The sequence below is a fragment of the Serratia sp. CY76391 genome (assembly GCF_052166695.1).
Classification (GTDB): Bacteria; Pseudomonadota; Gammaproteobacteria; order Enterobacterales; family Enterobacteriaceae; genus Serratia; species Serratia nematodiphila.
Map to the genome: position 1 here is coordinate 498,229 of NZ_JBJNOJ010000001.1, position 54,341 is coordinate 552,569.

Annotated in this window: 57 protein-coding genes (2 of these 57 only partly in view); 35 read left to right on the forward strand and 22 right to left on the reverse strand. The window is 63.7% G+C overall.

Features of this window, described 5'->3' with window-relative positions; genetic code table 11:
- The 8 genes from uca to ACJ8PN_RS02670 all read left to right on the forward strand — a co-directional run.
- A protein-coding gene (uca, locus tag ACJ8PN_RS02635; RefSeq protein ID WP_442534579.1) for an urea carboxylase crosses the window boundary here: on the forward strand, positions 1–1,075 show its 3' end. 2,546 nt of this gene lie to the left of the window's left edge; the window shows 1,075 of its 3,621 coding nt (coding positions 2,547–3,621); the start codon falls outside the window, past its left edge; the stop codon is at positions 1,073–1,075.
- 14 nt (positions 1,076–1,089) lie between these two features.
- Positions 1,090–1,800: a GntR family transcriptional regulator gene (locus tag ACJ8PN_RS02640; RefSeq protein WP_171455036.1), complete on the forward strand. Its 711-nt coding sequence runs from the start codon at positions 1,090–1,092 to the stop codon at positions 1,798–1,800.
- Positions 1,801–1,835: 35 nt separating this feature from the next.
- Positions 1,836–3,104 carry an urea ABC transporter substrate-binding protein gene (gene urtA, locus ACJ8PN_RS02645; RefSeq protein WP_033633796.1) on the forward strand — a complete coding sequence of 423 codons (1,269 nt, stop codon included), beginning with the start codon at positions 1,836–1,838 and terminating at the stop codon, positions 3,102–3,104.
- A gap of 56 nt (positions 3,105–3,160) precedes the next feature.
- Positions 3,161–4,741: an urea ABC transporter permease subunit UrtB gene (gene urtB, locus ACJ8PN_RS02650; RefSeq protein ID WP_351107150.1), complete on the forward strand. Its 1,581-nt coding sequence runs from the start codon at positions 3,161–3,163 to the stop codon at positions 4,739–4,741.
- Positions 4,741–5,817 (forward strand): urea ABC transporter permease subunit UrtC, encoded by a 1,077-nt coding sequence (gene urtC / locus ACJ8PN_RS02655; RefSeq protein WP_033633793.1) that lies wholly within the window; start codon positions 4,741–4,743, stop codon positions 5,815–5,817. Before urtB ends, urtC begins: the two co-directional genes overlap by 1 nt.
- Entirely contained in the window at positions 5,814–6,620 is an 807-nt protein-coding gene (urtD, locus tag ACJ8PN_RS02660; RefSeq protein WP_019454685.1) for an urea ABC transporter ATP-binding protein UrtD, read from the forward strand. The genes urtC and urtD overlap by 4 nt, the downstream gene beginning before the upstream one ends.
- A gap of 12 nt (positions 6,621–6,632) precedes the next feature.
- Positions 6,633–7,331, forward strand: a complete 699-nt coding sequence (urtE, locus tag ACJ8PN_RS02665) for an urea ABC transporter ATP-binding subunit UrtE (protein ID WP_171453578.1) — start codon at positions 6,633–6,635, stop codon at positions 7,329–7,331.
- Between the two features lie 118 nt (positions 7,332–7,449).
- Positions 7,450–7,962 carry a DUF2165 family protein gene (locus ACJ8PN_RS02670; protein WP_004939438.1) on the forward strand — a complete coding sequence of 171 codons (513 nt, stop codon included), beginning with the start codon at positions 7,450–7,452 and terminating at the stop codon, positions 7,960–7,962.
- Positions 7,963–7,983: 21 nt separating this feature from the next.
- Here ACJ8PN_RS02670 and ACJ8PN_RS02675 read toward each other — a convergent pair whose 3' ends face one another.
- The 3 genes from ACJ8PN_RS02675 to ACJ8PN_RS02685 form a co-directional block, all read right to left on the reverse strand.
- The gene (locus ACJ8PN_RS02675) at positions 7,984–8,496 is read right to left on the reverse strand and encodes a GNAT family N-acetyltransferase (protein ID WP_171453579.1); all 513 of its coding nucleotides are present in this window, start codon (positions 8,494–8,496) and stop codon (positions 7,984–7,986) included.
- Positions 8,497–8,537: 41 nt separating this feature from the next.
- A complete protein-coding gene (locus ACJ8PN_RS02680) occupies positions 8,538–9,755 on the reverse strand; it encodes an FAD-dependent oxidoreductase (protein ID WP_171453580.1) in 1,218 nt (405 codons plus the stop codon).
- Positions 9,756–9,831: 76 nt separating this feature from the next.
- The gene (locus ACJ8PN_RS02685) at positions 9,832–10,401 is read right to left on the reverse strand and encodes a DUF4865 family protein (RefSeq protein WP_442534580.1); all 570 of its coding nucleotides are present in this window, start codon (positions 10,399–10,401) and stop codon (positions 9,832–9,834) included.
- Positions 10,402–10,506: 105 nt separating this feature from the next.
- Here ACJ8PN_RS02685 and ACJ8PN_RS02690 point away from each other — a divergent pair, with 105 nt between their 5' ends.
- Positions 10,507–11,376: a LysR substrate-binding domain-containing protein gene (locus tag ACJ8PN_RS02690; protein WP_411261922.1), complete on the forward strand. Its 870-nt coding sequence runs from the start codon at positions 10,507–10,509 to the stop codon at positions 11,374–11,376.
- Here ACJ8PN_RS02690 and sseA read toward each other — a convergent pair.
- The gene (sseA, locus tag ACJ8PN_RS02695) at positions 11,373–12,218 is read right to left on the reverse strand and encodes a 3-mercaptopyruvate sulfurtransferase (RefSeq protein WP_044031672.1); all 846 of its coding nucleotides are present in this window, start codon (positions 12,216–12,218) and stop codon (positions 11,373–11,375) included. The two genes, ACJ8PN_RS02690 and sseA, sit on opposite strands and share 4 nt — an antisense overlap.
- 106 nt (positions 12,219–12,324) lie before the next feature.
- Here sseA and ACJ8PN_RS02700 point away from each other — a divergent pair, with 106 nt between their 5' ends.
- Positions 12,325–12,747, forward strand: coding sequence for an NUDIX hydrolase (locus tag ACJ8PN_RS02700; protein WP_411261923.1), 423 nt, complete (start codon positions 12,325–12,327; stop codon positions 12,745–12,747).
- 9 nt (positions 12,748–12,756) lie between these two features.
- Here the strand turns inward: ACJ8PN_RS02700 and ACJ8PN_RS02705 are convergent, their stop codons facing one another.
- The 4 genes from ACJ8PN_RS02705 to ACJ8PN_RS02720 all read right to left on the reverse strand — a co-directional run bounded on the left by ACJ8PN_RS02705 (position 12,757) and on the right by ACJ8PN_RS02720 (position 16,857).
- Positions 12,757–13,422, reverse strand: a complete 666-nt coding sequence (locus ACJ8PN_RS02705) for an epimerase (RefSeq protein WP_171453584.1) — start codon at positions 13,420–13,422, stop codon at positions 12,757–12,759.
- Positions 13,419–14,444, reverse strand: coding sequence for an AraC family transcriptional regulator (locus ACJ8PN_RS02710; RefSeq protein ID WP_442534581.1), 1,026 nt, complete (start codon positions 14,442–14,444; stop codon positions 13,419–13,421). The genes ACJ8PN_RS02705 and ACJ8PN_RS02710 overlap by 4 nt, the downstream gene beginning before the upstream one ends.
- Positions 14,445–14,454: 10 nt before the next feature.
- Positions 14,455–15,342 carry an oxidoreductase gene (locus ACJ8PN_RS02715; RefSeq protein WP_442534582.1) on the reverse strand — a complete coding sequence of 296 codons (888 nt, stop codon included), beginning with the start codon at positions 15,340–15,342 and terminating at the stop codon, positions 14,455–14,457.
- A 78-nt stretch (positions 15,343–15,420) separates the two neighbouring features.
- Positions 15,421–16,857 (reverse strand): aminotransferase-like domain-containing protein, encoded by a 1,437-nt coding sequence (locus ACJ8PN_RS02720; RefSeq protein WP_351107170.1) that lies wholly within the window; start codon positions 16,855–16,857, stop codon positions 15,421–15,423.
- Positions 16,858–17,035: 178 nt separating this feature from the next.
- Between ACJ8PN_RS02720 and ACJ8PN_RS02725 the strand changes: the two genes are divergently transcribed.
- The 3 genes from ACJ8PN_RS02725 to ACJ8PN_RS02735 all read left to right on the forward strand — a co-directional run bounded on the left by ACJ8PN_RS02725 (position 17,036) and on the right by ACJ8PN_RS02735 (position 19,210).
- Positions 17,036–17,215: a DUF1127 domain-containing protein gene (locus ACJ8PN_RS02725; RefSeq protein ID WP_351107173.1), complete on the forward strand. Its 180-nt coding sequence runs from the start codon at positions 17,036–17,038 to the stop codon at positions 17,213–17,215.
- A gap of 12 nt (positions 17,216–17,227) precedes the next feature.
- Entirely contained in the window at positions 17,228–17,851 is a 624-nt protein-coding gene (locus tag ACJ8PN_RS02730; RefSeq protein ID WP_004939402.1) for a glutathione S-transferase family protein, read from the forward strand.
- A 228-nt stretch (positions 17,852–18,079) separates the two neighbouring features.
- On the forward strand, positions 18,080–19,210 hold the full coding sequence (locus ACJ8PN_RS02735; RefSeq protein WP_033640958.1) for a Gfo/Idh/MocA family protein: 1,131 nt from the start codon (positions 18,080–18,082) through the stop codon (positions 19,208–19,210).
- 102 nt (positions 19,211–19,312) lie between these two features.
- On the opposite strand, the gene ACJ8PN_RS02740 is transcribed toward ACJ8PN_RS02735, so the two are convergent.
- From ACJ8PN_RS02740 to ACJ8PN_RS02750, 3 genes are read right to left on the reverse strand one after another with little or no spacing between them, the layout of a single operon-like run.
- Entirely contained in the window at positions 19,313–21,184 is a 1,872-nt protein-coding gene (locus ACJ8PN_RS02740; protein WP_015377117.1) for an amidohydrolase, read from the reverse strand.
- A 21-nt stretch (positions 21,185–21,205) separates the two neighbouring features.
- Positions 21,206–21,751 (reverse strand): antibiotic biosynthesis monooxygenase, encoded by a 546-nt coding sequence (locus tag ACJ8PN_RS02745; RefSeq protein WP_171453587.1) that lies wholly within the window; start codon positions 21,749–21,751, stop codon positions 21,206–21,208.
- Positions 21,752–21,799: 48 nt separating this feature from the next.
- Positions 21,800–22,444, reverse strand: a complete 645-nt coding sequence (locus ACJ8PN_RS02750) for a hydrolase (RefSeq protein WP_004939390.1) — start codon at positions 22,442–22,444, stop codon at positions 21,800–21,802.
- A 140-nt stretch (positions 22,445–22,584) separates the two neighbouring features.
- On the opposite strand from ACJ8PN_RS02750, the gene ACJ8PN_RS02755 reads away from it, so the two are divergent.
- The 8 genes from ACJ8PN_RS02755 (at position 22,585) to ACJ8PN_RS02790 (ending at position 30,472) form a co-directional block, all read left to right on the forward strand.
- Positions 22,585–23,496 (forward strand): LysR substrate-binding domain-containing protein, encoded by a 912-nt coding sequence (locus ACJ8PN_RS02755; protein ID WP_004939387.1) that lies wholly within the window; start codon positions 22,585–22,587, stop codon positions 23,494–23,496.
- Between the two features lie 43 nt (positions 23,497–23,539).
- Positions 23,540–23,902, forward strand: coding sequence for a cell envelope integrity TolA C-terminal domain-containing protein (locus tag ACJ8PN_RS02760; RefSeq protein ID WP_442534583.1), 363 nt, complete (start codon positions 23,540–23,542; stop codon positions 23,900–23,902).
- Between the two features lie 854 nt (positions 23,903–24,756).
- Complete coding sequence (locus tag ACJ8PN_RS02765; protein ID WP_442534584.1) at positions 24,757–25,815, forward strand: fatty acid desaturase; 1,059 nt, start codon at positions 24,757–24,759, stop codon at positions 25,813–25,815.
- A gap of 13 nt (positions 25,816–25,828) precedes the next feature.
- Positions 25,829–26,758, forward strand: coding sequence for a glycine betaine ABC transporter substrate-binding protein OsmF (osmF, locus tag ACJ8PN_RS02770; protein ID WP_004939374.1), 930 nt, complete (start codon positions 25,829–25,831; stop codon positions 26,756–26,758).
- 61 nt (positions 26,759–26,819) lie between these two features.
- Complete coding sequence (locus ACJ8PN_RS02775; protein ID WP_442534585.1) at positions 26,820–27,980, forward strand: ABC transporter permease; 1,161 nt, start codon at positions 26,820–26,822, stop codon at positions 27,978–27,980.
- On the forward strand, positions 27,977–28,912 hold the full coding sequence (locus ACJ8PN_RS02780; protein ID WP_016928556.1) for an ABC transporter ATP-binding protein: 936 nt from the start codon (positions 27,977–27,979) through the stop codon (positions 28,910–28,912). The genes ACJ8PN_RS02775 and ACJ8PN_RS02780 overlap by 4 nt, the downstream gene beginning before the upstream one ends.
- The gene (locus ACJ8PN_RS02785) at positions 28,909–29,682 is read left to right on the forward strand and encodes an ABC transporter permease (RefSeq protein WP_442534586.1); all 774 of its coding nucleotides are present in this window, start codon (positions 28,909–28,911) and stop codon (positions 29,680–29,682) included. Before ACJ8PN_RS02780 ends, ACJ8PN_RS02785 begins: the two co-directional genes overlap by 4 nt.
- Positions 29,683–29,710: 28 nt before the next feature.
- A complete protein-coding gene (locus ACJ8PN_RS02790) occupies positions 29,711–30,472 on the forward strand; it encodes a phosphate/phosphite/phosphonate ABC transporter substrate-binding protein (protein WP_411261634.1) in 762 nt (253 codons plus the stop codon).
- Between the two features lie 6 nt (positions 30,473–30,478).
- On the opposite strand, the gene ACJ8PN_RS02795 is transcribed toward ACJ8PN_RS02790, so the two are convergent.
- Positions 30,479–31,198: an SDR family oxidoreductase gene (locus ACJ8PN_RS02795; protein ID WP_171453591.1), complete on the reverse strand. Its 720-nt coding sequence runs from the start codon at positions 31,196–31,198 to the stop codon at positions 30,479–30,481.
- Positions 31,199–31,330: 132 nt separating this feature from the next.
- On the opposite strand from ACJ8PN_RS02795, the gene ACJ8PN_RS02800 reads away from it, so the two are divergent.
- Positions 31,331–32,242 (forward strand): LysR family transcriptional regulator, encoded by a 912-nt coding sequence (locus ACJ8PN_RS02800; protein WP_171453592.1) that lies wholly within the window; start codon positions 31,331–31,333, stop codon positions 32,240–32,242.
- On the opposite strand, the gene ACJ8PN_RS02805 is transcribed toward ACJ8PN_RS02800, so the two are convergent.
- From ACJ8PN_RS02805 to ACJ8PN_RS02820, 4 genes are all read right to left on the reverse strand, one after another.
- On the reverse strand, positions 32,230–32,406 hold the full coding sequence (locus ACJ8PN_RS02805) for a hypothetical protein (RefSeq protein WP_004939348.1): 177 nt from the start codon (positions 32,404–32,406) through the stop codon (positions 32,230–32,232). The genes ACJ8PN_RS02800 and ACJ8PN_RS02805 overlap by 13 nt on opposite strands.
- 103 nt (positions 32,407–32,509) lie before the next feature.
- Entirely contained in the window at positions 32,510–33,433 is a 924-nt protein-coding gene (gene yedA, locus ACJ8PN_RS02810; RefSeq protein WP_015377127.1) for a drug/metabolite exporter YedA, read from the reverse strand.
- Between the two features lie 108 nt (positions 33,434–33,541).
- Positions 33,542–34,036 (reverse strand): DUF2878 domain-containing protein, encoded by a 495-nt coding sequence (locus tag ACJ8PN_RS02815; RefSeq protein WP_015377128.1) that lies wholly within the window; start codon positions 34,034–34,036, stop codon positions 33,542–33,544.
- 175 nt (positions 34,037–34,211) lie between these two features.
- Positions 34,212–34,865 (reverse strand): helix-turn-helix transcriptional regulator, encoded by a 654-nt coding sequence (locus ACJ8PN_RS02820; RefSeq protein ID WP_015377129.1) that lies wholly within the window; start codon positions 34,863–34,865, stop codon positions 34,212–34,214.
- 103 nt (positions 34,866–34,968) lie between these two features.
- On the opposite strand from ACJ8PN_RS02820, the gene ACJ8PN_RS02825 reads away from it, so the two are divergent.
- The 3 genes from ACJ8PN_RS02825 to ACJ8PN_RS02835 all read left to right on the forward strand — a co-directional run bounded on the left by ACJ8PN_RS02825 (position 34,969) and on the right by ACJ8PN_RS02835 (position 37,640).
- Positions 34,969–36,414 carry an MFS transporter gene (locus ACJ8PN_RS02825; RefSeq protein ID WP_442534587.1) on the forward strand — a complete coding sequence of 482 codons (1,446 nt, stop codon included), beginning with the start codon at positions 34,969–34,971 and terminating at the stop codon, positions 36,412–36,414.
- Between the two features lie 135 nt (positions 36,415–36,549).
- A complete protein-coding gene (locus tag ACJ8PN_RS02830) occupies positions 36,550–37,119 on the forward strand; it encodes a helix-turn-helix domain-containing protein (RefSeq protein ID WP_171453593.1) in 570 nt (189 codons plus the stop codon).
- A gap of 2 nt (positions 37,120–37,121) precedes the next feature.
- Positions 37,122–37,640 (forward strand): GNAT family N-acetyltransferase, encoded by a 519-nt coding sequence (locus tag ACJ8PN_RS02835; protein ID WP_442534588.1) that lies wholly within the window; start codon positions 37,122–37,124, stop codon positions 37,638–37,640.
- Between the two features lie 3 nt (positions 37,641–37,643).
- On the opposite strand, the gene ACJ8PN_RS02840 is transcribed toward ACJ8PN_RS02835, so the two are convergent.
- The 3 genes from ACJ8PN_RS02840 to ompC form a co-directional block, all read right to left on the reverse strand.
- Positions 37,644–38,474 (reverse strand): 5'-nucleotidase, lipoprotein e(P4) family, encoded by an 831-nt coding sequence (locus ACJ8PN_RS02840; protein ID WP_351107199.1) that lies wholly within the window; start codon positions 38,472–38,474, stop codon positions 37,644–37,646.
- A gap of 17 nt (positions 38,475–38,491) precedes the next feature.
- Positions 38,492–39,343 carry a GNAT family N-acetyltransferase gene (locus ACJ8PN_RS02845; RefSeq protein WP_048322511.1) on the reverse strand — a complete coding sequence of 284 codons (852 nt, stop codon included), beginning with the start codon at positions 39,341–39,343 and terminating at the stop codon, positions 38,492–38,494.
- Between the two features lie 179 nt (positions 39,344–39,522).
- The gene (gene ompC / locus ACJ8PN_RS02850) at positions 39,523–40,620 is read right to left on the reverse strand and encodes a porin OmpC (protein WP_004939326.1); all 1,098 of its coding nucleotides are present in this window, start codon (positions 40,618–40,620) and stop codon (positions 39,523–39,525) included.
- A gap of 241 nt (positions 40,621–40,861) precedes the next feature.
- On the opposite strand from ompC, the gene ACJ8PN_RS02855 reads away from it, so the two are divergent.
- The 4 genes from ACJ8PN_RS02855 (at position 40,862) to dinG (ending at position 44,622) form a co-directional block, all read left to right on the forward strand.
- Positions 40,862–41,518, forward strand: coding sequence for a glutathione S-transferase family protein (locus ACJ8PN_RS02855; RefSeq protein WP_171453597.1), 657 nt, complete (start codon positions 40,862–40,864; stop codon positions 41,516–41,518).
- Between the two features lie 124 nt (positions 41,519–41,642).
- Positions 41,643–41,975 carry a carboxymuconolactone decarboxylase family protein gene (locus ACJ8PN_RS02860; RefSeq protein WP_442534589.1) on the forward strand — a complete coding sequence of 111 codons (333 nt, stop codon included), beginning with the start codon at positions 41,643–41,645 and terminating at the stop codon, positions 41,973–41,975.
- Positions 41,965–42,357 (forward strand): tautomerase family protein, encoded by a 393-nt coding sequence (locus tag ACJ8PN_RS02865; protein ID WP_442534590.1) that lies wholly within the window; start codon positions 41,965–41,967, stop codon positions 42,355–42,357. Before ACJ8PN_RS02860 ends, ACJ8PN_RS02865 begins: the two co-directional genes overlap by 11 nt.
- A gap of 66 nt (positions 42,358–42,423) precedes the next feature.
- A complete protein-coding gene (gene dinG, locus ACJ8PN_RS02870; RefSeq protein ID WP_442534591.1) occupies positions 42,424–44,622 on the forward strand; it encodes an ATP-dependent DNA helicase DinG in 2,199 nt (732 codons plus the stop codon).
- On the opposite strand, the gene ACJ8PN_RS02875 is transcribed toward dinG, so the two are convergent.
- Entirely contained in the window at positions 44,623–45,057 is a 435-nt protein-coding gene (locus ACJ8PN_RS02875; RefSeq protein ID WP_033633772.1) for an Lrp/AsnC family transcriptional regulator, read from the reverse strand.
- A 136-nt stretch (positions 45,058–45,193) separates the two neighbouring features.
- On the opposite strand from ACJ8PN_RS02875, the gene ACJ8PN_RS02880 reads away from it, so the two are divergent.
- A complete protein-coding gene (locus ACJ8PN_RS02880) occupies positions 45,194–46,102 on the forward strand; it encodes a DMT family transporter (protein WP_004939309.1) in 909 nt (302 codons plus the stop codon).
- Positions 46,103–46,105: 3 nt separating this feature from the next.
- On the opposite strand, the gene prpR is transcribed toward ACJ8PN_RS02880, so the two are convergent.
- Entirely contained in the window at positions 46,106–47,707 is a 1,602-nt protein-coding gene (gene prpR, locus ACJ8PN_RS02885; RefSeq protein WP_442534592.1) for a propionate catabolism operon regulatory protein PrpR, read from the reverse strand.
- A gap of 244 nt (positions 47,708–47,951) precedes the next feature.
- On the opposite strand from prpR, the gene prpB reads away from it, so the two are divergent.
- The 4 genes from prpB to ACJ8PN_RS02905 all read left to right on the forward strand — a co-directional run bounded on the left by prpB (position 47,952) and on the right by ACJ8PN_RS02905 (position 52,250).
- On the forward strand, positions 47,952–48,842 hold the full coding sequence (gene prpB, locus ACJ8PN_RS02890) for a methylisocitrate lyase (protein ID WP_043137053.1): 891 nt from the start codon (positions 47,952–47,954) through the stop codon (positions 48,840–48,842).
- 33 nt (positions 48,843–48,875) lie between these two features.
- On the forward strand, positions 48,876–50,039 hold the full coding sequence (gene prpC, locus ACJ8PN_RS02895; protein WP_015377141.1) for a bifunctional 2-methylcitrate synthase/citrate synthase: 1,164 nt from the start codon (positions 48,876–48,878) through the stop codon (positions 50,037–50,039).
- A 50-nt stretch (positions 50,040–50,089) separates the two neighbouring features.
- Positions 50,090–51,541 (forward strand): bifunctional 2-methylcitrate dehydratase/aconitate hydratase, encoded by a 1,452-nt coding sequence (locus tag ACJ8PN_RS02900; RefSeq protein ID WP_442534760.1) that lies wholly within the window; start codon positions 50,090–50,092, stop codon positions 51,539–51,541.
- A 79-nt stretch (positions 51,542–51,620) separates the two neighbouring features.
- Positions 51,621–52,250: a LysE family translocator gene (locus tag ACJ8PN_RS02905; RefSeq protein ID WP_351107217.1), complete on the forward strand. Its 630-nt coding sequence runs from the start codon at positions 51,621–51,623 to the stop codon at positions 52,248–52,250.
- Here ACJ8PN_RS02905 and ACJ8PN_RS02910 read toward each other — a convergent pair.
- Positions 52,247–53,086 carry a helix-turn-helix transcriptional regulator gene (locus ACJ8PN_RS02910; protein ID WP_442534593.1) on the reverse strand — a complete coding sequence of 280 codons (840 nt, stop codon included), beginning with the start codon at positions 53,084–53,086 and terminating at the stop codon, positions 52,247–52,249. The two genes, ACJ8PN_RS02905 and ACJ8PN_RS02910, sit on opposite strands and share 4 nt — an antisense overlap.
- Before the next feature lie 99 nt (positions 53,087–53,185).
- On the opposite strand from ACJ8PN_RS02910, the gene ACJ8PN_RS02915 reads away from it, so the two are divergent.
- Positions 53,186–54,341: the 5' portion of an MFS transporter gene (locus ACJ8PN_RS02915; protein ID WP_171453604.1), read on the forward strand. It continues 269 nt past the right edge of the window; only the first 1,156 of its 1,425 coding nucleotides appear in the window; it begins with the start codon at positions 53,186–53,188; its stop codon lies off the right edge, out of view.

Here is a 54,341-nt window from a genome sequence, read left to right on the forward strand (position 1 = left end):
CGTGGCGGAGCTGGCGCCGGGCGTGCGTTCGCTGCAGATCCGCTACGACAGCCGGCAGATAAGCCAGGCCGACCTGTTGCAGCGCCTGCTGGCGCGCGAACGGGCGCTGGGGGACGTCAGCCGCCTGAAGGTGCCGACGCGCACCGTCTGGCTGCCGATGGCGTTCGAGGATTCGGCCACGCTGGGGGCGGTGGATCGCTATCAGCAGACGGTGCGCGCCTCGGCGCCCTGGCTGCCGAACAACGTCGATTTCATTCAGCGCATCAACGGCCTGAGTCGACGCGAGCAGGTGCGCGACATTCTGTTCGACGCCAGCTACCTGATCCTCGGGCTGGGAGACGTGTACCTCGGCGCGCCCTGCGCGGTGCCGCTCGATCCACGCCATCGCCTGCTGAGTTCCAAATACAACCCGGCGCGCACCCACACCGCCGAAGGGACGGTCGGTATCGGCGGCATGTACATGTGCATCTACGGCATGGATTCGCCAGGCGGTTATCAACTGGTGGGGCGCACGCTGCCGATCTGGAACAAATTCCTCAAAAACCCGCAGTTCACCGCCGGTGAACCCTGGCTGCTGCGCTTTTTCGATCAGGTGCGCTTCTACCCGGTCAGCGAGCAAGAGCTGGACGAGCAGCGCGAAGCGTTCCGCGAAGGGCGCATGCAGGTGCGCATCGAAGAGAGCGAGTTCGACTTCGCCGCCTACACCCGTTTCCTGGCCGACAACGCCGGGGCGATCGCCGATTTCCAGCATCGTCAGCAGCAGGCGTTCAGCGCCGAAGTGGCGCGCTGGCGCAGCGATGACGACGAGGCTGAGGCGCAGCTGTTGCCGCCGGAGGAAGAAGACGCCATCGACGGCGATCTGGTCAGCGCCGATCTGAACGGCAGCGTGTGGAAGATCCTGGTGGAACCGGGGCAGGCGGTGGCGGCCGGGCAGCCGCTGATCGTGGTCGAGGCGATGAAAATGGAGCTGGCGGTCACCGCGCCGCGCGCCGGGATCGTTAAACGCATCAGCTGCCGGCAGGGGCGGCCGGTCGGGCCGGGTGACGCCCTGCTGTGGCTGGAAAAGGCGGTCTGAACGGAGGAGCGATGATGCAAATCACCAACGGAGAGCACAAGGCGCGCCCGGAGGGGCTGGCGGAGCGCATTTATCTGCAGCTCAAGGCCGACATCTTCGAGTTTCGCCTGCTGCCGGGCGATCGCTTCAGCGAAAGCGACGTGGCGCAGCGCATGGCGGCCAGCCGCACGCCGGTGCGCCAGGCGCTGTTTCGGCTGGAGCGCGAAGGCTATGTCGAGGTGCTGTTTCGCAGCGGCTGGCAGGTGCGGCCGTTCGATTTCGCCTACTTCGAAGAGCTGTACGACCTGCGCATCGTGCTGGAGCAAGAGGCGGTGAAACGGCTGTGCGAACGCCCGGCCGGGGAAACGCCGGACGCGCTGGCGGCGCTGAGCCGTTTTTGGGCCGAAGCGCCGCACCTGGCGGACGGCAAGGCGGTGTCGCAGCACGATGAGCAGTTTCATCAGGCGTTGGTGGCCGCGGCGGGCAACGGCGAAATGGCGCGCATTCACCGCGAACTGACCGAAAAAATCCGCATCATTCGCCGGCTGGATTTCACCCAGCAGGCGCGGGTGGACGCCACCTACCGCGAACACGCCGCCATTTTGCAGGCGATCCTGCAGCGGCAAAGCGGGGCGGCGCAAACGCTGCTCGGCGAGCATATCGCCGTCAGCAAGGCAGAGGTACGAAAAATAACGCTGCACATGTTGCACCAGGCGCGGGCTCAGCAGCCTGCGCGCTCGGCGTAACGATTTTGATTTCACACACATCAGGAGTTTGAACTATGCAACGTCGTCGTTTTATCAAAGCTTTTGCGCTGTCCGCCGCCGCGATCGGCCTGGGTCTGGCCTGGAGCGCGCAGGCCGCCGACACCATCAAGGTCGGCATTCTGAGTTCGCTCTCCGGCACCATGGCGATTTCCGAGACGCCGCTGAAGGATGTGGCGCTGATGACCATCGACGAGATCAACGCCAAAGGCGGGGTGCTCGGCAAAAAGCTGGAGCCGGTGGTGGTGGATCCGGCCTCCAACTGGCCGCTGTTCGCCGAAAAGGCGCGCCAGCTGCTGAGCCAGGACAAGGTGGCGGCGGTGTTCGGCTGCTGGACTTCGGTGTCGCGCAAGTCGGTGCTGCCGGTGTTTGAGGAGCTGAACGGACTGTTGTTCTATCCGGTGCAATACGAAGGCGAAGAGATGTCGCCGAACGTGTTCTACACCGGTGCGGCGCCGAACCAGCAGGCGATCCCGGCGGTGGAATACCTGCTGAGTGAGGACGGCGGCGGCGCCAAGCGCTTCTTCCTGTTGGGCACCGATTACGTCTATCCGCGCACCACCAACAAGATCCTGCGCGCTTTCCTGCACAGCAAGGGGGTGCAGGACAAGGATATCGAAGAGGTCTACACGCCGTTCGGCTACAGCGATTACCAGACCATCGTCGCCAACATCAAAAAATTCGCCGCCGGCGGCAACACCGCAGTGATCTCCACCATCAACGGCGATTCCAACGTGCCGTTCTACAAAGAGCTGGCCAACCAGGGCGTCAAGGCCACCGACGTGCCGGTGATCGCCTTCTCGGTCGGCGAGGAAGAGCTGCGCGGCATCGACACCAAACCGCTGGTGGGCAACCTGGCGGCCTGGAACTACTTCGAATCGCTGGATAACCCGACCAACAAACAGTTTGTCAGCCAGTGGAAAGCCTACGCCAAGGCGCACAATCTGCCGAATTACGCCACCGCGGTGACCAACGACCCGATGGAGGCCACCTACGTCGGCCTCCACATGTGGGCGCAGGCGGTGGAAAAGGCCGGCACCACCGACGTCGATAAGGTGCGCGCGGCGATGGCCGGGCAAACCTTCGCCGCGCCGTCGGGCTTCACGCTGACCATGGACAAAACCAACCACCACCTGCACAAACCGGTGATGATTGGCGAAATCGAGAGCAACGGCCAGTTCAACGTGGTGTGGCAGACCGAAGCGCCGGTGCGCGCGCAGCCGTGGAGCCCCTATATCGCTGGCAACGACAAAAAACCGGATTACCCGGTGAAAGGCGGTAAGTAACGTCACTCAGCGCCGGCGCGGCTCGACGCCCGCCGGCCTAACAGAAGAGGCAGCTGATGCAATCTCCGTTTTTATCCTTTTTGCGCGTCGGGCTGTGGCTGCTGTGCGCCTGGCCCCTGCTGGCGCAGGCCGGGCCGGCCGATGAGTTCGCGGCGGCCACTCGCGCGCAGCAGGCCAAACTGCTGCAGGCGTGGGCGGCCGAGCCGGATCCCGCGCGCCTGCCGTTGCTGCAGGGGCTGCAGCAGGAAACCGTGGCGATCGACGGGGCGAAACGCGCCTTTATCCGCCAGGGCGATCGCTATCTGCCGCTTGAAGGTGAGGCGGCCCCGGTTGGCGAACCGAAGAAGGTGTGGCTGAACAACCGGCTGCGCATTCTGATCGCCAACGCGTTGTCGGCGCAGCGGCTGGTCAGCGCGGATGCGGCGGTGCGGCTGCAGGCGGCGACCGCGCTGCAGCGCGAGGCGCAGGGCGAGCAGTTGCCGCTGTTGACCCGGCGGCTGGCGCAGGAGAAAGACCCGCAGGTACGCGATGCGCTGAGCATTGCGCTGGCGAACCTGCAATTGACCGACGCCAGCCCGCAGGTGCGCTTCAATGCGGTGCGGCTGCTGGGGGGATCGGGCGAGCCGGAAACCCGCGCGCGGCTGCAAGCGTTGACCGACGCGGCCAATGAGCCGGACGCGGCGGTGCGCGCCGAGGCGCAACGCAGCCTGCAGCGCGTGCAGCACCGCCTGATGATCGGCGATCTGCTCGGCCAGGCGTTCAGCGGCCTGTCGCTCGGTTCGATCCTGCTGCTGGCGGCGCTTGGCCTGGCGATCACCTACGGCCTGCTCGGCGTCATCAATATGGCGCATGGCGAAATGCTGATGCTCGGCGCCTATTCGGCCTATCTGGTGCAGGGGCTGTTTCAACAGTTTGCGCCGCAGTGGCTGGCGCTCTATCCGTTGGCGGCGCTGCCGGTGGCGTTCGCCATCACCGCCGGGATCGGTATGGCGCTGGAGCGCACGGTGATCCGCCACCTGTACGGCCGGCCGCTGGAAACCCTGCTGGCCACCTGGGGCATCAGTCTGGTGCTGATCCAGCTGGTGCGGGTGCTGTTCGGCGCGCAGAACGTCGAGGTCGCCAACCCGGCGTGGCTGTCGGGTGGCGTGCAGCTGTTGCCGAACCTGGTGTTGCCGTGGAACCGCATCGCGGTGATCGCGTTCGTGCTGCTGGTGCTGGCGTTGACCTGGCTGCTGCTGAACAAGACCCGGCTCGGCATGAACGTGCGCGCGGTGACGCAAAACCGCGCGATGGCGGCCTGCTGCGGCGTGCCCACCGGCCGGGTGGACATGCTGGCCTTCGGGCTGGGTTCCGGCATCGCCGGGCTCGGCGGGGTGGCGCTGTCGCAGTTGGGCAACGTCGGGCCGGAGCTGGGGCAAGGTTACATCATCGATTCGTTCCTGGTGGTGGTGCTCGGCGGCGTCGGCCAGTTGGCGGGGACGGTGGCGGCGGCCTTTGGCCTCGGCATCGTCAATAAGATCCTCGAACCGCAGATCGGCGCCGTGCTGGGCAAGATCCTGATCCTGGTGCTGATCGTTCTGTTTATTCAAAAGCGTCCGCAGGGGCTGTTCGCCCTTAAGGGCAGGGTGATTGACTGATGAGCCAACCATTGACCGTAACCGGCGTGCAGAAAGCGCCCCGGCTGGCGTTGAGCATCGGCGGGTTGGCGTTGCTGGCGCTGCTGGTGATGCCGTTCATGACGCTGTTGCCGGCGGATCATCCGCTGGCGGTGTCCACCTATACCCTGACGCTGGCGGGCAAGATCCTGTGCTACGCGGTGGTGGCGGTGGCGCTCGATCTGGTGTGGGGCTATGCCGGGCTGTTGTCGCTCGGCCACGGGCTGTTCTTCGCGCTCGGCGGCTACGCCATGGGCATGTACCTGATGCGGCAGGCGGCGGGCGACGGGCTGCCGGCGTTTATGGCATTCCTCTCCTGGAATGAGCTGCCGTGGTTCTGGAGCGGCACCCAGCATTTCGCCTGGGCGCTGTGCCTGATCGTGCTGGTGCCGGGCCTGCTGGCCTTTCTGTTCGGCTATTTCGCCTTTCGCTCGAAAATCAAAGGGGTGTATTTCTCGATCATGACCCAGGCGCTGACCTATGCCGGCATGCTGCTGTTCTTTCGCAACGAGACCGGCTTCGGCGGCAATAACGGCTTTACCGGTTTCACCACGTTGCTCGGCTTTCCCATCACCGCCGCCGGCACGCGGGTGGCGCTGTTCCTGGCGACGGTGCTGCTGCTGGCCGCCAGCCTGGCCATCGGCTTTGCCCTGGCGCGCAGCAAGTTCGGCCGGGTGCTGACCGCGGTGCGCGATGCGGAAAACCGCCTGACCTTCTGCGGCTACGATCCGAAGGGCTTCAAGCTGTTCGTCTGGACCCTGTCGGCGGTGCTGTGCGGGCTGGCCGGTGCGCTCTATGTGCCGCAGGTCGGCATCATCAACCCCGGCGAAATGTCGCCGACCAACTCGATCGAGGCCGCCATCTGGGTGGCGCTCGGCGGGCGCGGCACGCTGGTGGGGCCGCTGCTCGGCGCCGGCATCGTCAACGGCGCCAAGAGCTGGTTCACCATGGCCATTCCCGAATACTGGCAGTTCTTCCTCGGCCTGATGTTTATCGTCGTTACGCTGTTTCTCCCGAAAGGGGTGATCGGCCTGCTGCGGCGGAGGAAAAGCTTATGAAGGCGATGCAAGTAACCGACGAACTGTTTACCCATCCGCTGCCGGCGGACAAATACCGGCAGCAAACCGATCCGGTGCTGCAGCTCGACAACATTAACGTCAGCTTCGACGGTTTTCGCGCGCTGACCGATCTGTCGCTGCGCATTGGCGTCGGCGAACTGCGCTGCGTGATCGGCCCCAACGGCGCCGGCAAGACCACGCTGATGGATGTGATCACCGGCAAAACCCGGCCGGACAGCGGCAGGGTGTTTTACGATCAGACCGTCGATCTGACCCGGCTGGCGCCGATGCAGATCGCCCACGCCGGCATTGGCCGCAAGTTTCAAAAGCCGACGGTGTTCGAGGCGCTGACGGTGTTCGAAAATCTGGAGATCGCCCAGAAAACCCGCAAGTCGGTGTGGGCCTGCCTGCGCGCCCGCCTGAGCAGCGAACAGCGCGATCGCATCGATGAGATGCTGAAGACCCTGCGGCTGGGGCATGAGCGCCACCGGCCCGCCGGGTTGCTGTCCCACGGGCAGAAACAGTTTCTTGAGATCGGCATGCTGCTGGTGCAGGAGCCGCACCTGCTGCTGCTCGACGAACCGGCGGCCGGCATGACCGACGCCGAAACCGACTACACCGCCGAACTGTTCCGCGAGCTGGCGGGCAAGCATTCGCTGATGGTGGTGGAGCACGACATGGGGTTTGTGGAGACCATTGCCGATCGCGTGACGGTGCTGCATCAGGGGCAGGTGCTGGCGGAAGGATCGCTGGCGCAGGTGCAGGCCGATGAACGGGTGATTGAGGTATATCTGGGGCGCTGAGGAGGCGTAATCATGCTGCAGGTAGAAGAATTGAATCAGTATTACGGCGGCAGTCACATTCTGCGCGGCCTGTCGTTCGAGGCGCGCATCGGCGAGGTGACCTGCCTGCTGGGGCGCAACGGCGTGGGCAAGACCACGCTGCTGAAATGCCTGATGGGGCTGATCCCGGCGCGCAGCGGCAGCGTCCGTTGGCAGGGCGAAGCCATCACCGGTAAAAAGCCGCATCAGCGGGTGCAGGCGGGCATCGCCTATGTGCCGCAGGGGCGGGAAATCTTCCCGCGCTTGACGGTGGAGGAAAATCTGCTGATGGGGCTGGCGCGCTTTTCCGGCGCCGACGCGCGCGCGGTGCCGGATCCGATCTATGATTTGTTTCCGGTGCTGCGGCAGATGAAGGATCGGCGCGGCGGCGATCTCTCCGGCGGGCAGCAACAGCAGCTGGCGATCGGCCGGGCGCTGGCCTGCCGGCCGCAGCTGTTGATCCTCGACGAACCGACGGAAGGGATCCAGCCTTCGGTGATCAAGGAGATCGGCGCGGTGATCAAACAGCTGGCGGCGCGGGGCGATATGGCGATCCTGCTGGTGGAGCAGTTCTATGACTTCGCCGCCGATCTGGCGGACAGCTATCTGGTGATGTCGCGCGGCAGCATCGTGCAGCGCGGCGCCGGCAGCAATATGGAACAGGACGGCGTACGCGGGCTGGTGGCGATTTGAACGAAAAAATGGGAGCCGCATGTCTGAAAGTCGTGCCGTTGTTTTTCCTTGCTGATGTTATGGATTAATCTAAAAGACGTTCTTTATTAATCCCTTGCCATGGATAGCTAACATCATCATGAACGAAATCACTGTGTCACGCCTCGGTTGCATCGTCCTGTCTCTGTTTCCGGCCCTGTGGGGGCTGTTCAGCCTGTTGAACAATACGGCGGATTTCGCCGGCACCGCGCGCAATGCGGTCGGGCCGCTGCTTGCCATGCAGGATACCTATCAAACGCCGGGGCTGATGTGGCGCGCGATCCGCGCCGACTGGGCCTGCATGTTGGGGTTGGCGGTCATCACCACGCTGGAAACGCTGGCCGGCCTATTCGCGGCCGCGGGCGTGGTGCTGATGATCGGGCGATTGAAAGGCCCTTACGCCGCCTTCGCCAAGGGCAAAGCCTGGGCGATGCTGGGAGCGCTTTGCGCGATCGCGGTGTGGGGCGTCGGCTTTATGGTGGTCGCCGGCGACTGGTTCATGGCCTGGCAGGCCAAGAAGGATCCGTTGGCGGTGCAACTGGGGGCGCTGATCTACCTGGCGCCCAATGCGTTTGCCTTGCTGTTCCTGATGTTGCAGCGGGAGCCGCGCTAACGAAGGCGGAGCGGGGCGCGGTTACAGCGCCTTGCTCATATACCAGATGCCTATCGAGCCCTGGGCGCTGGTGTAGCAGGTCTCGCCACACATGCTCAATCCCTGGCGCTGATAAAAACGTTGAGCGCGGGTGTTGCGTTGCAGCACCTCCAGCCACAGCATTTTTTGCCGGCGCTCGATAGCCCGCTGCTGCACCTGTTCGTACAGGCGCTGGCCATAGCCGTTGCCGGCATGGCCCGGCAGGAAATAGATTTTCTGCAGCTCTGCGCCGCGGGTTTGCGTTGGCGCCAGCAGGCTGTCGAAGTTCACCCGCGCATAGCCGACCAGGGCGTCATTCTCATAGGCCAACAGCCAGCACACGTCGGGCTGGCGCAGCGTCCGTTCCAGCGCGGAGACGGAAAAATCCTCCGCCAGAAAGGCCTCCAGCTCGTGCGGGTAGCGCCACAGCTCACCGAAGTGGGCGCGATAGGTGCGGATGCCGATATCGCGCACCAGGGTTAAATCTTCCAGCAATGCCTGACGAACGGTGAACATGAATGAACCTCATCGAAGCGGAAACCGATGAGTATAGCGAGTTAATTTTCAAGATGCCGCGGCGTTTCACGGCGAAAACCGAGGCCGATGATGCGGCCGAACAGGCGAGGCAGCCAGCGGCTGTTGCCGACGCGGGCGATCAGGCGTGAGCCGCCCGCCGCGCGGCGTTCACCCGGCCTGCGCTGGCTCATTTTGATCTGCAAAAACTGGATGGCCCGGGTGGGAAATTCGCGCCGGCGCTGCACGCTCAGCAGATGCTTCAGCTGCAGCCGATGCTGGCGCAGCGGCGGGATCAGGGCGTTGGCGGCGGCCACCGCGTCCTGAATCGCCAGGTTGACGCCCACGCCGCCGATCGGCGACATGGCGTGCGCGGCGTCGCCGATGCACAGCACGCCAGGTTTGGCCCAGCGATCCAGACGATCGATGCGAATGCTCAGCAGTTTTACCTGATCCCACTCGACGATCTCCTGCAGGCGATCGTCCTGGAATGGCGCCACCTCGGCGAGGTGCAGCAAAAATTTCTCCAGCCCGCTGCGGCGGATCGCGTCGAAGCTGCCTTTGTCGATCGAATAGCCGCACTGCCAGTAGTCGCCGCGATCGATCATGATGAAGTTTTGCTTCGGCCCGGTGTGGCCCATCGACCAGGCCGGATCGCCCGGCTGCTTGCTGAGCTTCATCCACAAGACGTCGCGCGGGGCGCCGAAGGAGCGGCTGCTGAGCGCCGCCTGCTCGCGCACCACCGAGTTGCGGCCGTCGGTGCCGATCACCAACCGGCTACGCACGCGGATCGGGCCCTCCGGCGCGTCGGCCAGCACGCCGCATACCTGGCCGCGGTCATACAGCAGCTCATGAACCTGCGTCGAGGTGAGCAGCCTGAAATGGGGGAAGGCGGCGGCCTGCTGCGCCAAAAAGTTGAGAAACTCCCACTGCGGCATAAAGGCGATAAATTTGCAGCGCGTCGGCAGGCGGCTGAAATCCGCCAGTTTGATGTCGCGGCCGGCGACTTCGGCATGCAGGGATTCCGCGCGTTGGTGCGGCAACGTCAGCAGTTCGTCGAGCAGGCCCAGCTGATGCATGACTTCCAGCGTCGACGGGTGAATGGTGTCACCGCGAAAATCACGCAGAAAGTCGGCGTGCTTCTCCAGCACCGTCACGTCGATCCCCGCCCGCGCCAGCAGATAGCCGAGCATCAGCCCGGCGGGGCCGCCCCCCACGATGCAGCAGGTGGTGGCGTAAGGTGTGATCGGTGATGACGGCATGGTGGTTGACCCCGGAGAGCGGCCCGCATCCCGCGAGCCGCAAGTGAATGTTTAATGTTGATAATGATTATCAATATCAAGTTTGACTGTCAACCCGCGGCGCAGTGTGGTCAAAGGGGATGGACAGATGGCCGACGCGGAACAGCTGGCCGTTTTGCGGCCGTGCCTGCGGTGGTTCACGCCATAAATCCAGCCGCACTAGCCGCCACTCGGCGGGGTCGAACGCCACGATGGAGGCCAGCGCGCCGGAGGCCGCCTGCTGTTGCCGACGCAATGCAGGCAGATCGCTGTAGGGGGCGATAGCCTGTTCCTGACAGGTTGCCCAGGCGGCCTCGGCCAGATGAGGGCGATCGAAATGCGTCAGCCACGGCAGCCAATGATTGACGCGCGGCCAGCCGAACGCCTGGCTGAGGCCTCTGAAACTTTCGCCGGCCAGGAAATCGTTCATGCCGGCGCTGCTGTTCCACAGGTAGAAGGGAGCGTAGAGATTTTCGGCGCTGCCTTCGCTGCGCTGTGCGTACAGATAGGCTTTGACGATCAGCTGCGGGCAGGCGTCGAGCCGATGGCCGAAATCGGCGATGCGGCGGCGGACGATCGCCATGTCGTAATCGGCGGGCAGGGTGAAACGGTATTGCATCGCGAGCATAAGGATTCTCCGCAAAGACATTGACCGGGAGAGCGTGACACGCCATCTTTATCAGTAAAATCGGTATTATTTTGATTGATGGTTCAGAAAATCAGGATGGTCAGCATGGGGCGAATCACGTTCGATCTCGAGGATTTGCGCAGCTTCGTCACCGGCGTCGAGCTGGGCAGCTTCGCCAAGGCGGCGGAACGGCTGGGGCGTTCGACGTCGGCGGTCAGCGCTCACCTGAAAAAACTGGAGCAGCAGGTCGGCGCGCCGATCCTGCGCAAGGCCGGACGCGGCATGGTGATGACCGAGGCGGGGGAAACCCTGCTCGGTTACGCGCGTCGCCTGCTGGAGCTTAATGACGAAGCCGCCGCCGCGGTGCGCGGGTTGGATCTGCAGGGCACGGTGCGGCTGGGGCTGCAGGAGGATTTCGGCGAGACGTTTCTGCCGCAGGTGTTGGGCAGCTTCGCGCGTGCCAATCCGAAGGTGCGCATCGAGGCGCGCATCGCCCGCAATGCCGAGCTGATCGACTGGGTGCTGAAAGGCCAGCTGGATCTGTCGCTGGCGTGGGACGGCGGTCTGAGCACGCCGTTTCATCAGGCGCTGGGGCAGCGGCAGTTGCACTGGATCGCGTCGCCCGGCTTCGCGCTGGTGCCTTGGCGAGAAGGGGATGAGCCGTTGCCGTTGGTGATGTTCGACGCGCCCTGCCTGATGCGCAGCGCGGCGACGCAGGCGCTGGATCGCGCCGGCATTCCCTGGCGCATCGCCTTTACCAGCCGCAGCCTGAACGGCGTTTGGGCGGCGGTGAGCGCCGGGTTGGGCGTCACGGTGCGCACGGCGGCGGGTTTGCCGCCCGGCCTGTCACCGTTGGCGCCCGAACTGCTGCCCGTTCTAGGCCAGCTCGGCGTGGTGCTGCACCGCGCCGAGGATCAGCCCTCGGCGGCCGTGCAGCGGCTGGCGCAGATTGTGGTCGAGCGGATCGAAACCTAATCTTTGGCGATGGGCTGTTTGCCGCTCAGTTGGCCCCATTCGCTCCAGGCGCCGTCATACAGCTTGACCTGCGGGGCGCCGAGCGACAGCAGGCCGAACGCCAGCACCGCCGCCGTCACGCCGGAGCCGCAGCTGGTGATGATCGGGCCGTTGATATCCACGCCCTTGTCGCTGAAGGTTTGGCGCAGCGCCTCCAGCGATTTGAAGCGGCCGTTTTCCAGCAGCTCGCCGTACGGAATGTTGATGCTGCCGGGAATGTGGCCGCGGTGCAGGCCGGGGCGCGGCTCTGGCGCTTCGGCATAAAAGCGCGGCGCGGCGCGTGCGTCGAGAATTTGCACCGGCGTGCCTAACGCCTGTTCCACTTGCCGCATATCCACCACCGCGTCGGCGTTGAACCGGGCGTTGAACACCTGCGGTTCAGGCTGCGCCGGGCCGGTGGCCAGCGCCTGGCCCTGCGCTGTCCAGCCGTTCAGCCCTTCGTCCAGTACGTAAACATGCTGGGCGCCGAAATTGCGGAAGGTCCACCAGCCGCGCGGCGCGGAGAACTGGTTACCCTCATCGTAAATCACCAGGGTATCGCGCTCGCTGATGCCCAGCTTGCCCACCGCCGCGCCAAACTCCGCCGCCGTCGGCAGCATGTGCGGCAGCGCGGTGTTTTTGTCCGCCACTTCGTCGATGTCGAAATAGACCGCGCCGGGGATATGGCCGCGTTCGAACTCGGCAAGCATGTCCTTTTTCGGCGTCAGCCCCACCGGCGACATCCGGACGTCGATCACCACCAGATTTTCATCGTTGATATGTTGCGCAAGCCATTGAGGGGTCACCAGAAACGGAGAGTTCATCGTTATTGTTCGCCTGTTGTGAAAACGGATTTTCACTATACACCAGGCCGCGCGGGGATGAAGTATGATGTTCAGTCAAAGGCAATGGGCAGGGAGCGGAAAAATCATGAAGGACGAGGCGTTTGGCGGGGCCAAGATCGCGCTGCTGTGCGATGGTTTCCTGCTGGTTTACCAACGGGACGATAAACCGGGCATTCCGTGGCCCGGCCTGTGGGATCTGCCCGGCGGCGGGCGGGAAAACGGCGAAACGCCGCTGCAGTGCGTGCAGCGGGAGACGCAGGAAGAGTTCGGCGTGGCGATCGCCGAACGTCAGGTTGTCTGGCGGCGGCGCTACGACGGCATTTTGCCCGGCTATCCGCCGACCTGGTTCATGGCCGGGATGATCACTCCGGTGCAGATCGCCGCCATACGTTTCGGCGACGAGGGGCAGCGTTGGCGGATGATGCCGGTGGAGCAGTTTATTCACCATCCGCAGGGTATCGAACACCTGCGCCGCCGGGTGGCGGAGTATTGGCGGCAGGGCGGTTAACCCCGTTGTTCAGGATGCCGCCAGCCGGTTGATCTGCGCCGGTTCGATGATGCGCAGCGCGCTTTCCCGTCGCGCCACCGCCAGCATCGCCCGCCCGATTCGTTCGGTGCTGCTTACCCGGGCGGGAAACAGCCGCAATGCGCCGAGCCACAGCGGCTTGAACAGCCGATAGGCCAGATCGTAGAGGCGGGTTTTGGAGCGAATGCCGTGCAGCGGCACAATGGCGCCGGGGCGGAACATCACTGCGTGGAACGGCAGCGCCAGCAGCGCGTTTTCGGTGGCGCCTTTGACCCTGGCCCACATGCTGCGGCCGCGTTCGCTGCTGTCGGTGCCGAGGCCGGAGACGTAAATAAAGACCATCGTCGGGTTCAGCATCGCCAACGGGCGGGCGGCGGCCAGCGTCAGATCGTAAGTCACCGCGCGATATTCAGCTTCACTCAGGCCGGAGGACGAAATCCCCAGGCAGAAGAAGCAGGCGTCGTAGCCGGCGAGCTGCGGCTCCAGCGCCGACAGATCACGCAGATCGGGCACAGAAAGCTGGCGCAGTTTGGCGTGGCTCTGGGCCAACGGGCTTCGGCCGATGCTGAGCACTTCGCTGACGCGTGGATCGCGCAGGCATTCTCGCAGCGTGCCCTGACCCACCATGCCGCTGGCGCCGAAAATAATCACTTTCATGCTCTGTTCTCCCACTGGCCGGCGGCGCGCTGCGTGCGCCAGCGGCTGGGTGTCAGCGTTTCCCACTGAATAAAGGCGCGGCTGAACGAATTCAGCTCTTCGAATCCCAGCACAAAGGCGATTTCGCCCGGTTCAAGGTCGGTTTCCGCCAACAGCCGGCAGGCGGTGCGGTGGCGGGTTTTGTCCAACAATTGCTGGTAGCTGTAGCCGTGCTGTTGCAAGCGGCGCTGCAGCGTGCGCGGGCTGAGATAGAGTTCAGCGGCCACGCTGTTGACGCTGGGGCGCTGGCCGCGCATGCTGCGGCTGAGGATCGCCATCACCTGCGTGGGCAGATCGTGCGCCGACTGAGATTTGGCCAGCTCCGTCTCCAGCCCCGGCAGCAGCACCGCCAGCATGGCCTGGTTGTAGGTGATGAAGGGTTGACGCATCAACGCGCGATCGAACACCAGCACGTCCAGCGGGGCGTTGAATGTCACCGGGCAGCCGAAATAGCGCGCCAGCGGCGAGGCGGCGTCCGCTCGCCGGGTCAATTCGATCGCCTGCGGCTGCAGGGGCAAGCCGGTGCCGCGCCGACACAGGGCCGTGATGGCGGCGAACATGGCGTCGATCAGCAGCGCCGGCGCGTGGCCTTCGCTCATGGTCCAGCGGGTGTGCAGGCGCATGCTGTCGCCGTCTTCCACCAGCATCAGCTCTTCCGGGCAAACCAGCCGTTTATAGCGCGCCACCTTTTGCAATGCTTCGCCCAGCGTGGCGGAATGCAGCGCAGCGACCAAGGCAATGTCATAGTTTTCCGGCGCCGCCTCGCCGCCCAGACGCAGACCGAAGGCGGGATCGTCGTTCAACTGCGGCAGACTGCGCCAAAGAGAGAAGAACTGTTGCGTAGTGAGTTTAATCTTGTCGCGCCGTTCGCCGAACAGCCCGGCGGGCAACCCGGCCAATCGGCCGAGCTGCTCAATATCGACGCCCTGCGCCGCCAGGTGTACCGCCAGCGCGCCGGAAACCGGAATTTGATCGCTGCTCAATGCGGGCTCCTTAGGATTTTCCCGTCACCATCGCCGCCATCGCGGCGTGATCCGGCGAGCTGTCGTCGTGGTCGGTGCTGAGACTGAGGGCGTGAAACGCGGCGTCCTCCGCCTGGCGTTCTGCCAACACCTGCGCCGCCATATGCACCGCGTCGCTGCCGAGCAGCAGGCGCAGCGGAGGGGCTTCCAACGCCGCCAACTGCAGGATCGCCTGCGCCGCCTTGGCCGGATCGCCGGTTTGGCTGCCGTTATGCTGCTGCAGGAAGGCCAGCATCGGCCCCAGCGTCGGCTGATAGGCTTCGCCGATCGGCGCAATGGTCATTGAAGAACCGGCCCAGTCGGTGCGGAAGCCGCCGGGTTCGACCATCGTCACCTTGACGCCGAAGGGGGCCATTTCTTTGGCCAATGATTCGGAGAACCCTTCGACCGCCCACTTGGCGGTATGGTAGGCGCTGAGGCCGGCAATGCCGAGGCGAGCGCCGATGGTGGCGATCTGGATGATATGGCCGCTGCCCTGCCGGCGTAATATCGGCAGCGCCGCGCGGGTGACGTTGAACACGCCGAAGAAGTTGGTTTCGAGCTGCGCGCGAAAATCGGCTTCATCGGCTTCCTCCACCGGCGCGATATTGCCGTAGCCGGCGTTGTTGACCAGCACGTCCAGCCGACCGAAGCGTTCAATCGCCGTGCGCACCGCGCGTTCGGCGGCGGCGGCGTCGGTGACGTCGAGCGCGACCGTGGCGACCCGATCGCCGTAGCGTTCCACCAGCGGCTGCAGCTGTTGCGGCTGACGGGCGGTGGCGACCAGACGGTGCCCGGCGGCCAACACCGCCTGCGCCAGCTGTTGGCCCAGGCCGCGGGAACTGCCGGTGATTAACCATACCTGTGACTGAGACATCATGACCTTCCTGATTGCGAGTGGGTGTGATGCCACTTTAGAGCGCCGGGCAGCGCAGCGATAATCCGATCGCGTCAATATTTAATCCGATTGCGCCAAACTGTCGGCCGGCATCAGCCGCTGGATGGTGGCGCCGACCTTCTGTACTGCCAGCTCGATCTGCGGCGTCAGCGTCGGCGCATAGTTGATGCGCAGGCAGTTGCGGTACTTGCCGGCGGCGGAAAAGATGCTGCCGACGGCGATTTGTACGCCTTGCTGTTCAAGATGGCGGTTCAGCCGCAGGGTGTCGAACGCTTCGTCCAGTTCGATCCACAGCATAAAACCGCCGCGCGGCCGGCTGACGCGGGTGCCGGCCGGGAAGTGTTTCAGGATAAGATCGGTCATGCGGTCGCGGTTCTGCTGGTAGCGTGCGCGCATGCGCCGCAGGTGCTGCAGGTAATGCCCGCCGCGGATAAATTCGGCGATCGCCAGCTGCGGCTGGGTGGCGGTGGCGCCGGAGCCGATGAACTTCATGTGCAGCACCCGTTCCAGGTAGCGGCCGGGCGCGATCCAGCCCACGCGCAGCCCCGGCGCCAGCGTTTTGGAAAACGAGCTGCACAGCAGCACGCGGCCGTCGTCGTCGAATGACTTGATGGTGCGCGGCCGCGGGTAGTGATAGGCGATGTCGCCGTAGACATCGTCTTCGATGATCGCCGCGTCGTGGCGCTGCGCCAGCGTCAGCAGCCGCTGTTTGTGGGCGTCGGGCATGATGTAGCCCAGCGGATTATTGCAGTTGGGCGTCAGCAGGATGGCCTTGACCGGCCACTGTTCCAGCGCCATCTCCAGCGCCGCCAGGCTGACGCCGGTGAGCGGATCGGTGGGGATTTCCAGCGCCTTGATGCCCAGACCCTTCAGCGTCTGCATGGTGCCGTGGAAGCAGGGCGAATCGACCGCCACGATGTCGCCGGGTTGGCAAACGGCGCGCAGCCCGGCGGAGATTGCTTCCTGACAACCGGTGGTGATCAGCAGCTGATCGGGGCCGATTTGGCAGCCGGAGTCCAGCAGCAGACGGGCGACCTGTTCGCGCAGCGCGGCCACGCCCTGAATGCTGTCGTAATACAGGCTGCGCAGGTCGCCGTGGCGGGCGGCGTTGCGCAGGGCGACGATCAGTGGTTTCATCGTCGGTTCGGCGATATCCGGCATGCCGCGCCCCAGCTGGATCAGGCCTTCGCGCGGCCGGCTGCGCACCAATTCCAGCACCTGCTCCCATTGCGAAATGTCCACCGGCCGCTGCACCGGCGCCGTCATGGCGGGCAGCTCGGCCTGCGCGCGCTGCGTATGCACGAAGTAGCCCGATTTCGGCCGCGCTTCCACCAGGCGCTGTTCCTCGAGCAACCGGTAGGCTTGCTGCACCGTGCTGATGCTGACGCCGTGCTCCTGGCTCAACGTGCGCACCGAAGGCAGGCGATGGCCGGCCGGATATAACCCTTGCTGAATGCGTTGGCTGAGAATGGCGGCCAGCGTGGCGTAGCGTGTCATACAGAGGCCTCTCATCGGGGGGCAGGATTAAAAAACCGGTACAGATACGTTCAAAATAAACCATTCAGCGGGTTTTTGGGCGCAGCTGTATGAAAAAAAAAGCGCCAGCGTGAATCTGTATTGTTTTTTGCCTGGCGCGCATCATCACTACCAGGCGAAAACATCAGGGGGATATAAGATGGCTCTGTTTGATGGCATGACGATGTGGCGACGGGTAGGCTGGTCACGCTGGCGTTGGTATTTGTTGCGTCGCAGAACGCGCAGAGAGTTACTGCTGCTGAACGACAGGCAGCTGGCGGATATCGGCCTGACGCGGGCGGATGCCTGGAGGGAAGGGTATAAACCGTTCTGGAGATAATAAGGAAAATCAATGCTGAAATTATTGGGTAAAGCCTCATCGATCAACGTGCGCAAGGTGTTATGGACCTGTCAGGAGTTGGGGCTGACGCTGGAACGGGAGGACTGGGGCAGCGGTTATCGCTCCACGCAGGAGCCGGCGTTTTTGGCGCTGAATCCCAACGGCCTGGTGCCGGTGCTGATCGACGGCGAGCGGGTGCTGTGGGAGTCGAATACCATTTGCCGCTATCTGGCGGGGCGGGAAGGGCGGCAAGATCTGCTGCCGCAGGCACCCGGCGCGCGCGCGGCGGTGGAGATGTGGATGGACTGGCAGGCCACCGATCTGAACGGCGCCTGGCGCTACGTGTTTATGTCGCGGGTGCGTGGGCATGCGGATTATCAGGATGCCGCCAGCCTGGCAGCCGCCGAGCGCGAATGGAACCGGCTGATGGGCTTGTTGGACGCACATCTGGCGCAGCACGGCCCTTATGCCGCCGGCGCCGCCTTCACGCTGGCGGACGTGGTGCTGGGGCTGTCGCTGAACCGTTGGCTGATGACGCCGTTCGAGCGGCCGCATTATGCGGCGCTGGCTGCTTATCAGCAGCGCCTGTTGCAACGCCCTGGCTACGTGCAGCACGGTGCTAACGGTTTACCGTGATATGAAATAAACAGTTCATTTAATCTTGTCCGGACACGGCGGGGCGTATCCGGACTTTCCTCATTACATCATCCCGTCAACGTTTCATGAACGGCATCACGAATATGAACTTTATTTTCCTGTGTGCTTGTTATTGAAATTTATATTCCATATAAACCCGTTATCAACCGGCGCGTTTCATTGAGCGACGCCTGGTTCTACGCAGAATTTTGGTCACGGGAGAAAATGATGAAACAGGTACGCGTTGGGTTAATCGGCACCGGTTATATCGGGCGTTGTCACGCTATCGCCTATGCGCAGGCCGCCACGGTCTTTCCTCTGAAAGGGGAACTGGTGCTGGAGATGCTGGCGGAAGTGACGCCCGAGCTGGCGGCGCAGCGCGCGGCAGAATTCGGCTTTGCGCGCTCGACCGGCGACTGGCGGCAGCTGGTCGCCGATCCGGCGATCGATGTGGTGGACATCTGCGCCCCCAACTTTTTGCATAAAGAGATGGCGCTGGCGGCGATCCGCCACGGCAAGCACGTGTATTCGGAAAAGCCGCTGGCGCTGGACGCCGCCGATGCGGCGGAGATGGTGCAGGCCGCGCGCGCCAAGGGAGTGAAAACGCTGGTCGGTTTTAACTACATGAAAAACCCCACCAGCCAACTGGCGCGCGAAATTATCGCCAACGGCGAAATCGGCGAGGTGGTACATTTTTACGGCACCCACAATGAGGATTATCTGGCCGATCCGCGCACGCCGATCGACTGGCACTGCCGCCGCGCCAGCGCCGGATTAGGCGCGCTCGGGGATCTGGCGGCGCACATCGTCAATATGGCGCACTACCTGGTGGGCGATATCGTGGCGGTTTCCGGCGATATGCAGACCGTGATCAAACAGCGCCCGGATCCGCAGGACCCGACGCGCCTGCACCCGGTGGAAAACGAAGATCAGGCCAGTGCGTTGCTGCGTTTCGCCGGCGGCGCGATGGGCACTATTGAAACGTCGCGCATTGCCTGCGGGCGCAAGATGGGGTTGACCTATGTGGTCACCGGCACCAAAGGCACGCTGAGCTATACCCAGGAGCGGATGGCGGAGCTGAAGCTGTATCGGCACGATGAACCGGCGGAGCGGCAGGGCTTTAAGACGCTGCTGGTGGGGCCAAAGCACCCGGACTACGCGGCGTTTTGCATCAGCGCCGGGCACGGCATTGGTTTTAACGATCAGAAGACGGTGGAGATCCGCGATCTGGTCAACGGCATCGCCGCGGGCGATCGCATGTGGCCGGACTTTGAAGAGGGCTGGAAGGTGTCGTGCGTGCTGGACGCGATAGCCGCCTCCGCCGAACAGCGGCGCTGGCTGGAGATCAACCGCGATTGAAAAGAAAATGGCGCTCTCTTGTGGACAGCGCCATTAATTTATTATGTTGCCAGCTTAATACCTTATTAAGTTAACTTTATAATAAGTCATTGGCTTGATGACTTAGAACGAGAAACACGAGCAGCCGAACGCGCCCCAGAAGGCATTCTCGTCCGACACCGGGATGCTGGAGCGGCGCGCGATGTCATGCTGGTGTGCGTGCACGCCGCACGGGCCGCAGCATTGATGCGCCTGGCTCACTACCCCGACGCGGGCCGCCGCCGACGGCGGCGCGGAGCGGTAATGGCCCGGCACCTGGGTGACCGGCGACCACTCCGGCAGCACCGGCAGCGGCGGCGGCGCCAGCGGTGAGAAGCTGCCGGCGGCGTAGACTACCTTGCCGTCCACCACCGTCATTACCGACTCGATGCCTTTGATCTGCTCTTCCGGCACGCTGAAGTAGTCCTGCGACAGCACCGCCAAATCCGCCAGCTGGCCGACCTTGATCTGGCCTTTCTTGCCCTGCTCGGTGGAGAACCAGGCGCTGCCCTGCGTCCACAGCATCAGCGCCGTTTCGCGATCCAGCCGCGCGCTGTCGTCGTACATCGCCATGCCGCCGACGGTGCGGCCGGAAACCAGCCAGTACAGCGCCGTCCACGGGTTGTAGCTGGCGACGCGGGTGGCGTCGGTGCCCAGCCCGACCGGCAGCTCGGCCGCCAGCATTTTCGCCACCGGCGGCGTATGTTTGGTGGCTTCGATGCCGTAGCGGTCGGCGAAATACTCCCCCTGGAACGCCATGCGGTGCTGGACTGCAATGCCGCCGCCCAGCGCCTTGACGCGCTCGATATTGCGCTCGGTAATGGTTTCGGCGTGGTCGAACAGCCAGTGCAGGCCGTTGAACGGAATATCGCGGTTCACCTTCTCGAACACGTCCAGCATGCGGCTGATGGATTCGTCATAGGTGGCGTGCAGGCGGAACGGCCAGCGGTGCTCGACCAGATGGCGCACCACCCGCTCCAGCTCGTCTTCGGTGCCCGGCGGCAGATCCGGGCGCGGCTGCAGGAAGTCTTCGAAGTCGGCGGCGGAAAACACCAGCATCTCGCCGGCGCCGTTGTGGCGATAGAAGTCGGTGCCCTGGCCCGGTTTGAGCATGTCGGTCCACAGCTCGAAGTCTTCCAGCTCCTGTTTAGGCCGCTGGGTGAACAGGTTATAGGCGATGCGGATGGTCAGCTGCTTCTTCTCGTGCAGCTCGGCGATCACCTGATAATCTTCCGGGTAGTTCTGGAAGCCGCCGCCGGCGTCGATGGCGCTGGTGAGACCGAGGCGGTTCAGCTCACGCATGAACTGGCGGGTGGAGTTGACCTGCTGCTCCAGCGGCAGCTTCGGCCCTTTCGCCAGCGTGGCGTACAGGATCATGGCGTTGGGTTTGGCGATCAGCATGCCGGTCGGGTTGCCGTTGGCGTCGCGCTGGATCTCGCCGCCCGGCGGGTTCGGCGTGTCTTTGGTGTAGCCGACCACCTTCAGCGCCGCGCGGTTGAGCAGCGCGCGATCGTAGAGATGCAGAATAAATACCGGCGTGTCCGGCGCCGCCTGGTTGATTTCGTCCAGCGTCGGCATGCGGCGCTCGGCGAACTGGAATTCGGTCCAGCCGCCGACCACCCGCACCCATTGCGGGCTCGGGGTGCGCAGCGCCTGTTCTTTCAACATGCGCAGCGCGTCGGCCAGCGAGGGCACGCCTTCCCAGCGCAGCTCCAGGTTATAGTTCAGGCCGCCGCGGATCAGGTGCAGGTGCGAGTCGTTCAGGCCCGGAATGGCGGTGTGGCCGTGCAGATCGATCACCTGGGTTTCCGGCCCGGCGTGCTGCATGACTTCGCTTTCGCTGCCGACCGCCAGAAACTTGCCGTCGCGGATGGCGACCGCTTGCGCGGTGGGGTGTTGGCGATCGACGGTGTGAAACTTGCCGTTGGTGATGATCAATGAAGCGTGGTGGTTCATAACATTCTCCCGGCGAACCGCCTAGCGGCGGGTCAGCCATTGATGAAAAACGCGAGTCACGATAGGCATCCACAGGTACACCACCAGGGCGACCACGGTGGCGTCATTGAGAAAATGGCCGAGCAGCGAGCCGTCCAGCTGCGGCAGCACCCGTCCCCAAAACCAGGGCACCAGATTGGTGGATGGAAAGATCACCAGCAGGGTGATGATGAATTGCTTCCATTGTGGCGGCTGGCGCACGCCGGGGTTGGGCGGGGTAAACCAGAACTCTGCGCCGGGGCGGATCTCGATATGGTCGCTCTCCAGCAACAGCGGAGTGACCTCTTCGATGTATTGCTTGCGCTGCGGCGAGTTGAGCCAGCGGTAGAGATTGTCGAGATTGTCGAAGCGGACCAGCACCGTATAGGCCTGTTCGTCGCCGGAAGGGCGAATCACGTTGACGCCTAAATGGCCGGTGAAGCCCGCGGCGTCGGGCATGATGCGGTTCAGCCAGGCCTCATAGGCCTGTTCGTTCCCCGGCGCCAAACGGTGGGTGATCACCAGCGTGACATGCTGCGGATGGGCCATAAAACCGACTCCTGAAAATACCCCGGCGCGAGGCCGGGGCAAGGGGAATTATTTCACCGTGCGGGCCGGTGCGTGGTGCACCATGGTGTAAGCGTAGTCGACGCCCATGCCGTACGCGCCGCTGTGTTCGCGCACCAGCGCCATCACCGCGTCGTAGGTATCTTTGCGCGCCCAGTCGCGTTGGTACTCCAGCAACACCTGCTGCCAGGTCACCGGTACGGCGCCGGCCTGCACCATGCGGTCGATCGAACGTTCGTGCGCATCGACGGAGGTGCCGCCGGAGGTGTCGGTCACCACATACACTTCATAGCCGGCTTCCAGCGCCATCAGCGCCGGGAAAGTCAGGCACACTTCGGTCCACAGCGCGGAGATCACCAGCTTTTTACGGCCGGTGGCTTCCACGGCTTTAACGAAGGCCGCGTCTTCCCAGGAGTTCATCGAGGTGCGTTCAATCGGGGTGATTTCAGGGTGTACCGCCAGCAGTTCCGGCCAGATATAGCCGCTGAAGCTTTCGGTTTCGACCGAGGTGAAAAGGGTGGGAACGTTGAAAATCTTGCCTGCCTTCGCCAAACCAACAACGTTGTTTTTCAGTTGCTGACGATCAATATTAGCCACGCCGAAGGCCATTTGTGGTTGATGATCGATAAAAATCAGTGCGGAATTGTCTTTATCAAGCAGTTGAAACTTGGACATAATTTACCTTCCCAGTGATATTTCGGTTGAACATCTGATGAGTGTAACGCCGATAAAACCCATGGTAGGCAGAGGGCGATTTCAAAGATACCGCAGAATTTTTGCCGACTTGTTGAGTTTTTTTATACACGGGAGAAAGCATGAGATTAAACCTGGAAGCGCTGCTGATTTTGGACGCGCTGGACCGGCACGGATCTTTCGCCGCCGCGGCCGCCGCACTGTTTAAAACCCCTTCGGCACTGAGCTATATGGTGCAAAAGCTGGAGAACGATCTCGACATCACCCTGCTCGATCGCTCCGGGCATCGGGCGAAGTTTACCGATACCGGCAAGCTGATGCTGGAAAAGGGGCGGGTGCTGCTGCGGGCGGCGCAGGATCTGGAGCAGCAGGCGCGCTATGTCGAAAACGGCTGGGAAAGCGAAATCACGCTCGGGATTGACGCCTCTTTCCCGTTTGCCCGCCTGTTGCCGCTGATCGACGAGTTCTATCGGCAGCATCACCATACCCGGCTGCGTTTCAGCCACGAAGTGCTGGCCGGCTCCTGGGAGTCGCTGGTCTACGGTTGCGCCGACATTATCATCGGCGCCATCTGCGAGCCGCCGTCACGGGTGGGCTATGCGTTCAGCAGGCTGGGGCAGCTGGATTACGTGTTCGCCGTCGCGCCGCAGCATCCGCTGGCGGCATTGCCGGAACCGTTGCCGAAGGACGAAATCCGTCAGCACCGGGCGGTGGTGGTGCGCGACACTTCGCGCGTCAACGCGCCGCAGAGCCTGAATCTGCTGGAAGAGCAGGATACGCTGACGGTCTTCGGTTTCGACGCCAAGCTGCAGGCGCAGCTGGCCGGGCTGGGCTGCGGCTATCTGCCGCGTTCTTTGGCGGAACCTTACCTGAACAGCGGCGAACTGGTGGCGAAACGCGTTGAATCGGAACGCTGCAGCGACATCGCCTATTTCGGTTGGCGGGAAAGCGCCAGCGGCCTGGCGGCCAAATGGTGGCGCGAACGGCTGCAGCGCTACGCGGACGACGGCGAGGCCTACCCGGCGGCGCAGTGAGGGCCGCTCGATAAGGATAAATCCCCCAATAAGGACATAGGGAATGAAAAAGACACTAAGCCTGTTGGCGTTGTTGTTGCTGAGCGGCTGCGGCGCCGGGCGTGAGGCCGGCATACCGTTGCCGCAGGCCCCGGCATTGGCCGCAACGCAGCTCAGTTACCCGGAGCGGATACATAACGCGGTGAGCCGCGAGCTGCGCTTGCCGGCACATGCGCACGGTCAGCGTTGCACCCTCGCTATCCGTTTGCAGCCGGACGGCAAGCTGGCGAGCAGCAAGATCGTAAGAGGCGATGCGCCCCTGTGCGCAGCGGCGAGCGCTGCGGTGCAGCGCGCGCAGTTTCCGCCGATGGCCAGCGCTACCGAATACGCGCTGTTCAACGCCGTGGTGCTCGATTTCGTTCCCTGAAGGGATATGACCGACGGGCCGTCTGCGCGGCCAATGCTTGTCAGTTAGCGTTTTTTTGAAGTACTCGTGACGTTTTCGGTCGATAAATGAGAGGTGCATCATGAGGCTCCTGCACCTCGACCGAGCCAGGGGCCGAAAGGCGCGGCCCCTGGCAACCCGCGCCTTTGCCCTATCAGACGGTTGGCTTTGCCAACTCCCCTCGCTCCGCCATACCGCATTGAGGCCGGTTGCGACAGGCGTCCCTGCCTGTCTCACCTGAAACCGCCGTCCATGGCGGTTTCGCCTAATGCGCTATGCCTGCGTTCGGCGTCTTCAAGGGCGTCCAATACCGTGCTCATCTCCGATTCGTCTTCTTTGCGATATATGGGTTGCCCGGTAGCTGCCAGCTCGGGTGTTGACCTTTGGCGCGCATCACCGGCTGCCGAGCAAGACAGCGTTGTCAGGGGCAACCGGCCAGGGAAGGCCGGTTGAGGCGAGACTAACAGGGACGTTTGTCGTAGCCGACCCGCCCGACAATGCAGACGCGGCGAGGGCATCCGCACAGCGGACAGACGGTGTTAAGCGAAGGCGCGGGTGGAGGGGCCGCGCCTTCGGCCCCTCCAATTGCCGTTCATTGTAGTAACAGAGAAATGCGGAACATTTACGGCAATTCAGGCTACACAAAACACACAAAGATGGGATAAAAAATGCCAGTCAGGTTTAACTGACTGATATTACCGCCTGCGCGGCCCGTTTTTTCGCTTTGCCGAGTACGCAACCCGCTGAATTTTCACTTAGCTTTGCCATTTTCGTTATTTTGAACGTCACTGCGGCTCACCGATACTGGTGGAAAATCCCCAACCGCGAGCCGCAGCATGTCCCACGCCCACTATTTGTACCCTGAACAACGCGACCGCATTCGGCGGCTTCATCGGCGCTGGCACTGGCGGCTGGAGTTGCCTACCTGGGGGATCATGGCGGCAGTGTACGGCGGCTGGTTCGGCGTGGCGCATTATTGGCAGGCGCTGGGCCCGTGGCTTGGCGCGCCGCTGCTGATCCTGCTGACCACCGGGTATATGTCGCTGCAACACGAGCTGATCCACGGCCATCCGACGCGCTGGCCGCGCGTCAATCAGCTGTTCGGCCTGTTGCCGCTGGCGGTGTGGTATCCCTACGGGCTGTATCGGGATTCGCATCTGCGCCACCACCGCAACGACCACCTGACCGATCCGCATGAAGATCCCGAAAGTTACTACTTCAGCGCCGCGCAGTGGCGGCGTTATCCCCGCCTGCTGCCGCTGTTGGCCGCGGTGCGCAATACGCTGATCGGCCGGGTGCTCCTCGGCCCGGCGCTGGATATCGTCACCACGCTGTTCGGCGCAGTGAAGACGCTTGCAGCGGGCGATCTGCGCGCCTGGGCGATGTGGCTGGCGCATCTGTCACTGTTGGCGGTGCTGCTGCACTGGCTGCAGATGCATGGCATCGGCGCGGCGTTTTACCTGTTGGCCATCAGTTACCCGGCGCTGGCGCTGACCAAGGTAAGATCGTTTTTTGAGCATCGCGCCGTGGACGCACCGCAGGCACGTTCTATTATTAATGAGGCGGGCTGGCCGTGGCGGCTGCTGTTTCTCAATCTGAACTACCATTTAGTGCATCACGATTTGCCCGGCTTGCCCTGGTATGGCCTGCGCGAAGTCTATCTGGCGGAGCGCGAGGCGTATCAGCGCCGCAGCCAGGGATTCGTCGCGCAGGGTTATGGCGAGTGGCTGCGCGATTACGCGCTGACGCCGATCGACGTCGGCGTGCATCCGCTGAGCGCCGGCGAACGGCGGGTGGAACGCGATGCCCTGCCGAAGAAAAAACTTATTGCGCGCTGGAAGCGCGTTTCTCAGGATTTTCCAACCGAACTGGCCCATGAGCCGGAAAACATATAACCAGAGGAAAAGTATGGCAATCACCTTATCACGCGGACGTTCCTTTGCCGTCGCGCTGGCTCTGCTGGCCGTCGGCGGTCTGGCACAGGCGGCCGACTCGGTGCGCGTCGGCTCCAAGATCGATACCGAAGGTTCGCTGCTCGGCAACATCATCGTGCAGGTGCTGGAAGCCAACGGCATCAAAACCACCAACAAGCTGCAGCTCGGCACCACCAAGGTGCTGCGCGGCGCCATCACTTCCGGCGAGATCGACATCTACCCGGAATACACCGGCAACGGCGCGTTTTTCTTCTCCGATGAGAAAGACCCGGCGTGGAAGAACGCCCAGGCCGGCTTCGAGAAGGTGAAGCAGCTCGACTACGACAAAAACAAAATTGTCTGGCTCGATGCGGCGCCGGCCAACAACACCTGGACCATCGCCATTCGTCAGGACGTGGCGGACGCCAACCATCTCAAAACGCTGGCGGATCTCGGCAAGTGGATCAACGGCGGGGGCAAGTTCAAGCTGGCGGCCTCGGCGGAATTTATCGAGCGGCCGGATGCGTTGCCGGCGTTCCAGAACGCCTACGGCTTCAAACTGAATCAGGATCAGCTGCTGTCCCTGGCCGGCGGTGATACGGCGGTGACCATCAAGGCGGCGGCGGAGCAGACCTCCGGCGTCAACGCGGCGATGGCCTACGGCACCGATGGCCCGGTGGCGGCGCTGGGGCTGCAGACGCTGGCGGACCCGAAAGGCGTACAGCCGATCTACGCGCCGGCGCCGATCGTGCGCGAAGCGGCGCTGAAGGCGCACGCCAATCTGCCTGAACTGCTGAAGCCGGTGTTCGCCTCGCTGGACGGGCCGACGCTGCAAAAACTCAACGCGCAGATCGCTGTGGAAGGCCAGGACGCCAAACAGGTGGCGGCTGCTTACCTGAAAGAGAAAGGGTTTGTTAAGGGATAATGCCGAGGTGCCCCCTTTGCCGTCGGGAGAGGGGGTAAACCGAGGGAGCCGGAGCGTTTCTTTGACTATCGCCGTAAAACATCGCGTCTTGTTGACGCTGTTCATGCTGTTGCTGCTGGCCGCGTTCGGCCTGCCGTTCCTCAGTTATGCCCCCAATCGCCTGTTGTCGGGCAAAAGCCTCTCCTTGTTCTCCCTGCTGCACGGCCCGGCGCTGTGGCTGCTGTTGCCGCTGGCGGCATTGGCGATCCTCAGCCTGCTGCCGCCGACGCGGGGACGGGCGCTGCTGGCGGCGCTGGCCGCCTGCGGGGTGCTGACGCTGGCGTTCTGGATCAGCGGGCAGGCCGCCGGGCGTCTGGCGCAGGAGGGATCGCGCCTGGCACGTACCTCCTGGGGCAGCGGCTGCTGGTTGACCATGGCGCTGAGCCAGCTGATCGCCGCCGACGCCATGGCGCGTCTCACCGCGTCGCACCTGCGGCGGATGCTCGGCAACGCGCTGGTGCTGGTGCCGCCGGCGCTGCTGCTGTTCGGCCATCAGCTCGATCAGCTGTCGCTGCTGAAGGAGTACCATAATCGGCAGGAGGTGTTTGACGCCGCGCTGCTGCAGCACCTGACCATTCTGCTGGCGACGATGGCGCCGGCGCTGGCGATCGGTGTGCCGCTCGGGGTGCTGTGCTTTCGTTCCGAGCGCTGGCAGCGGCCGATCTTCTCCGTGTTGAACATTATCCAGACCGTGCCGTCGATCGCGCTGTTCGGCCTGCTGATCGCGCCGCTGGCGGGGTTGGCGGTGGCGGTGCCCTGGCTGGCGGAACACGGCGTCAGCGGTATCGGCATGGCGCCGGCGATCGTGGCGCTGGTGCTGTACGCGCTGTTGCCGCTGGTGCGCAGCGTGGTGGCGGGGCTGCAAAGCGTGCCGGCCGGCGTGATTGAGTCCGCCACCGGCATGGGGTTGACGCGCGGGCAGATCTTCCTGCGCGTGCAGCTGCCGTTGGCGCTGCCGCTGTTCCTGACCGGCGTGCGCATTCTGGCGGTGCAGACCGTCGGCATGGCGGTGGTGGCGGCGCTGATCGGCGCCGGCGGTTTTGGCGCCATCGTATTTCAGGGGCTGCTCAGCAGCGCGCTGGATCTGGTTCTGCTGGGGGTGATCCCGGTGGTCATGATGGCGGTCATCGTCGATTCGCTGTTTAAATTTTGGGTTTCAATCCTGGACGTATCGCGCCGATGATTCACTTTGAGCAAGTCAGCAAAATTTTTCAGGGCAAGCCGGCGGTCGACGATCTCACGCTGCACATCGCCGAGGGCGAATTCACCGTGTTGATCGGCACCTCGGGTTCCGGTAAGTCCACGACGTTAAAAATGATCAATCGCCTGATCGAACACGATCGGGGCAAGATTCTCTTTGCCGGCGAAGAGATCCAGTCGTTCAAACCGCAGGATCTGCGGCGGCGCATGGGCTACGCGATCCAATCGATCGGCCTGTTTCCGCACTGGACGGTGGAGGAGAACATCGCCACCGTGCCGCAGCTGCTGAAATGGCCGCGCGCGCGCATTCGCGATCGGGTGACCGAACTGTTGGAGCTGCTGCATTTGGAGCCGGATCTGTTTCGCCGCCGCTATCCGCACCAGCTGTCCGGCGGGCAGCAGCAGCGGGTGGGGGTGGCGCGCGCACTGGCTGCCGATCCCGAGGTGTTGCTGATGGACGAACCGTTCGGCGCGCTGGATCCGGTCACCCGCGCGGCGCTGCAGGCGGAGATCGCGCGCATCCATCAGCTCTCCGGCCGCACTATCGTGCTGGTGACGCACGACATCGACGAAGCGCTGGGCCTGGCGGATCGTCTGGTGCTGCTCGATCAGGGGCGGGTGGTGCAACAGGGCACGCCGCTGACGCTGTTGACCGCCCCGGCCAACGATTTCGTGCGTGATTTCTTCGGGCGCAGCGATCGCGGCATCAAGCTGCTGTCGCTGGGGACGGTGGCGGAGCGGGTGCGGCCCGGTGTCGCCGGGGGCGAGCCGATCGCCGCCGCCATGAGCCTGCGCGAGGCGCTGTCGGTGTTTGTGGCGCGCGGCAGCGACTGTCTGCCGGTGGTGGATGAACGGGGCGAAGCGTTGGGGGTGTTGCACTTCAACGATCTGATCGCCGGGCAGGCGCTGTCATGAGCGGGCGCATCGGGCGCCTGCTGCGCGATCCATTGCCCTGGACGCTGGCGCTGCTGTTGGCGCTGGTGTTCGGCATGGATCATCTGCGCGGCCTGTTCGCCGCCTGGTTCCCCGATCTGGAGCGGCCCATTTATCAGCAGGACAGCTTTATCGCGCTGGTGGGGGCGCACCTGTCGCTGGTGGCGATCTCCAGCCTGATCGCGGTGGCTCTCGGCGTGGCGGCAGGCGTGGCCGTGACCCGACGCAGCGGCCGGGAGTTTCGTTCGCTGGTGGAAACGGTGGTGGCGGTGGGGCAGACCTTCCCGCCGGTGGCGGTGCTGGCGGTAGCGGTGCCGGTGATGGGCTTCAGCGAACAGCCGGCGATCATCGCGCTGGTATTGTACGGCCTGCTGCCGATCCTGCAGGGCACGCTGGCGGGCATTGAATCGGTGCCGCCCGCCACGCGCGAGATCGCCCGCGGCGTGGGGATGAGCGCCTGGCAAATTCTGTGGCGGGTTGAACTGCCGCTGGCGGCGCCGGTGATCGTCGCCGGGATCCGCACCTCGGTGATCATCAACATCGGCACGGCGGCCATCGCTTCCACCGTCGGCACCAAGACGCTCGGCTCGCCGATCATCATCGGCCTGAGCGGGTTTAACACCGCCTATGTGATCCAGGGCGCGGCGGTCGTGTCGTTGTTGGCTATTATCACCGATATGCTGTTCGAACGTTGGGTGCGTTATCTCACCGCCTGGCGTCAGCAGACGCTGGCGACCACTCCGGCGGGGTAAGGGGGAAATGATGCAGGTGTCTCTACCGATGTACGGCGTTGGCCGGGAGCAGGCCGAATCCTTCTGGCAGGTGTTGCGCGACAAGCTGCTGCGGCTGGGGTTGCCGGCGGCGCCGGAACGGCTCAGCTGGCCGAACGATCTGGCGCAGCACTGGCGACGCGAGGATCTCTTGCTCAGCCAAACCTGCGGTTATCCGTTGGTCAGCAGTCTGCCGCAGGTACAGTTGATCGGCACCTATCATTATCGGGTGGAAGGGTGCGACGGACCGAATTACCGCAGCTGGCTGGTGGTGCGCGCGGACGACCCCGGCGAGCGGCTGGCGGATTTTCGCGGCCGAACGGCGGCGTATAACAGCACCGATTCCCAGTCCGGCTACAACGGCCTGCGCGCGCTGATCGCGCCGCTGGCGCAGGACGGGAAATTCTTCGGTGCGGCTATCGCCTCCGGCGCGCATTATCAGTCGCTGCAGCTGATCCGCAGCGGGCAGGCGGATATCGCCGCCATCGATTCGATCAGCATGGAACTGCTGCGCCGTGCGCAGCCGCAGGCGCTGGAGGGGCTAAAAATCATCGGCCGCACGGCTGCGGTGCCCGGCCTGCCGCTGATCACCGCAGCCGGCACGCCGCCGGAACAGGTGGAAATCCTGCGCGCCGGCGCCCGGGCAATGCTGGATGAGGCGGTCAGCGACCGACTGCTGATCGGCGATTTCAGCCTGGTGCCGCGTTCGGCCTACCAGATTATCACCGTGCTGGAACAGCAGGCCGCCGCGCAGGGCGTGACGGCGCTCTAGCCGCCGTTATAAGAGGCCGCCGCCGTCGATGTCGATCACGCTGCCGGTCACGAAGCCGTTCTCCATCGCCAGCAGGTAACCCGCCGCGACGTCGGCCGCCTGCCCGACCCTGCCGACCGGCAGGCTGACGCCAACCCGTTCGAACAGCGCCTGACGCTGTACGGCGCTCATGCCGTCGTAGGCTTCGGTGGCGGTGATGCCGGGGCTGACCACGTTCACCCGCCGCGGCGCCAGCTCCTTCGCCAGCTGTTTGCCGACCGCTTCCAGCGCGGCGTTGATGGCGGTTTTGACCAACTGACCGTTGAGGTATTTACGCGACAGCTGGCCGGAGGTCAGGGTGATCGAGCCCTGCGGCGCCAGCGTCGGCAGCGCCGCCTGCACCGCGCGCACACTGCCCCAGAATTTGACGTTGAAGTCGGCCTGCGCCTGTTCAAGGGCAGTCTCCGCCAGCGGCTTCGCGTCTACCAACGGCCCGGCGGTGATCACCAAATGGTCGAAAGCGCCGACGGCGGCGAACAGCGCGCGCAGCGACGCGTCATCGGTCAGATCGGCCTGCATCAGGCGCAGCGCGTCGTTCTTCTCCCCCGCGTGAGGGAGACGACGCGAAGCCAGCACCACTTCAGCGCCGCGCGCCGCCGCCGCGTAGGCCACCGCGGCGCCAATGCCGCTGGTGCCGCCCAGGATCACCAGCTTTTGTCGTTTCAGGGGGGAGTCGGGAATCGTCATGTTAAGGCCTCTTTTTAGGTAAGTTTCAACGGGATCTATCTTTCCTGATTGAAAATGATGAAAAAACCCCGCCTAATAGCAAACACTTGTAAATTAATATTAATAATTGATGGCACTAAAGGAGGGGAGCTGATGACCTCATTTGCCGATCTCGAGGTGTTTGTCCGCACGGTGGACGGCGGCAGTTTTTCCGCCGCGGCGCGCGCGCTGGATATGACGCCGGCGGCGGCCAGCATCGCGGTGAAAAGGCTGGAACAGCAGCTGGGCGCGCGGCTGCTGGTGCGTTCAACGCGCAGTCTGAGGCTGACGGAGGAGGGGGCGCGCTATCTCGACAGCGCGCGCCTGGCGCTGGGCGCGTTGGCCGAAGGAGAGCAGGCGATCCGCGAGAAGCATCAGGGGCTGTCCGGGGTGCTGCAGATTTCCGCGCCGTCGGATTTCGGCCGCAATCTGCTGCTCGGCTGGCTGGATGAGTTCCGTCTGCAGCATCCCCACATTCAGCTGCAGCTTCTGATCAACGATCGGCAGGCCGACCTGTTCCGCGAACCGGTGGATGTGGCGTTGCGCTTTGGGCCGCTGGCCGACTCTTCGCTGGTGGCGCTGCCGATCCTGCCGCAGCATCGGCGGCTGATCTGCGCCAGCCCGGATTATCTGCGGCGGCACGGCGAGCCGAAAACGCCGGCCGATCTGGTTCGGCACAGCATTCTGGTGTATCAGCCCAGCGGCAAACGGCAGGTGGAATGGCGGCTGTGGCGCGGTGAGGAGCTGGTCGAGCTGCCGCTGAACGGCAGCTATTTTACCGATGACGGTGAGGTCGCGCGGCGCTGGGCGCTGGCCGGGCACGGCGTGGTGCGCAAGTCGGCGATCGACGTGGCGGCGGATATTCGCGCCGGGCGGTTGGTGCAACTGTTGCCGGAATGGCGCAGCGACGCGGTGCCGATCAATCTGGTCTGCCCGCATCGTTCGCAGGTGTCGGAGCGCGTCAGGCAACTGCAGCGCTTTTTACAGCAGCGCTGCCAGCGCTGGATGGACGATCACTTGGCCTGAAGAGTTTCGGTTTGCGCCGGCGTAGCGGCGGTATCCCCGGCAGGCGCGCTTTCTTCGTGCGGGGTGGTGGAACGGGTGTAGATGTTCAGCCCGGCGAGGAATACGCCGCCCAGAGAACCGAAGGCGCACAGGGCGATGACGATGACGAACGCTTTTTTCAGCATAGGAATAATTTCGCAGGTTGCTTGGAACAGCGGGAATTATAGCCCCTTCGCCGGGTGAAACAAGAATCGTTTTTAACGGCGGCCCGCAGACCGCCCTTTGTGATCATCGCCGTTCGCAGTCGATGGCCTGCACGTTGGCCGGGCGGGCGAACAGGTATTTTCCCAGCGTCACCAGCACCACCGCCGCCACGATGATCACCAGCGCCAGCCACTCGCGCGGCGCCAGCGATTCGCCGGCAAAGCCGATGCCGAGCAGCACCGCCACCACCGGATTGACGTAGGCGTAACTGGTGGCGACCGCCGGGCGCACATTCTTCAACAAGAACATATAGGCGCTGATCGCCAGCATCGAACCGAAGACGATCAGATAGCCCAGCGCCAGAAAGCCGCCGGTGCTCGGCATCTGAGTGAGGCGCTCGCCGCTCAGCTGGCTGGCTGCCAATAACACCACGCCGGCGACCAGCATCTCCGCCGCGCCAGCCATCGGCCCGGCCGGCAGCGAGATGCGCGATCCCAAGACCGACCCAAAGGCCCAGCTGGCCGAAGCCAGCAAAATCAGCAGCGCGCCGGTCGGGTTGCCCACCAGGTTGTTGCCGGTGTTGAGCAGCACGATGCCCACCAACCCGAGCGCGATGCCGGCCCATTCCAGTTTGGTGTTGCGCATGCCCCACAGAAGGCTGAAGCAGAGGGTGAACAGCGGCACCGTTGCCACCATCACCGCGGCGATGCCGGATGGCACATGTTGGTGTTCCGCCACCGTCACCAGGCCGTTGCCCACCGCCAGCAGCAGAATGCCGATGGCGCCGGCGGCCAGCCACTGCTTCAGCGTCGGCAGCGCGTGGCCGCGCCAGGCCAGGAAACTGAACAGCACGATACCGGCTGTCAGAAAGCGAATGCCGGCCATCATCAGCGGCGGCCACTGCGCGACGCCGAGGCGAATGACGAAATAGGTGGAACCCCAAACGATATATAACGTGAACAACGCCCCGATCAACGGCAGGACGCTACGGCTTTGTTGGCTAAGCATAGGATTGTATTTTGCGGGAATGATTATTATTAGAACGCTCAGTAAACCCGATCGGGCAACCGATAAGCAATGGCCTTCGGCATTATTTTTCCGGCTGCTGAAAGCCGTTCAATGGCCTTGCTGTTTCCACTGCAGCCAGCTGACGGCCGGCAGGTAAATCGACCAGCCGACGGCCAGCAGCAGCAGCATGAACTCGGGCGGCACGCCGGGCAACAAGGCGTCCAGCTTCCAGGACACGGCGTAGGCGAAGGGGCCGACGGCGGCGCCCAACACCGCCAGCGGCCAGGGGGCCGCTCTGACCACGTCCAGCAACCAATACCACCAGCAGCCGAAGCCGATCCACAGCGCGATGGTCCAGAGCGGCAGGCCGTGTTGCCCGCTGTAGTGCAGCACGCCGCTGTAGCTCCACAGCCCATCCATGCCGATACCGCCCAGGGCGGCCAGGGCCGCGCCTTTGCGGCGGGCGGCAGGGGTAAAGATCAGCGCCAGCGCCGCGCCGGCCAGCAGTATGCCGTTGAGCCGATCGCGAGTCAGCAGCGCCAGCAGCCAGCAAACGCCCAGTCCCAGCGTCGCCAGCCAGAATCCGGCATGCGGCTTCTTCATCGTTCAACTCCCGTGGGGTTACTCTGCCGCTGCGCTAAGCGCCGACGGATTTGCCAGAGCGGGCGCGAGGCCCGCTGTTTGCCTGAATGTTCGTTAGTTCAACCTTAGAAGGGAAGGTGCGGGGTGCACAAGCAGAATAATCTGTACCGGTTGAAAACGTGGGCAAAAACCTGTGTTACAGGCGGGAAATCCGGTAGGCGCAGCGGCGCGAGCCGGCCAGAATGTGTTCGGCGCGCTCCACCTGCGCCTGCAGCACTTCGGTGAAGATGCTTAATTCCGCCCGGCAGAAGCCCTGGCAGACGGTGGCGGCGGCGCAGATCGGGCAGTGGTTTTCCACCAGCAGATAGGAACCGTCCTCCTCCTGGCGCCATTCGGCCATATACCCTTCGCGGCAGCGGATCTCGGTCAGGCGCGCCACGCGTTCGCGCAGCTCGGTGGCGCCGATCATCGCCTGCTTGTAGTTGATGCGGTTTTCCTGTTCGCGGGTCTCGATCAGCACGTCGATCGCTTGTTCGCCCAACTTGTCGCGCACAGTGCGCAGCAGCTGCACCGTCAGATCCGCATGGGTATCGGGAAAGCGCGCGTTCCCGGCAGAGGTCAAATGCCACAGCTGCACCGGGCGGCCCACGCCGCGCGTTTCCGCCACCGCTTCGACCAACCCCTCTTTCGCCAGCTTGACGAACTGCTGGCGGGCCGCCTCACCGGTGGTGCCGAGCACCTTTCCTGCGTCAGAAGCTAGCTGCGGGCCGCGGGTTTTCAATAACGTCAGCAAGCGGTCACTGACCGATTGTGCGGTGCTGCCGCTATTTTCCAAGTTTATTCTTGACATATTTCTCCGCCTCGCCCTAACTTATTCCAAGATAACTCTTGTTAAATTTAACGCAATCTCATGACCAACTCAATGCCATTCCTCTGAAAACAGGACAACAACCGTGATAACCCATGACGATAGCCGCTGGAGCGACCTTTTCTCCGGCAAAAATGCGGCCAGTGCGATCGCGCTCTCGCTTGGCGTGGCGCTGCATGCCATCAATATTCTGGTCGCCACCACCATTCTGCCCTCGGTGGTGCAGGATATCGGCGGGCTGGATCTCTATGCCTGGAACACCACGCTGTTCGTGGTGGCGTCGATCCTCGGCTCCGCGCTGTCGGCCCGGTTGCTCAGCGGCTACGGCGCACGCAGCGCCTATCTGGTGGCTTCGCTGTTCTTTATCGTCGGGGCGGCGCTGTGCGCGCTGGCGCCGAGCATGCCGGTGATGCTGATCGGCCGCACGGTGCAGGGCTTCGGCGGCGGGCTGATCTTTGCGCTCTCCTACGCGATGATCAACCTGGTGTTCGAGCAGCGATTGTGGCCGCGCGCCATGGCGCTTATCTCGGCAATGTGGGGCATCGCCACCCTGGTGGGGCCGGCGGTGGGCGGCATTTTTGCCGAGCTGCACGCCTGGCGTTGGGCCTTCGGCATTCTGCTGCCGATCATGGCGCTGTACGCGGCGTTTACCTTCTTGATCCTGCCCAAGGGCAAGGCGCAGCAGGCGGCCGCACCGTTGCCGACGGCGCAACTGCTGTTGCTGACCGTGGCGGTGCTGGTGGTGTCCGCCGGCAGCCTGGCGCACAGCGTCTGGATCAATCTGGCGGGCATCGCGCTTTCGCTGGTGCTGATGGCCTGGCTGATGAAGCGCGAGGCGCACGCACGCGCGCGCCTGTTGCCGCATGGCTCGCTGCGGCGCGGCTCATCGCTGGCGGCGCTCTATATTACGGTCTCGTTGCTGGTGATCGGCATGACCAGCGAAATCTTCGTGCCCTATTTCCTGCAGCTGTTGCACGGCCAGTCGCCGCTGATCTCCGGCTATATCGCCGCCACCATGGCCGCCGGTTGGACGTTGTCCGAAATCCTCAGCTCCGGCTGGCGCGGGGCGGGCATTCGCCGGGCGATCGTCAGCGGGCCGCTGTTCGTGCTGGTGGGCCTGCTGGCGCTGGCGATCCTGATGCCGACGCCATCCGGCGGTGACTGGCAGGCGCTGACGCCGATCGTCATCGCGTTGTCGTTGGTGGGGTTCGGCATCGGCTTCGGTTGGCCGCATCTGCTGACGCGCATTTTGCAGGTGGCGCCTGAAGCGGACAAAGATATCGCCGGTGCTTCAATTACCACGGTGCAGCTGTTCGCCACCGCATTCGGCGCGGCGCTGGCGGGGATGACCGCCAACCTGGCGGGGCTGAACGATCCGGGCGGCGCGGCATCGGCGGCGCGTTGGCTGTTCCTGGCGTTTGCGCTGGCGCCGCTGCTGGCGGTATTCAGCGCCTGGCGCTGCGCGGCGATCGCGCCGCCGGGCGCCGAGACGGGCAATTTTGTACAAACTCCGCCCTCGCGCGAGTGCTAGAACGCTTCTCCTCATTCGGCGATGTTTGCGGTGATCCTGGCGTTCTTCCTGCGCGATATTTTTTAAAATCCGCTTGCTATATCTCTTATTTGAGATTATTTCTCTTATATGGGATTTTCAAGCGGAGTGTGAGCGGTGGATAACGGTTTGGAGACTGCCGACCTGAGGTTGGCGCAGCGGCTGGCGGATTTGCGCCAGCAACGGGCGTGGTCGCTGGAGGAATTGGCGCAGCGCACCGGTCTTAGCCGGGCGACGCTCTCGCGGGTGGAGCGCGCCGAGACCAGCCCGACGGCGTCGTTGCTGAACCGGCTGTGCGCCGCCTACGGGTTGACTATGTCGCGCCTGTTGAGCGAAATCGAAGACGAGCCGCCGGAGCTGCTGCGGCCGCAGCAGCAACCGATGTGGGTCGATCGCGCCAGCGGTTTTCACCGTCGCTCCGTTTCTCCCCCCGCCGCGCTGTATAAGGCCGAGTTTATCGAAGCCCGGCTTGATGCCGGCGCGCAGATCGATTACGACCTGCCGTCGATTCCGGCGCTGGAGCATCACCTCTGGCTGCTGTCCGGGCAGCTGGAGCTGACGCTGGAAGGGCGCGTTTTCCGGCTGTCGGCCGGCGACTGCCTGCGCTACCGCCTGTTCGGTGCCTCCCGTTTCCATGTCCCCGGCGATGAGCCGGCTCATTACACGCTCGTTATCTGTAGGCCATAGCCATGATTGAATTGCAACAGTGGGATGCCGCTGCGGCGCAAAGCGCCGTTGCCGACCTGGCCGAGATGCTGCACGCCAGCGTGGCGCACGGCGCCAGCATCGGTTTTGTCATGCCCTTTACGCAGGAACAGGCGCAGGCATTTTGGCAGGGGGTGCTGCCGGCTCTGGCGCGGGGAGAGCGTGCGATGCTGGTAGCGCTCGCGAACGGCCGACCGGTCGGCACCGTGCAGCTGCTGCTGGCGATGCCGGACAACGGCCGCCACCGGGCGGAAGTGGTCAAGCTGATGGTGCACCCGCAGGCGCGGCGGCAGGGCGTTGCCCGGCTGTTGATGCAGGAAGTGCAGGCGCTGGCGGCGCGTCATCGCCGCAGCCTGTTGGTGCTGGACACCCTGAGCGGCAGCGCGGCGCAGGGGCTGTACCGCCAATTGGGGTTCGAGGCGGCGGGCGACATCCCGCAATACGCCCGCGCCAGCGACGGCGGGGCGTTGGAAGCCACCTGCTATATGTACAAACTGCTGTGAGGCTTAGCGCCCGCGCCAGGCTTTGAGCGCCTGTTGGCGCACCTGCAGCTTCTGTTGCGGCGTCAGTTTGTTGTAGTCGCGAGCCAGGCCGCTCTCCCAATCGCCGTACAGCGGGTTGGGCAGCACGATGAATTCGGTGCCGAATTTGTTCTGGTTCTCGCTGACAAACGCCCGGCGCTGCGCATTATCCTGGTGGTAGGTCGCGGCGCCGAAGTCGTTCAGGTTGTCGCCCGCGTACACCACGATGTCATAGCCGGCTTGTTTGATGGCGTCGAAGCGCGCCTGCTTATTGGACGTGTCGGTACTGAGCAAGACGGTTTTTTCCGACATGCCGGTGAAACCGAGCTTCTGCATGTTGGCCACCGTGGCGGCATATTCGCTCTGCTTGCGGTTCGAGACGTAGAACATCGTCCCCTGGTGGGCGTTAACGTAGCGGGCGAACGACACTGCCCCCGGCACCGCGCCGGCCTGTTCGGCCTGTGTCCATTGGGCCCAGGTGGCGCCGTCATACGGCTGGCCCTGTTGCGCCTGCCAGGCGGAGTAGGCGCTGTTGTCCAGCATGGTTTCATCCAGATCGACCACCACCGCCTTTTTGCGGCCCGGCGCGGCCCTGGCCCGATCGAAGGCGCGTTGCGCGCTGTTGAACGCTTGGTGGGCCAGCGCCTGGTATTCGCCGGACTGTTGGAACCAGTTCACCGCCAGCACCGACTGATCCGCCAGCCGCTGCTGGGCCTGGGCGTCGGTGTGCGGCGGCTGCGCGCAACCGGCCAACGCCAGCAGCGCGACGCCTATCGCCGCGCCGAGGGTGAGTTTCCTTGCCTGTTTTCCTGCCATCGTTATCTCTCTCGGTTTTATTTTTGTGGGCTGTCCAGCAGCATATCCATCTCGAACTGGCGCAGAGGATCCTGCCGCCAGCCAAGATGCGTAAAGAAGGGGGCGGCCACCTCGGGCACAAAAACGTTGGCGGTCAGCGGCAAAGGGGCGAACTGCGCTTGCAGGGCGGCCAGCAAGGCGCGGGCATGCCCCTGACCGCGGTGCTGCGGCGGCACGTAGATCAGGCGCAGCCAGCAGTGCTCGGCGCCGGGCATCACCACGGCGTAGGCCTGACGATTGAGCGTATAGGCTTGCGGTGTGCCCGGCAGCTTGAACAGCGATTCGGGAGCGATCAACCAGGGCAGATCGGTGGCGCCTTCCGCCGTCAGGCGATGGCTGACGGTCAGCGGATCGACCGCCTGCAGTGCCGCCGTGCCTGGCGGCACTTCCGCCGGCGCCTGATGGCCGGTCAGGGTGCGCACGATGCGCAGCCCGGCGCGGTGGTACAGCGCCAGCGCGGCTTCGTTGCCTTCGATCACCTCCAACGACAGCCGACGGTCGCCGCGCTGGCGGGCATCCGCCACCAGCCGCTGCATCAGCGCCTTGCCCAGCCCCTGACCGCGCATCTCCGGGCGCACGGAAAAGGCCGCAACCCGGCTGTGACGCCCGCGGCGGGCGATCAGCGCCACCGCCACCGGTTCATGGCGGTGGGTGACGATCAGGCTGTCGTTCAGGCTGAGATCTTCGGCGCCGAAGCGGGCGGCGAAGGTTGAACCGTCGAGCACGAAACGCACGATGTAGTTTTCAAAACAGTGGTTGAGGATGTTGGCCAGTTCGTCGCTGCTGTAGCGCAAGGCGTTGTGGTAGTCGAAGCGTCCGTCGTTATGCATGGCTGATTCCGCTCGGGGGAAAGCTATACATGTAGACCCGTTTGTTTTGCAAGGCAAGCGGGGGGATTCGCCGGCGGGGAAAATAAAAACAAAAAAGCCGGACGCAGCCGCCCGGCGAAATAAAACTCTGGGTATCAAGTGACGCTAAAGTTTGCAGTGGTGGTTATTCATTCATCACATCAGAACTGGTAGGTCAGGGCGACAACAACGACGTCGTCGTTTTTCAGACCCAGCTTGTTGTCGTCATCAAGCTGGTTGATTTTATATTCGACATAAGTGGACATGTTTTTGTTGAAGTAATAGGTCGCCGCTACGTCGAAATATTTCACCAGATCGACGTCGCCGATGCCTTCAATATCTTTGCCTTTCTGCTGAACGTAACCCAGCGATGGGCGCAGACCGAAGTCGAATTGATATTGCGCGACCAATTCAATCCCTTCCGCTTTATTGGCGAAGCCGCTAACGGAGGTCGAGTTATTATTGATGGTAGCGGTGCCGGAAATAGGCGCGATATTGCGGCTCTGCGAATAAGTCGCGGCCAGGTAGACATTGTTGTTGTCGTATTTCAGACCGCCGGCCCAGATATCGGCCTTGTCGCCTTTACCGAAGGTGCCCGCCTTTTGCGTGGCGGTGCGGTTGGAAGAGGCATAGGCGGCGCCCACGCTCAGGCCGTCAATGATTTCATAGCTGGAGGAGAGACCCCAGCCGTCGCCGTTCGCCTTGCTGGCGGAGCGGCCGTCGTTTTCGTTCTTGCCCTGGTACTGCACGGCAAATTTCAGGCCGTCAACCAGACCGAAGAAGTTGTTATTACGGTAGGTGGCGACGCCATTGGTACGGCCGTTCATAAAGTTGTCGGTCTTGATATAAGCATCGTCGCCGAATTCAGGGATCATATCCGTCCAGGCGCCAACGTCGTAAATGATACCGTAGTTGCGACCGTAGTCGAAGGAGCCGAGGTCCTTATATTTCAGACCGGCGAAGCCCAGACGCGTTTTGGTGTCTTTGGTGCCGTCGGATTCAGAATGGTTGGCGGCGATCTGATATTCCCACTGGCCATAGCCGGTCAGCATATCGTTAATCTGAGTCGCGCCTTTAAAGCCGATACGGACGTAGGTTTTATCACCGTCATTGCCGGCATCATCAGAGAAATAATGCAGGGCTTTCACACGGCCGTAAAAATCGAGTTTGTTGCCGTCTTTATTGTAGATTTCTGCTGCCTGTGCCGCTTGCGCAAGTAAAAGTGCCGGAATAATAACGGCCAGAAGATTACGTTTCATGGGTTACCCTGCTTTATTCGATTGAAAGACGCTTATCATCAGTTGCATTGCTGTTTTACTGTGCCGCCTGATTGTTGGCGGCGGAGAATTTTTACCGTAGTAATGTGATCTATTTATGACAAAAAATTCATTTTCATGTCGAACGATTAAAAAAGTCGCGTAAAGGGTGAATTTTTTCTTCAGCCGATGGTCGGCGGCTGGTCTACAGTTACCGATACCTTGTTCCGCTGCGGGAGGAATCATGCACGATACTTATACTTTGTTCGGTACGCAGGGCTGCGGTTCGACCATCGTGGCCGCCGCGTTGGCGTTGACCGCTTTCCCCTGGGGCTATGAGGAGGTGGATTACACGCAGGACGGCCCGGAGCGCGATCGTCTGTTGGCGCTGAACCCGCTGGGTCAGGTGCCCACCTTAGTGCTGCCCAATGACGAAGTGATGACGGAGAGTGCGGCGATTATCCTGCTGCTGCACGATCGCGCACCGCATGCCGAGCTGGCGCCGCCCGGCGGTTCGCCGCTGTTGCCGCGTTTTCTGCGCTGGCTGCTGTTCATCAACGCGGAGATTTACCCCACTTTCACCTATGCCGACCATCCGCAGCGCTGGCAGCCGCAGGCGGCAGGGGCGGAACAGCTGAAAAACGCGGTAATGGATTATCGCGAACGTTTATTGCGGCAGTTGAACGCCGCCACAGGGGCGTCTGGCCCGTGGTTTCTCGGCAAGAGCTTCAGCGCGTTGGATCTGTACGTGGCGGTAATGTGCAACTGGCGGCCGGGCCGCGCGTGGTTCCGGCAACACTGCCCGCGACTGTACGCCATTGCCGAACGGGTGGAGCAGCGGCCGGAGCTGAATGCGCTGCTGAGCGCCCATTTCGACGGCGTTGCCTCGCTGGAACCGTGAAATCGCCCCGCCGCCTGGCGGGGAACTATCCCGTTTTTCTGAACTGAGAGTGCCGAAAATCCCGATTTTCACTCACCTCGGCGGCGGGTAGCGTAAGGCTATCCGCAACTGACAGGAGAGTGTGATGCCATCAAAATCCCAGGCCGGGCAACAGGCGTTCGGCGATATCGCCCCCAAGCTGGCGCAGCTCAGCGACAGCGTCTTGTTTGACGATGTCTGGCAGCGGCCGGCGCTGAGCCAGCGCGAGCGCAGCCTGATCACCGTCGCCGCGCTGGTGGCGCTCAACCGCGTGGAACAGCTGCCGTTTCATCTGCAGCTGGCGCAGCGCAACGGCGTGGCGCATCAGCAGCTGGCCGAGCTCATCACCCATCTGGCGTTCTACGCCGGCTGGCCCGCGGCGGCGTCGGCCGTGGCGCGCCTGCGCGAGCTGGAACCGGAGGCGCCCCATGCCGTTTAGCCGCATCGCCCTGCATCAGGGCAAGTCCGCCGACTATCTGCAAACCTTGTCCGACAGCCTCCATCAGGCGCTGGTGGAGGCCTTCGAGGTGCCGCCGGCGGACAAATTTCAGGCGATCGATCAATACCGCCCCGGCGAGCTTATCTACGATCGCGACTATCTCGGCGGGCCGCGCAGCGCGGATTTCGTGCTGTTTTACATCACCGCCGGGCGGCCGCGCGACGGCGACACCAAGCGGCGCTTCTACGGGCGGCTGGTGGCGCTGCTGGCGGAAAACCTGCGGCTGAACCCCGAGGATGTGATGGTGGTGATCGCCACCACCCAGTTGGACGAGTGGTCATTCGGCGGCGGGCGCGCCTCAATGATCGATCCGCAGACGTAACTCGGGCTGACGTCGTCGGCGGTCTGTGGGACAATAGCGCCATCATTTCGTTTAGATAAGAGTTGAATGGCGCTCTCCTCCGCAGTTAAAGATCAGATTGGCCAGTGGTACAAAGCCCTGCAGCAGCAAATACCGGATTTTATTTCCCGCGCGCCCCAGCGCCAGATGATCGCCGAGGTGGCCAAGACGCTGGCCGGCGACTACCCGCGCCATCTGGCGATCGAGGCGCCGACCGGCGTCGGCAAAACGCTGTCTTACCTGATCCCGGGCATCGCCGTCGGGCGGGCGGAGAGCAAGCCGCTGGTGGTGAGCACCGCCAACGTGGCGCTGCAGGATCAGATTTACAGCAAGGATTTGCCGCTGCTGAAGAAGATTATCCCCGATCTGAAATTTACCGGCGCCTTTGGCCGCGGGCGTTACGTCTGCCCGCGCAACCTGGCGGCGATGAGCACCGACGTCAGTCAACAGGGCGATCTGACGCTGTTCCTCGACGACGAGCTGGCGCCGTCCAGCGGCGAAGAGCAGGCGCTGTGTCAGAAACTGACCAAGGCGCTGGCCCGCTTTGAGTGGGACGGGCTGCGCGATCACTATCAGCAGAGCATCGACGATCCGCTGTGGGCCAAGCTGAGCACCGACAAGGCCAACTGCCTGGGGCGCAACTGTCACTACATTCGCGAATGCCCGTTCTATATCGCCCGCAAAGAGATCGAGAGCGCCGACGTGGTGGTGGCCAACCACGCGCTGGTGATGGCGGCGCTGGAGACGGAATCGGTGCTGCCGAACCCGAAAGAGTTGCTGCTGGTGCTGGACGAAGGCCACCATTTGCCGGAGGTGGCGCGCGACGCGCTGGAGATCGACGGGGAAATCACCGCGCTGTCGACCAACCTGCAACTGGACATGATCGTGCGCCAGGTCGACCAGTGCATGACGCAGTACCGGCCGAAGAATCCGCCGGGGCTGGCCAACAGCGAACGGCTGAAAAACCATTGCGAGGAGCTGCGCGAACTGGTGCAGATCTTCGAGCATCAGGTCAGCGCCTACCTGCCCGGCGACAGCGTGGCGGCCGAGCATCGTTTTGAAATGGGCGAGCTGCCGGCGGAGATGGTGGAGAGCTGCGCGCGGCTGTTTAAACTGACCGATGCACTGCGCGGGCTGGCGGAGTTCGTGCTTAACGATCTTACTGAGCAGACCGGCAAGCACGACATCATGCGCCTGCACCGCGCCATCCTGCAGATGAGCCGCACGCTGGGCTATCTGGAAGCGATGAGCAAGCTGTGGCGGCTGGCGGCGCTCGACAAGTCGTCCAACGCGCCGATCTCCAAATGGGTCACGCGCGAACTGCGCGATAACGTCACCCATCTGTATTTGCACTGCGTCGGCATCCGCGTCAGCGATCAGCTGGAGAAGCTGCTGTGGCGCAAGGTGCCGCACGTGGTGGTCACCTCGGCCACGCTGCGTTCACTGAACAGCTTCGCGCGTTTGCAGGAGATGAGCGGGCTGAGCGAGAAGGCCGGCGATCGCTTCGAAACGCTCTCTTCGCCGTTCAATCACGTCGAACAGGGCAAGATTGTTATTCCGCAGATGCGCTACGAACCGGCGCTCGCCAACGAGGCGGAGCACCTCGAGGAGATGGCGCGGTTTTTCCGCGCCGAGCAGGCGAGCGGCAAGCACAAAGGCATGCTGATCCTGTTCAGCAGCCACCGGGCGATGCAGACTTTCCTCAGCTACGTGACCGATCTGCGGCTGATGCTGCTGGTGCAGGGCGACCAGCCGCGCTACCGGCTGGTGGAAGAGCACCGCAAGCGGGTGGAGAAGGGCGTCGCCAGCGTGCTGGTGGGGCTGCAATCGTTCGCCGAAGGGCTGGATTTGAAAGGCGAACTGCTGACCCAGGTGCACATTCACAAAATCGCGTTCCCGCCGATCGACAGCCCGGTGATCATCACCGAAGGCGAGTGGCTGAAATCGCTGAAGCGCTATCCGTTCGAAGTGCAGAGCCTGCCGAGCGCCTCGTTCAACCTGATCCAGCAGGTCGGCCGTCTGATCCGCAGCAACCAATGCTACGGCGAGATCGTGATCTACGATCGCCGGTTGCTGACCAAAAATTACGGTTCGCGGCTGTTGGCGTCGCTGCCGGTGTTCCCGATCGAGCAGCGCGCGGTGCCGGAGGCCGACAAGGCGCATCTGGCGGCGCTGAAATCCGCCGCCGACGCGGCCAAAAAAGAGAAGAAGCGCGGCAACCCGTTCGCCCGCAAGCGGCGGCGTTAATCAGAGCAGCGGCGGCAGGCGGCGCTTGACCGGCGTGGTTTTCACGATCGAGGTGTTGCTCTGCGCATGCTCGGCCAGCCGATCGAGGGTGTGGTCGAGCTGTTCCATCGAGTGTGCCACCAGCCGCACGATAAAGCAGTCTTCGCCGGTCACCTTATCGCATTCGACCACTTCCGGGATCGCCTGAATCAGCTGCTCGACCTTCTTCAGCATGCCCGGCAGCGGCTTGATGCGCACCAGCGATTCGAAGGCGTAGCCCACCGCCTGCAGATTGACGTTCAGGGTATAGCCCTGGATCACGCCGTTTTCCTCCAGCCGCCGCAGTCTTTCCGACGTGCTCGGCGACGACAGGCCCACCTGCGCGCTCAGCGTCTTCAACGATGCGCGCGCATCGTCCGCCAGAATGGTCAGGATTTGGCGATCGATATCATCCATAACGCCTCCGTTAGGTATTTTATTTATTATAGCTGCGAGAAAAAGGCAGTTAAGCATATCTGCCTTTTTTATGCTATGGAAAGCCGCCCGGCGAAGCCGCAAGCTATGTCTCTGGGCAAGCTTCGAGGAACGCAGAATGAATGCAGAGATAAAACGCGGATCGCTGGAGATGGCGGCGGCGATGTTGATTTCCGGCTCCATCGGCTGGTTTGTGTTGATGTCCGGCCAGCCGGTTATCAACGTGGTGTTTTGGCGCTGCGCGGTAGGCGCGCTGGTGCTGCTGGCGGTGTGCGGCGTATTGGGGCAGCTGCGACGCGATGCGCTGACGCGCGCCACGCTGCTGCTGGCGATCGCCGGCGGCGTCGCGCTGGTGATCAACTGGCTGCTGCTGTTCGCCGCCTATTCCTATGCGTCTATCTCCATCGCCACCGCGGTGTACAACACCCAGCCGTTTATGCTGGTGGGGCTGGGGGCGCTGTTTCTGGGGGAACGGCTGACCGCCCGCAAGCTGCTGTGGCTGGGGCTGGCGTTCGGCGGCATGATGCTGGTGGTGCTGGCGCAGCCGCGGCAGGCGGGGGAGCAGAGCCATTATCTGGCGGGCATCGCGCTGGCGCTCGGCGCGGCGTTTTTCTACGCCCTGATGGCGCTGGCGGCCAAGCGGCTGAAGGGCACGCCGCCGCATCTTATTGCGCTGATCCAGGTGACGGTGGGGGCGGTGATGCTGCTGCCGCTGGTGGATTTCCACGTTTCGGCCAGCGTGGGGCAGTGGGGGATGCTGGCGACGCTCGGCGTGCTGCACACCGGCCTGATGTACGTGTTGATGTACGGCGCCCTGCAGAAGCTGCCCACCAATCTGATCGGCTCGCTGTCGTTCATCTACCCGATCGCCGCCATGCTGGTGGATCGCCTGGCGTTTGGCCACCGGCTGTCTGTGTGGCAACTGTTGGGCGCGGCGATCATCCTGCTGGCGGCGGCGGGCATGAACCTGCTGGGCGAGCGGCGAGCGCGGCTGCTGCCGGCCTCGGACGGCCGGCGCGCCGGCTGATGCTCAGCGCGGTTTTTTCAGCCGGCGCCATAAGGTGGTGCGGCTGATCCCGAGCAACCGGGCGGCGGCGGCGTGGTCGCCTCCGCACCGCGCCAGGGCTTCGTGGGCGGAGATGGGGGCGGCCTGTGTCTCGGGCGGCGGCGCCACCGCCAGCTCCGGCAGCAGCCACTGCAGGGTCTCGCCGCTCGGCGCAGCGCCGGTGCTCAGCATCAGCGCCACCCGCTCCATCATGTTGCGCAGCTCGCGCAGGTTGCCGGGCCAGGCGTAATGACTCAGCGCGGCGTAACAGCCAGCCAGGGCGGTGCGCAGCGGCTCCGTCAGCGGCACGTCGAGCGCCGCCAGCGACTGTTTCAGAAAGTGTTCCGCCAGCATCGCGATATCGCCGCCGCGCGCCCGCAATGGCGGCAGCTGCAGCCGCAGGGCGCTCAGGCGGTAAAACAGATCGGCGCGAAAATCGCCCTGTTGAATCGCCTGCTCCAGGCGGGTGTGGGTGGCGCTGATAACGCGAAAATCGACCGCCACCGGCTGTTGCCCGCCCACCCGGGTGACGGTTTTTTCTTCCAGCGCCCGCAGCAGCCGGGTTTGCAGGTGCAGCGGCATTTCGCCGATCTCATCCAGAAACAGGGTGCCGCCGTTGGCGGTTTCCAGCAGCCCACGTCGGCCGCCGCGCCGTGAACCGGTGAAGGCGCCTTCTTCATAGCCGAACAGCTCCGCCTCCAGCAGCGATTCGGCGATGGCGCCGCAGTTGATGGCGACGAACGGCGGTGTCGCGCCCCTGGACGGCGCGCCGCGCCGGGAAAAGTATTCGCGGTGGATCGCCTGCGCCGCCAGCTCTTTGCCGGTGCCGGTTTCGCCTTCGATCAACACCGCCGCCGGCGATCGGGCGTACAGCATGATGGTGCGCCGCGTCTGCTCCATCTGCGGGGAATCGCCCTGTAAATCGCCGAGCCCATAGCGCGGCTGCAGGGTATTGCGCGCGGCGTAGTCGCCGCCGCGTTTGGCGCCGCCCAGCATCAGGCGCGTCACGTCCAGCGCGTCGCTGAAGGCGGCGCGCAGGGTGGCGGCGGAATAGAGAAAAATGGCGGTGAGCCCGGCCTCTTCCGCCAGATCGCTGATGAGGCCGGCGCCGACCACCGCCTGAATGCCGGCGGCTTTCAGCTCGGCGATCTGGCCGCGCGCATCCTCTTCGGTGACGTAGCTGCGCTGCTCCAGCGGCAGATCGAAGGTTTGCTGGAACTCCAGCAGCGCGGGCAGGGGCGTTTTGTAGGTGATGACGCCGATTCGATCGGCGGTTCTGCGCGCCTTGCTCAGCGCCTGCAGCAGGTCGAAGCCGCCGGGTTTGACCAAAATGACCGGCACCGACAGGCGGCTTTTCAGGTAGGCGCCGTTGGAGCCGGCGGCGATGATGGCGTCGCAAGGCTCGGTCGCCAGGCGAGCGCGGATATGCTGCACCGCCTCCTCAAAGCCGAGGCGGATCGGGGTGATGACCGCCAGATGGTCGAACTCGAGGCTGATATCCCGGAACAGATCGAACAGGCGGGTGATGGAGACGGTCCAGATCACCGGTTTGTCCGGCGTGCGGGACGGCGTGATGTGATCGCTCATGGTGGGTTACCGAATGAAAGTGGCTGCATTAGGTGTAGCCTTGTTTCAGTCATGTTTCAAATATGCCGAGTGAAACCGCGATTGAAACGTTAACTGAAACGTTTTTTATCGCTTGGTCCGCCCAATGGCGACGCGAATTTTATAACTCACTTATTTTTATCGCTTTTAATTTTTTCCCCGCCAAAGTGCAACCTGGCCCTCCCCTTGCTTTGTCTGTTCCATCTAGCTAATCGGAGAGAACGTCATGACGCTGCGCTCACCCGGGCTCGCCTTTCGTCAGGCCCTGAGTAAAGAGAAACCCCTGCAAATCGCCGGCGCGATCAACGCCAACCATGCCCTGCTGGCCCAGCGGGCGGGGTTCCAGGCCATCTATCTTTCCGGCGGCGGCGTGGCGGCCGGTTCGCTGGGGCTGCCGGACCTGGGCATTTCGACGCTGGACGATGTGTTGACCGATATTCGCCGCATCACCGACGTCTGCCCGCTGCCGCTGCTGGTGGATGTCGACAGCGGTTTCGGCGCATCGGCGTTCAACGTCGCCCGCACGGTGCGCTCGGTGAGCAAGGCCGGGGCGGCGGCGCTGCATATCGAAGATCAGGTTGGCGCCAAGCGCTGCGGCCATCGGCCCAATAAGGCCATCGTTTCCACCGAAGAGATGGTGGATCGCATCAAGGCGGCGGTGGATGCGCGCAGCGATCCGGACTTCGTGATCATGGCGCGCACCGACGCGCTGGCGGTGGAGGGGCTGGAGGCGGCCATCGAGCGTGCTCAGGCTTACGTGGCGGCCGGGGCCGACATGCTGTTCCCGGAGGCGATCACCGAGCTGGGCATGTACCGCCGCTTCGCCGAAGCGACGCAGGTGCCGATCCTCGCCAACATCACCGAATTCGGTGCGACGCCGCTGTTCACTACCGAGGAGCTGCGCAGCGCCCGGGTGGATATGGCGCTGTATCCGCTGTCGGCCTTCCGGGCGATGAATCGGGCGGCGGAGCGGGTGTACCGCGCCCTGCGCGAGGAGGGCACGCAGAAAAACGTCATCGACACCATGCAGACCCGCAACGAGCTGTACGAAAGCATCAACTACTATTTGTTCGAAGAGAAACTCGACGCTCTGTTCGCTCGCCAGCGCGACGAATAAGCGCCATTCACGCAGAAGCCAAATGAGGACAGTATGAGCCAAGCGATCCCCCCGCAAAGCCCGACTGGCGTTAAGCCGAAAAAATCCGTGGCGTTATCCGGCGTGCCCGCCGGGAATACCGCGCTGTGTTCCGTAGGACGCAGCGGCAACGATCTGCACTATCGCGGTTACGACATTCTCGATCTCGCGCGCCACTGCGAGTTTGAAGAGGTCGCCCATCTGCTGATCCACGGCAAGCTGCCCAACCGCGACGAACTTCATGCCTACAAGCAGCGGCTCAAAGCGCTGCGCGGCCTGCCCGCCAGCGTGCGCACGGTGCTGGAGGCGCTGCCGGCGGCGTCTCACCCGATGGACGTGATGCGCACCGGCGTTTCGGCCCTCGGCTGCACCCTGCCGGAAAAAGAACAGCACGGCGCAGCCGGCGCGCGCGACATCGCCGATCGGCTGCTGGCGTCGTTGGGATCGATGCTGCTCTATTGGTATCACTACAGCCACAACGGCGAGCGCATTCAGCCGGAGACCGACGACGATTCCATCGGCGGCCACTTTCTGCACCTGCTGCACGGCGCAGCGCCTTCCGCCAGCTGGGAACAGGCCATGCATGCGTCACTGATCCTGTACGCCGAGCATGAGTTCAACGCCTCGACCTTCGCCGGCCGGGTGATCGCCGGCACCGGATCCGACGTCTATTCGGCGATCGTCGGCGCCATTGGCGCACTGCGCGGGCCGAAGCACGGCGGCGCCAACGAGGTATCGCTGGAGATCCAACAGCGTTATGAAACGCCGGACGAAGCGGAAGCCGACATTCGCCGCCGCATCGACAACAAAGAGGTGGTGATCGGCTTCGGGCACCCGGTGTACACCGTCTCCGATCCGCGTCATCAGGTGATCAAAGAGATCGCGCTGCGCCTGTCGCAGGAAGCGGGTGCGATGAAGCTGTATGACATCGCCGACCGGCTGGAAAGCGTGATGCGCGACACCAAAAACATGTTCCCCAACCTCGACTGGTTCTCGGCGGTGTCTTACCACCAGCTGGGGGTGCCTACCGAAATGTTCACGCCGCTGTTTGTCATGGCGCGGGTGAGCGGCTGGTCGGCGCACATCATCGAGCAACGGCAGGACAACAAAATCATTCGCCCGTCCGCCAACTATACCGGGCCGGAAGCGCGGGCGTTCGTACCGCTGGATCAGCGCTGAGCGCCGATCGTTATCGTGTCGTTTTCACTATGGAGCCTTTGGGGATCATGATGCTTGAGTCTGCCAACACCGGCCGTCCGCCGTTCGATCGCGAGATGGTCGATATCGTCGATTATGTGATGAAAGAGGCCGTCGATACCCCGGCGGCGTATCGCACCGCCCATTATTGCCTGCTCGATACCCTCGGCTGCGGGCTGGAGGCGCTGAGCTATCCGGCCTGCAAGAAGCTGATGGGGCCGGTGGTGCCGGGCGCCGAGGTGCTGAACGGCAGCCGGGTGCCCGGCACCCGTTTCCAGCTGGATCCGGTGCAGGCGGCGTTCAATATCGGCGCCATGATCCGCTGGCTCGACTTTAACGACACCTGGCTGGCGGCGGAGTGGGGCCACCCGTCGGACAACCTGGGCGGGATCCTGGCGGTGGCCGACTGGCTCTCGCGCCAGGCGGTGGCGGCGGGTAAAGCGCCGCTGACCATGCGGCAGGTGCTGATCGCCATGATCAAGGCGCATGAGATCCAGGGCTGCCTGGCGTTGGAAAACGCCTTCAACCGGGTGGGGTTGGATCACGTGCTGCTGGTGAAGGTGGCGTCCACCGCGGTGGTGGCGCAGCTGCTCGGCCTGAGCCGCGCAGAGATCCTGAACGCGGTGTCGCTGGCGTGGGTGGACGGGCAGTCGCTGCGCACCTACCGCCACGCGCCGAACGCCGGCACCCGCAAATCCTGGGCGGCGGGGGATGCGACCGCCCGCGCAGTGCGGCTGGCGCTGATGGCCGCCACCGGCGAGATGGGCTATCCCTCGGCGCTCACGGCGCCGACCTGGGGATTCTACGGCGTCTCGTTCAACGGTAAACCTTTCCGCTTCCAGCGGCCGTACGGCGCGTATGTGATGGAGAACGTGCTGTTTAAAATTTCGTTCCCGGCGGAGTTCCATGCCCAGACCGCCGTGGAGGCGGCCATGACGCTGCACCGCCAGATGCAGGCCGCCGGCAAAACCGCCGCCGATATCGCCAGGGTGAGCATCCGCACCCACGAGGCCTGCCTGCGCATTATCGACAAGCAGGGGCCGCTGGATAACCCGGCGGATCGCGATCACTGCATTCAGTATATGGTGGCGATCCCGCTGCTGTTCGGCCGGCTGACGGCGGCCGATTACGAGGATCGGGTGGCCGAGGATCCGCGCATCGACGCATTGCGTAGCAAGATACATTGCCATGAAGATCCCGCCTTCACGCGCGATTATCACGATCCGGAAAAACGCTCGATCGCCAATGCGCTGACGGTGGAGTTCGCCGACGGCAGCCGTCTGGATGAGGTGGCGGTGGAGTATCCTATCGGCCATGCGCGGCGGCGCGAAGAGGGCATCCCGCTGCTGATCGAGAAGTTCAAAACCAACCTGGCGCGCCAGTTCCCGGCCCTGCAGCAGCAGCGCATTCTCGAGGTGTCGCTGGACCGGCAGCGGCTGGCGCAGATGCCGGTCAACGAGTACCTCGATTTGTGGGTGATCTGACGCGAGCGGCGCTGACAAGCCACGTCGGCGTCGCTATGATGGACGCTCCATCCCCGTCCGTCTTCTTATCAGGTGATTCATGATTGATGCCGCAACGCTGTTGTTGTTTTCCGGTGCCTGCGTGGCGCTGGCGCTGACTCCCGGCCCGGATATGCTGCTGATCGCTTCGCGCAGCGTCAGCCAGGGGCGGCGGGCCGGTTTCGCTTCGCTGGCGGGTATTCAGCTCGGCACTTACTGCCATGCGCTGGCGGCGGCGCTGGGGTTGTCGCAACTGTTCGTCGCGGTGCCGCTGGCTTACGACGCGGTGAGAATGTTGGGCGCAGCTTATCTGCTCTATCTGGCGTGGAAAACGTTGCGATCCGGCAGCAGTCTGCAGGCTTCCGCCGGGTTGCAGGCGGTGCCGACGGCGCGTATTTTCCGACAGGGGCTGCTGACCAACATCCTCAACCCGAAGATGGCGCTGTTCGTGCTGGCGCTGTTTCCGCAGTTTATCGATCCGCGCGCCGGCTCGGTAGTGGTGCAGATGCTGGCGCTGGCGACGGTGCTGAATCTGGTCGGCTTGCTGATTAACGGCGGGGTGATCCTGGCGGTCAGCGGCATGAAAAGCCGTTTCGCCGGCCGCCGTTTCAGCGCCCGCTGGCCGAACTACCTGCTGAGCGGCGTGTTCGCCGGGCTGGCCTGCAAACTCATTCTCGACAGCCGTCGTTAATCCTCGCGCAGCAGCGCTTCAAACGCCGCGCTGGCCGGTTCGTCCGGCAGCGCGCTGTACATCACCAGCCGCAGATGGTTCTCTTCGTCGACGATGAAAGAGGCGTGGTCAAAGGTGACCGGGCCGATCTCCGGGACGACGAAGCTGCGCCGCCCCTGACAGCGTCCGTGAATATCATGCTGCCGCCAGAGCCGGCGGAACGGCGGCGATACCTGCTCCAGCGCCTGTACCCGTTGGCGCATCACCTCATCCTCCGGCGCACGGGCGTAGTCGCGGCGGAAGCTGGCCAGGATTTGCGGCGCCTGCGCCCGCCACTCCAGCAGGCGCGCATTGAGCTGCGGATCGGCAAACAGCATCCACAACATGTTGCGCTCTTGCGCCGGGCGCTCGCCGATGGCGAACAGCCGCTGCGCCGCCGGATTCCAGGCGATGATGTCCCAACTGAGGTTCATGACGTAGGCCGGCCGCAGCGTCAGGTCGTCCAGCAGGCGCCGCACCAACGGCGAAACCTGGCACCACTGATGGCCGACCGGCACCGGCGGGCGCTGATGCGCCAATAAAAACAGGTGGTAGCGGCCGGCGGCGTCGAGCTGCAGCACCCGTGCCAGATTTTCCAAAAACGTCACCGACGCATTGATTTCCCTGCCTTGCTCCAGCCAGGTGTACCAGGTGAGGCCGACGCCGGCCAGCGCCGCCACCTCCTCGCGCCGCAAGCCCGGCGTGCGGCGGCGGCTGCCGCTCGGCAAGCCGACTGCCTCCGGCGACAGTTGTTCTCGCTTTTGCCGCAGAAAATCCCCCAGTTCGTGGCGGGTGCGTTCGAGGGTGCGTGGGGGCATGTCGGCCGTCCTGTTGCTGTCAGTAATAGTATAAATGGCTATATAGTAACAGTTTAAACTCTATTCCATACTGCGACCATCATAATCTCTGGAGGTGGTATGGAACATTCATTATCTGTTGAACGGCGGGGATTGCCCGGCCTGCCGGTGCTGCTGTTGGGCGGCTTCGTCACGGTGTTCGATCTGTTTGTGGTCAACGTGGCGGCGCCGGTGATCCAGCATCAGTTCGCCGCCGATTTCGCCGGTATCGGTTTGATCGTCGCCGGTTATGAACTGGCGTTTGGGGTGCTGTTGATCGCCGGTGGGCGTCTGGGCGATCGCTTCGGGCGTCGGCGCTTGTTCAGCCTCGGCATGCTGGGATTCACGCTGAGTTCCCTGTTGTGCGGACTGGCGGGATCGCTCAGCCTGCTGATCGCCGCGCGTATCCTGCAGGGGGCGGCGGCGGCGCTGTTGTTCCCGCAAATTTACGCCTTGATGCGGGTGCTGTACGCGCCGCAACAGCGGCGGCGTGCTTTCGCCTGGCTGGGCATGACACTGGGGTTGGCGGCAATCTTCGGCCAGATCCTCGGCGGATTTATCATCGAGGCCAACCTGTTCGGCAGTGGCTGGCGCATGATCTTTTTGATCAATTTGCCTATCGGCGCGCTGGCGCTGTGGGCGGCGCGGCGCATTCCCGAATCGCGGGTGGCGCAGGCGCAGCGGCTGGACGGCGTCGGCCTGTGGCTGGCGGCGGCCGGCCTGTCGCTGTTGCTGCTGCCGTTGCTGGAAGGGCCGGCGCACGGTTGGCCGTGGTGGATCGCGCCGATGTTGGCATTGGCGCTGCTGACGCTGTGGGGCTTCCTGCGTTGGGAGCGCCGCCTGGCGCAGCGCGGTGATGATGCGGTGCTCGATCCGGCGCTGTTCCGCCAGGCGGGCTTCGCGCCGGGTATGGCGGTGGTGCTGGCGATTTATGCCACCGCTTCCTCGTTTTTCTTGTGCTTCGCGCTGCTGCTGCAGGCGGGGGCGGGGCTGACGCCTTTTCAGGCGGGCAGCCTGTTCGCCCCGGCCAGCGTGGCCTTTATGCTGGCCTCGATGCTGGCGCCCCGGCTGACGCTGCGTTGGGGCAACGGCGTGCTGAGCGCGGGCGTGGCGATTTACGCCGCCGGGTTGGCGCTATTGATGGCGCAGGCGCTGTGGGGGGCGGCGCTGGCGCATCCGCTGCGGCTGCTGCCGGGGTTGGTGGTGTTGGGATTCGGCCAGGCGCTGAGCATGACGC

Bases quoted from the DNA above. Each gene is read 5' to 3' on its own strand.
- ACJ8PN_RS02765 (WP_442534584.1), top strand. From the start codon at position 24,757: ATGTCCCACGCCCACTATTTGTACCCTGAACAACGCGACCGCATTCGG.
- ACJ8PN_RS02740 (WP_015377117.1), bottom strand. From the start codon at position 21,184: ATGAACCACCACGCTTCATTGATCATCACCAACGGCAAGTTTCACACC.
- ACJ8PN_RS02735 (WP_033640958.1), top strand. From the start codon at position 18,080: ATGAAACAGGTACGCGTTGGGTTAATCGGCACCGGTTATATCGGGCGT.
- ACJ8PN_RS02760 (WP_442534583.1), top strand. From the start codon at position 23,540: ATGAAAAAGACACTAAGCCTGTTGGCGTTGTTGTTGCTGAGCGGCTGC.
- ACJ8PN_RS02730 (WP_004939402.1), top strand. From the start codon at position 17,228: ATGCTGAAATTATTGGGTAAAGCCTCATCGATCAACGTGCGCAAGGTG.
- ACJ8PN_RS02700 (WP_411261923.1), top strand. From the start codon at position 12,325: ATGAAGGACGAGGCGTTTGGCGGGGCCAAGATCGCGCTGCTGTGCGAT.
- urtA (WP_033633796.1), top strand. From the start codon at position 1,836: ATGCAACGTCGTCGTTTTATCAAAGCTTTTGCGCTGTCCGCCGCCGCG.
- ACJ8PN_RS02680 (WP_171453580.1), bottom strand. From the start codon at position 9,755: ATGCCGTCATCACCGATCACACCTTACGCCACCACCTGCTGCATCGTG.
- ACJ8PN_RS02640 (WP_171455036.1), top strand. From the start codon at position 1,090: ATGCAAATCACCAACGGAGAGCACAAGGCGCGCCCGGAGGGGCTGGCG.
- prpB (WP_043137053.1), top strand. From the start codon at position 47,952: ATGACGCTGCGCTCACCCGGGCTCGCCTTTCGTCAGGCCCTGAGTAAA.
- ACJ8PN_RS02860 (WP_442534589.1), top strand. From the start codon at position 41,643: ATGCCATCAAAATCCCAGGCCGGGCAACAGGCGTTCGGCGATATCGCC.
- ACJ8PN_RS02790 (WP_411261634.1), top strand. From the start codon at position 29,711: ATGTACGGCGTTGGCCGGGAGCAGGCCGAATCCTTCTGGCAGGTGTTG.
- ACJ8PN_RS02670 (WP_004939438.1), top strand. From the start codon at position 7,450: ATGAACGAAATCACTGTGTCACGCCTCGGTTGCATCGTCCTGTCTCTG.
- ACJ8PN_RS02745 (WP_171453587.1), bottom strand. From the start codon at position 21,751: ATGGCCCATCCGCAGCATGTCACGCTGGTGATCACCCACCGTTTGGCG.
- urtE (WP_171453578.1), top strand. From the start codon at position 6,633: ATGCTGCAGGTAGAAGAATTGAATCAGTATTACGGCGGCAGTCACATT.
- ACJ8PN_RS02675 (WP_171453579.1), bottom strand. From the start codon at position 8,496: ATGTTCACCGTTCGTCAGGCATTGCTGGAAGATTTAACCCTGGTGCGC.
- ACJ8PN_RS02875 (WP_033633772.1), bottom strand. From the start codon at position 45,057: ATGGATGATATCGATCGCCAAATCCTGACCATTCTGGCGGACGATGCG.
- ACJ8PN_RS02800 (WP_171453592.1), top strand. From the start codon at position 31,331: ATGACCTCATTTGCCGATCTCGAGGTGTTTGTCCGCACGGTGGACGGC.
- ACJ8PN_RS02835 (WP_442534588.1), top strand. From the start codon at position 37,122: ATGATTGAATTGCAACAGTGGGATGCCGCTGCGGCGCAAAGCGCCGTT.
- dinG (WP_442534591.1), top strand. From the start codon at position 42,424: ATGGCGCTCTCCTCCGCAGTTAAAGATCAGATTGGCCAGTGGTACAAA.
- ACJ8PN_RS02845 (WP_048322511.1), bottom strand. From the start codon at position 39,343: ATGCATAACGACGGACGCTTCGACTACCACAACGCCTTGCGCTACAGC.
- ACJ8PN_RS02715 (WP_442534582.1), bottom strand. From the start codon at position 15,342: ATGATGTCTCAGTCACAGGTATGGTTAATCACCGGCAGTTCCCGCGGC.
- ACJ8PN_RS02910 (WP_442534593.1), bottom strand. From the start codon at position 53,086: ATGCCCCCACGCACCCTCGAACGCACCCGCCACGAACTGGGGGATTTT.
- ompC (WP_004939326.1), bottom strand. From the start codon at position 40,620: ATGAAACGTAATCTTCTGGCCGTTATTATTCCGGCACTTTTACTTGCG.
- prpR (WP_442534592.1), bottom strand. From the start codon at position 47,707: ATGAGCGATCACATCACGCCGTCCCGCACGCCGGACAAACCGGTGATC.
- ACJ8PN_RS02840 (WP_351107199.1), bottom strand. From the start codon at position 38,474: ATGGCAGGAAAACAGGCAAGGAAACTCACCCTCGGCGCGGCGATAGGC.
- ACJ8PN_RS02705 (WP_171453584.1), bottom strand. From the start codon at position 13,422: ATGAAAGTGATTATTTTCGGCGCCAGCGGCATGGTGGGTCAGGGCACG.
- ACJ8PN_RS02780 (WP_016928556.1), top strand. From the start codon at position 27,977: ATGATTCACTTTGAGCAAGTCAGCAAAATTTTTCAGGGCAAGCCGGCG.
- urtB (WP_351107150.1), top strand. From the start codon at position 3,161: ATGCAATCTCCGTTTTTATCCTTTTTGCGCGTCGGGCTGTGGCTGCTG.
- ACJ8PN_RS02855 (WP_171453597.1), top strand. From the start codon at position 40,862: ATGCACGATACTTATACTTTGTTCGGTACGCAGGGCTGCGGTTCGACC.
- ACJ8PN_RS02785 (WP_442534586.1), top strand. From the start codon at position 28,909: ATGAGCGGGCGCATCGGGCGCCTGCTGCGCGATCCATTGCCCTGGACG.
- prpC (WP_015377141.1), top strand. From the start codon at position 48,876: ATGAGCCAAGCGATCCCCCCGCAAAGCCCGACTGGCGTTAAGCCGAAA.
- ACJ8PN_RS02720 (WP_351107170.1), bottom strand. From the start codon at position 16,857: ATGACACGCTACGCCACGCTGGCCGCCATTCTCAGCCAACGCATTCAG.
- ACJ8PN_RS02755 (WP_004939387.1), top strand. From the start codon at position 22,585: ATGAGATTAAACCTGGAAGCGCTGCTGATTTTGGACGCGCTGGACCGG.
- ACJ8PN_RS02685 (WP_442534580.1), bottom strand. From the start codon at position 10,401: ATGCTCGCGATGCAATACCGTTTCACCCTGCCCGCCGATTACGACATG.
- ACJ8PN_RS02905 (WP_351107217.1), top strand. From the start codon at position 51,621: ATGATTGATGCCGCAACGCTGTTGTTGTTTTCCGGTGCCTGCGTGGCG.
- urtC (WP_033633793.1), top strand. From the start codon at position 4,741: ATGAGCCAACCATTGACCGTAACCGGCGTGCAGAAAGCGCCCCGGCTG.
- yedA (WP_015377127.1), bottom strand. From the start codon at position 33,433: ATGCTTAGCCAACAAAGCCGTAGCGTCCTGCCGTTGATCGGGGCGTTG.
- ACJ8PN_RS02725 (WP_351107173.1), top strand. From the start codon at position 17,036: ATGGCTCTGTTTGATGGCATGACGATGTGGCGACGGGTAGGCTGGTCA.
- ACJ8PN_RS02820 (WP_015377129.1), bottom strand. From the start codon at position 34,865: ATGTCAAGAATAAACTTGGAAAATAGCGGCAGCACCGCACAATCGGTC.
- urtD (WP_019454685.1), top strand. From the start codon at position 5,814: ATGAAGGCGATGCAAGTAACCGACGAACTGTTTACCCATCCGCTGCCG.
- sseA (WP_044031672.1), bottom strand. From the start codon at position 12,218: ATGAACTCTCCGTTTCTGGTGACCCCTCAATGGCTTGCGCAACATATC.
- ACJ8PN_RS02815 (WP_015377128.1), bottom strand. From the start codon at position 34,036: ATGAAGAAGCCGCATGCCGGATTCTGGCTGGCGACGCTGGGACTGGGC.
- ACJ8PN_RS02750 (WP_004939390.1), bottom strand. From the start codon at position 22,444: ATGTCCAAGTTTCAACTGCTTGATAAAGACAATTCCGCACTGATTTTT.
- ACJ8PN_RS02900 (WP_442534760.1), top strand. From the start codon at position 50,090: ATGCTTGAGTCTGCCAACACCGGCCGTCCGCCGTTCGATCGCGAGATG.
- ACJ8PN_RS02880 (WP_004939309.1), top strand. From the start codon at position 45,194: ATGAATGCAGAGATAAAACGCGGATCGCTGGAGATGGCGGCGGCGATG.
- ACJ8PN_RS02805 (WP_004939348.1), bottom strand. From the start codon at position 32,406: ATGCTGAAAAAAGCGTTCGTCATCGTCATCGCCCTGTGCGCCTTCGGT.
- ACJ8PN_RS02690 (WP_411261922.1), top strand. From the start codon at position 10,507: ATGGGGCGAATCACGTTCGATCTCGAGGATTTGCGCAGCTTCGTCACC.
- ACJ8PN_RS02865 (WP_442534590.1), top strand. From the start codon at position 41,965: ATGCCGTTTAGCCGCATCGCCCTGCATCAGGGCAAGTCCGCCGACTAT.
- ACJ8PN_RS02795 (WP_171453591.1), bottom strand. From the start codon at position 31,198: ATGACGATTCCCGACTCCCCCCTGAAACGACAAAAGCTGGTGATCCTG.
- osmF (WP_004939374.1), top strand. From the start codon at position 25,829: ATGGCAATCACCTTATCACGCGGACGTTCCTTTGCCGTCGCGCTGGCT.